The 57,671-nt window shown below is 33.7% G+C and carries 59 protein-coding genes and 1 pseudogene (2 of these 60 cut by a window edge); 17 read left to right on the top strand and 43 right to left on the bottom strand.

From position 1 onward, the window contains the following. Positions 1-287 carry the 5' portion of a glyoxalase gene (locus RBH94_RS13745; protein ID WP_188222056.1) on the bottom strand. Its footprint begins 130 nt before the window's first position, so 287 of the gene's 417 nt are visible here — the first part of the coding sequence; it begins with the start codon at positions 285-287; the stop codon falls past the left edge of the window. A 130-nt stretch (positions 288-417) separates the two neighbouring features. Here RBH94_RS13745 and RBH94_RS13740 point away from each other — a divergent pair, with 130 nt between their 5' ends. The 8 genes from RBH94_RS13740 to RBH94_RS13705 all read left to right on the top strand — a co-directional run bounded on the left by RBH94_RS13740 (position 418) and on the right by RBH94_RS13705 (position 7,679). Beyond that, positions 418-1,305, top strand: a complete 888-nt coding sequence (locus tag RBH94_RS13740) for a DUF72 domain-containing protein (RefSeq protein WP_307881418.1) — start codon at positions 418-420, stop codon at positions 1,303-1,305. 17 nt (positions 1,306-1,322) lie between these two features. Further along, positions 1,323-1,709, top strand: coding sequence for an acyl-CoA thioesterase (locus RBH94_RS13735; RefSeq protein ID WP_307881417.1), 387 nt, complete (start codon positions 1,323-1,325; stop codon positions 1,707-1,709). Between the two features lie 235 nt (positions 1,710-1,944). Beyond that, positions 1,945-3,339: a 3-isopropylmalate dehydratase large subunit gene (leuC, locus tag RBH94_RS13730; RefSeq protein WP_307881416.1), complete on the top strand. Its 1,395-nt coding sequence runs from the start codon at positions 1,945-1,947 to the stop codon at positions 3,337-3,339. A 56-nt stretch (positions 3,340-3,395) separates the two neighbouring features. After that, complete coding sequence (gene leuD, locus RBH94_RS13725) at positions 3,396-3,992, top strand: 3-isopropylmalate dehydratase small subunit (RefSeq protein ID WP_188222052.1); 597 nt, start codon at positions 3,396-3,398, stop codon at positions 3,990-3,992. Positions 3,993-3,995: 3 nt separating this feature from the next. After that, positions 3,996-5,519: an alpha-isopropylmalate synthase regulatory domain-containing protein gene (locus tag RBH94_RS13720; RefSeq protein ID WP_307881415.1), complete on the top strand. Its 1,524-nt coding sequence runs from the start codon at positions 3,996-3,998 to the stop codon at positions 5,517-5,519. 13 nt (positions 5,520-5,532) lie between these two features. Further along, a complete protein-coding gene (gene leuB, locus RBH94_RS13715; RefSeq protein WP_307881414.1) occupies positions 5,533-6,588 on the top strand; it encodes a 3-isopropylmalate dehydrogenase in 1,056 nt (351 codons plus the stop codon). Between the two features lie 157 nt (positions 6,589-6,745). After that, positions 6,746-7,165, top strand: coding sequence for a hypothetical protein (locus tag RBH94_RS13710; RefSeq protein WP_307881413.1), 420 nt, complete (start codon positions 6,746-6,748; stop codon positions 7,163-7,165). A 16-nt stretch (positions 7,166-7,181) separates the two neighbouring features. Beyond that, the gene (locus RBH94_RS13705) at positions 7,182-7,679 is read left to right on the top strand and encodes a hypothetical protein (RefSeq protein ID WP_307881412.1); all 498 of its coding nucleotides are present in this window, start codon (positions 7,182-7,184) and stop codon (positions 7,677-7,679) included. An 84-nt stretch (positions 7,680-7,763) separates the two neighbouring features. Here the strand turns inward: RBH94_RS13705 and RBH94_RS13700 are convergent, their stop codons facing one another. The 4 genes from RBH94_RS13700 to RBH94_RS13685 form a co-directional block, all read right to left on the bottom strand. Beyond that, positions 7,764-9,074: a mechanosensitive ion channel family protein gene (locus RBH94_RS13700; RefSeq protein ID WP_307883172.1), complete on the bottom strand. Its 1,311-nt coding sequence runs from the start codon at positions 9,072-9,074 to the stop codon at positions 7,764-7,766. A 2-nt stretch (positions 9,075-9,076) separates the two neighbouring features. Next, a complete protein-coding gene (locus RBH94_RS13695; protein ID WP_307881411.1) occupies positions 9,077-9,367 on the bottom strand; it encodes a DUF3817 domain-containing protein in 291 nt (96 codons plus the stop codon). 65 nt (positions 9,368-9,432) lie between these two features. Beyond that, positions 9,433-10,050: a YqaA family protein gene (locus tag RBH94_RS13690; RefSeq protein WP_188222048.1), complete on the bottom strand. Its 618-nt coding sequence runs from the start codon at positions 10,048-10,050 to the stop codon at positions 9,433-9,435. Positions 10,051-10,236: 186 nt separating this feature from the next. Then, entirely contained in the window at positions 10,237-11,064 is an 828-nt protein-coding gene (locus RBH94_RS13685) for an OmpA family protein (RefSeq protein ID WP_307881410.1), read from the bottom strand. Between the two features lie 438 nt (positions 11,065-11,502). Between RBH94_RS13685 and RBH94_RS13680 the strand changes: the two genes are divergently transcribed. The 3 genes from RBH94_RS13680 (at position 11,503) to RBH94_RS13670 (ending at position 14,637) form a co-directional block, all read left to right on the top strand. Continuing rightward, on the top strand, positions 11,503-12,135 hold the full coding sequence (locus tag RBH94_RS13680) for a fasciclin domain-containing protein (protein WP_307881409.1): 633 nt from the start codon (positions 11,503-11,505) through the stop codon (positions 12,133-12,135). A gap of 199 nt (positions 12,136-12,334) precedes the next feature. Then, entirely contained in the window at positions 12,335-13,525 is a 1,191-nt protein-coding gene (locus RBH94_RS13675) for a histidinol-phosphate transaminase (protein ID WP_307881408.1), read from the top strand. Then, on the top strand, positions 13,525-14,637 hold the full coding sequence (locus tag RBH94_RS13670) for a permease (RefSeq protein WP_307881407.1): 1,113 nt from the start codon (positions 13,525-13,527) through the stop codon (positions 14,635-14,637). Before RBH94_RS13675 ends, RBH94_RS13670 begins: the two co-directional genes overlap by 1 nt. Here the strand turns inward: RBH94_RS13670 and RBH94_RS13665 are convergent. The 20 genes and pseudogenes from RBH94_RS13665 to RBH94_RS13570 all read right to left on the bottom strand — a co-directional run bounded on the left by RBH94_RS13665 (position 14,634) and on the right by RBH94_RS13570 (position 33,212). Next, positions 14,634-16,700 (bottom strand): DUF748 domain-containing protein, encoded by a 2,067-nt coding sequence (locus RBH94_RS13665; RefSeq protein ID WP_307881406.1) that lies wholly within the window; start codon positions 16,698-16,700, stop codon positions 14,634-14,636. The two genes, RBH94_RS13670 and RBH94_RS13665, sit on opposite strands and share 4 nt — an antisense overlap. A 563-nt stretch (positions 16,701-17,263) precedes the next feature. Then, a complete protein-coding gene (locus RBH94_RS16085) occupies positions 17,264-17,554 on the bottom strand; it encodes a hypothetical protein (RefSeq protein WP_374047741.1) in 291 nt (96 codons plus the stop codon). A 30-nt stretch (positions 17,555-17,584) separates the two neighbouring features. Next, positions 17,585-18,535 (bottom strand): annotated as a pseudogene (locus tag RBH94_RS16080) (glycoside hydrolase family 5 protein); the annotation flags it as partial. A 324-nt stretch (positions 18,536-18,859) separates the two neighbouring features. Then, complete coding sequence (locus RBH94_RS13650; protein ID WP_307881405.1) at positions 18,860-20,065, bottom strand: glycoside hydrolase family protein; 1,206 nt, start codon at positions 20,063-20,065, stop codon at positions 18,860-18,862. A gap of 32 nt (positions 20,066-20,097) precedes the next feature. After that, a complete protein-coding gene (locus RBH94_RS13645; RefSeq protein ID WP_307881404.1) occupies positions 20,098-21,612 on the bottom strand; it encodes an arylsulfatase in 1,515 nt (504 codons plus the stop codon). A 341-nt stretch (positions 21,613-21,953) separates the two neighbouring features. Then, positions 21,954-22,520: a GNAT family N-acetyltransferase gene (locus RBH94_RS13640; RefSeq protein ID WP_307881403.1), complete on the bottom strand. Its 567-nt coding sequence runs from the start codon at positions 22,518-22,520 to the stop codon at positions 21,954-21,956. Positions 22,521-22,557: 37 nt separating this feature from the next. After that, positions 22,558-23,034: a GNAT family N-acetyltransferase gene (locus tag RBH94_RS13635; RefSeq protein WP_307881402.1), complete on the bottom strand. Its 477-nt coding sequence runs from the start codon at positions 23,032-23,034 to the stop codon at positions 22,558-22,560. A gap of 35 nt (positions 23,035-23,069) precedes the next feature. Further along, positions 23,070-23,591 carry a GNAT family N-acetyltransferase gene (locus RBH94_RS13630; RefSeq protein ID WP_307881401.1) on the bottom strand — a complete coding sequence of 174 codons (522 nt, stop codon included), beginning with the start codon at positions 23,589-23,591 and terminating at the stop codon, positions 23,070-23,072. A gap of 354 nt (positions 23,592-23,945) precedes the next feature. Further along, the gene (locus RBH94_RS13625; RefSeq protein ID WP_307881400.1) at positions 23,946-25,760 is read right to left on the bottom strand and encodes a VWA domain-containing protein; all 1,815 of its coding nucleotides are present in this window, start codon (positions 25,758-25,760) and stop codon (positions 23,946-23,948) included. 207 nt (positions 25,761-25,967) lie between these two features. Further along, positions 25,968-26,498, bottom strand: a complete 531-nt coding sequence (gene hemG, locus RBH94_RS13620; RefSeq protein WP_307881399.1) for a menaquinone-dependent protoporphyrinogen IX dehydrogenase — start codon at positions 26,496-26,498, stop codon at positions 25,968-25,970. Between the two features lie 34 nt (positions 26,499-26,532). Then, positions 26,533-27,231: an SIMPL domain-containing protein gene (locus RBH94_RS13615; protein ID WP_307881398.1), complete on the bottom strand. Its 699-nt coding sequence runs from the start codon at positions 27,229-27,231 to the stop codon at positions 26,533-26,535. 167 nt (positions 27,232-27,398) lie between these two features. Further along, complete coding sequence (locus RBH94_RS13610; RefSeq protein WP_307881397.1) at positions 27,399-27,545, bottom strand: hypothetical protein; 147 nt, start codon at positions 27,543-27,545, stop codon at positions 27,399-27,401. 102 nt (positions 27,546-27,647) lie between these two features. Continuing rightward, on the bottom strand, positions 27,648-28,073 hold the full coding sequence (locus tag RBH94_RS13605) for a hypothetical protein (protein WP_307881396.1): 426 nt from the start codon (positions 28,071-28,073) through the stop codon (positions 27,648-27,650). A 28-nt stretch (positions 28,074-28,101) separates the two neighbouring features. Continuing rightward, positions 28,102-29,106, bottom strand: coding sequence for an NAD(P)-dependent alcohol dehydrogenase (locus RBH94_RS13600; protein WP_307881395.1), 1,005 nt, complete (start codon positions 29,104-29,106; stop codon positions 28,102-28,104). Positions 29,107-29,293: 187 nt separating this feature from the next. Beyond that, positions 29,294-29,803 (bottom strand): TlpA disulfide reductase family protein, encoded by a 510-nt coding sequence (locus tag RBH94_RS13595; RefSeq protein WP_307881394.1) that lies wholly within the window; start codon positions 29,801-29,803, stop codon positions 29,294-29,296. 68 nt (positions 29,804-29,871) lie between these two features. After that, entirely contained in the window at positions 29,872-31,176 is a 1,305-nt protein-coding gene (gene nhaA / locus RBH94_RS13590; RefSeq protein WP_307881393.1) for a Na+/H+ antiporter NhaA, read from the bottom strand. A gap of 191 nt (positions 31,177-31,367) precedes the next feature. Further along, positions 31,368-31,847 carry a lysozyme inhibitor LprI family protein gene (locus RBH94_RS13585; protein WP_307881392.1) on the bottom strand — a complete coding sequence of 160 codons (480 nt, stop codon included), beginning with the start codon at positions 31,845-31,847 and terminating at the stop codon, positions 31,368-31,370. Positions 31,848-31,905: 58 nt separating this feature from the next. Next, the gene (locus RBH94_RS13580; RefSeq protein ID WP_307881391.1) at positions 31,906-32,475 is read right to left on the bottom strand and encodes an SRPBCC domain-containing protein; all 570 of its coding nucleotides are present in this window, start codon (positions 32,473-32,475) and stop codon (positions 31,906-31,908) included. Between the two features lie 18 nt (positions 32,476-32,493). Further along, positions 32,494-32,685, bottom strand: a complete 192-nt coding sequence (locus RBH94_RS13575) for a hypothetical protein (RefSeq protein WP_307881390.1) — start codon at positions 32,683-32,685, stop codon at positions 32,494-32,496. Between the two features lie 11 nt (positions 32,686-32,696). Continuing rightward, entirely contained in the window at positions 32,697-33,212 is a 516-nt protein-coding gene (locus RBH94_RS13570) for a DUF2238 domain-containing protein (protein WP_307883170.1), read from the bottom strand. Between RBH94_RS13570 and RBH94_RS13565 the strand changes: the two genes are divergently transcribed. Continuing rightward, positions 33,139-33,300 carry a hypothetical protein gene (locus RBH94_RS13565; protein WP_307883176.1) on the top strand — a complete coding sequence of 54 codons (162 nt, stop codon included), beginning with the start codon at positions 33,139-33,141 and terminating at the stop codon, positions 33,298-33,300. The two genes, RBH94_RS13570 and RBH94_RS13565, sit on opposite strands and share 74 nt — an antisense overlap. 255 nt (positions 33,301-33,555) lie before the next feature. Here the strand turns inward: RBH94_RS13565 and RBH94_RS13560 are convergent, their stop codons facing one another. From RBH94_RS13560 to RBH94_RS13545, 4 genes are all read right to left on the bottom strand, one after another. Further along, positions 33,556-34,032 carry a hypothetical protein gene (locus RBH94_RS13560; protein WP_307881389.1) on the bottom strand — a complete coding sequence of 159 codons (477 nt, stop codon included), beginning with the start codon at positions 34,030-34,032 and terminating at the stop codon, positions 33,556-33,558. Positions 34,033-34,161: 129 nt separating this feature from the next. Beyond that, positions 34,162-34,743: a hypothetical protein gene (locus tag RBH94_RS13555; RefSeq protein ID WP_307881388.1), complete on the bottom strand. Its 582-nt coding sequence runs from the start codon at positions 34,741-34,743 to the stop codon at positions 34,162-34,164. Between the two features lie 156 nt (positions 34,744-34,899). Beyond that, on the bottom strand, positions 34,900-36,756 hold the full coding sequence (locus tag RBH94_RS13550) for a leucine-rich repeat domain-containing protein (RefSeq protein WP_307881387.1): 1,857 nt from the start codon (positions 36,754-36,756) through the stop codon (positions 34,900-34,902). Between the two features lie 34 nt (positions 36,757-36,790). Beyond that, entirely contained in the window at positions 36,791-38,344 is a 1,554-nt protein-coding gene (locus tag RBH94_RS13545) for a hypothetical protein (protein WP_307881386.1), read from the bottom strand. 146 nt (positions 38,345-38,490) lie between these two features. On the opposite strand from RBH94_RS13545, the gene RBH94_RS13540 reads away from it, so the two are divergent. Then, entirely contained in the window at positions 38,491-39,546 is a 1,056-nt protein-coding gene (locus tag RBH94_RS13540) for an IS110 family transposase (protein ID WP_307881385.1), read from the top strand. 331 nt (positions 39,547-39,877) lie between these two features. Here RBH94_RS13540 and RBH94_RS13535 read toward each other — a convergent pair whose 3' ends face one another. After that, positions 39,878-40,984 carry a TlpA disulfide reductase family protein gene (locus RBH94_RS13535; protein WP_307881384.1) on the bottom strand — a complete coding sequence of 369 codons (1,107 nt, stop codon included), beginning with the start codon at positions 40,982-40,984 and terminating at the stop codon, positions 39,878-39,880. 1,059 nt (positions 40,985-42,043) lie between these two features. On the opposite strand from RBH94_RS13535, the gene RBH94_RS13530 reads away from it, so the two are divergent. Beyond that, entirely contained in the window at positions 42,044-43,009 is a 966-nt protein-coding gene (locus tag RBH94_RS13530; protein WP_307881383.1) for an IS110 family transposase, read from the top strand. A 46-nt stretch (positions 43,010-43,055) separates the two neighbouring features. Here RBH94_RS13530 and RBH94_RS13525 read toward each other — a convergent pair whose 3' ends face one another. The 5 genes from RBH94_RS13525 to RBH94_RS13505 all read right to left on the bottom strand — a co-directional run bounded on the left by RBH94_RS13525 (position 43,056) and on the right by RBH94_RS13505 (position 47,137). Next, on the bottom strand, positions 43,056-43,811 hold the full coding sequence (locus tag RBH94_RS13525; protein ID WP_307881382.1) for a hypothetical protein: 756 nt from the start codon (positions 43,809-43,811) through the stop codon (positions 43,056-43,058). Between the two features lie 26 nt (positions 43,812-43,837). Continuing rightward, positions 43,838-45,019 (bottom strand): IS481 family transposase, encoded by a 1,182-nt coding sequence (locus RBH94_RS13520; protein ID WP_307881381.1) that lies wholly within the window; start codon positions 45,017-45,019, stop codon positions 43,838-43,840. 237 nt (positions 45,020-45,256) lie between these two features. Beyond that, the gene (locus RBH94_RS13515) at positions 45,257-45,961 is read right to left on the bottom strand and encodes a hypothetical protein (protein WP_307881380.1); all 705 of its coding nucleotides are present in this window, start codon (positions 45,959-45,961) and stop codon (positions 45,257-45,259) included. A 157-nt stretch (positions 45,962-46,118) separates the two neighbouring features. Further along, positions 46,119-46,820, bottom strand: coding sequence for a permease prefix domain 1-containing protein (locus RBH94_RS13510; protein ID WP_307881379.1), 702 nt, complete (start codon positions 46,818-46,820; stop codon positions 46,119-46,121). Next, a complete protein-coding gene (locus tag RBH94_RS13505) occupies positions 46,793-47,137 on the bottom strand; it encodes a PadR family transcriptional regulator (protein WP_307881378.1) in 345 nt (114 codons plus the stop codon). Before RBH94_RS13505 ends, RBH94_RS13510 begins: the two co-directional genes overlap by 28 nt. Positions 47,138-47,554: 417 nt before the next feature. On the opposite strand from RBH94_RS13505, the gene RBH94_RS13500 reads away from it, so the two are divergent. Further along, positions 47,555-48,193 (top strand): DUF6266 family protein, encoded by a 639-nt coding sequence (locus RBH94_RS13500; RefSeq protein ID WP_307881377.1) that lies wholly within the window; start codon positions 47,555-47,557, stop codon positions 48,191-48,193. Positions 48,194-48,227: 34 nt separating this feature from the next. Here RBH94_RS13500 and RBH94_RS13495 read toward each other — a convergent pair whose 3' ends face one another. The 4 genes from RBH94_RS13495 to RBH94_RS13480 form a co-directional block, all read right to left on the bottom strand. Beyond that, the gene (locus tag RBH94_RS13495; protein WP_307881376.1) at positions 48,228-50,012 is read right to left on the bottom strand and encodes a prolipoprotein diacylglyceryl transferase; all 1,785 of its coding nucleotides are present in this window, start codon (positions 50,010-50,012) and stop codon (positions 48,228-48,230) included. A gap of 215 nt (positions 50,013-50,227) precedes the next feature. Beyond that, on the bottom strand, positions 50,228-50,857 hold the full coding sequence (locus RBH94_RS13490; RefSeq protein ID WP_307881375.1) for a hypothetical protein: 630 nt from the start codon (positions 50,855-50,857) through the stop codon (positions 50,228-50,230). A 124-nt stretch (positions 50,858-50,981) separates the two neighbouring features. Next, on the bottom strand, positions 50,982-51,293 hold the full coding sequence (locus tag RBH94_RS13485; protein ID WP_307881374.1) for a hypothetical protein: 312 nt from the start codon (positions 51,291-51,293) through the stop codon (positions 50,982-50,984). A gap of 33 nt (positions 51,294-51,326) precedes the next feature. Further along, the gene (locus RBH94_RS13480; RefSeq protein ID WP_307881373.1) at positions 51,327-51,878 is read right to left on the bottom strand and encodes a DUF4251 domain-containing protein; all 552 of its coding nucleotides are present in this window, start codon (positions 51,876-51,878) and stop codon (positions 51,327-51,329) included. 114 nt (positions 51,879-51,992) lie between these two features. Between RBH94_RS13480 and RBH94_RS13475 the strand changes: the two genes are divergently transcribed. Both RBH94_RS13475 and RBH94_RS13470 read left to right on the top strand, forming a co-directional pair. Continuing rightward, positions 51,993-52,814, top strand: coding sequence for a DUF1853 family protein (locus RBH94_RS13475; RefSeq protein WP_307881372.1), 822 nt, complete (start codon positions 51,993-51,995; stop codon positions 52,812-52,814). A gap of 39 nt (positions 52,815-52,853) precedes the next feature. Next, positions 52,854-53,756: an EamA family transporter gene (locus tag RBH94_RS13470; RefSeq protein ID WP_307881371.1), complete on the top strand. Its 903-nt coding sequence runs from the start codon at positions 52,854-52,856 to the stop codon at positions 53,754-53,756. Between the two features lie 288 nt (positions 53,757-54,044). Here RBH94_RS13470 and RBH94_RS13465 read toward each other — a convergent pair whose 3' ends face one another. From RBH94_RS13465 to RBH94_RS13450, 4 genes are all read right to left on the bottom strand, one after another. Further along, on the bottom strand, positions 54,045-54,656 hold the full coding sequence (locus RBH94_RS13465) for a Crp/Fnr family transcriptional regulator (RefSeq protein WP_307881370.1): 612 nt from the start codon (positions 54,654-54,656) through the stop codon (positions 54,045-54,047). Between the two features lie 191 nt (positions 54,657-54,847). Beyond that, on the bottom strand, positions 54,848-55,894 hold the full coding sequence (locus tag RBH94_RS13460) for a glycosyltransferase family 9 protein (protein ID WP_307881369.1): 1,047 nt from the start codon (positions 55,892-55,894) through the stop codon (positions 54,848-54,850). A gap of 82 nt (positions 55,895-55,976) precedes the next feature. After that, on the bottom strand, positions 55,977-56,822 hold the full coding sequence (locus RBH94_RS13455) for a DMT family transporter (protein ID WP_307881368.1): 846 nt from the start codon (positions 56,820-56,822) through the stop codon (positions 55,977-55,979). Beyond that, positions 56,812-57,671, bottom strand: the 3' portion of a protein-coding gene (locus RBH94_RS13450; RefSeq protein WP_307881367.1) for an EamA family transporter. The gene runs 55 nt beyond the window's last position; the window shows 860 of its 915 coding nt (coding positions 56-915); its start codon lies beyond the right edge, outside the window — the gene reads right to left on this strand; it ends in the stop codon at positions 56,812-56,814. Before RBH94_RS13450 ends, RBH94_RS13455 begins: the two co-directional genes overlap by 11 nt.

Raw genomic sequence — 57,671 nt, 5'->3', positions numbered from 1 at the left:
GTAAACATGCCAATAATCATACCTTTTAAAGAATTTCTGAATTTCATATCTTTAATTATAGCATTTTCAATGTAATCAATGCGCTTTTCAATGGTTAAGCTGTAGAATACATTTTTGTGCTTGCTCACATAATTTAAAAAAACTTCATTCAATAAATTGTTCTGAAATTTAACAATAGGGCGCAATACTAAATTCTGAAAACGTTCGTCACTACTCATATTGTCGTTAATAGTAGTTGTTTTAAATTCAGGACGAATCTTTGTTAAGTTAAGCTGTCTATTATCCATAATTATAAGAGTTTTATTAAAATTATAGAATTAAAAAGCGCAATTGGTCGTGAAAAATTATAATTGTTAACGACTTTATTAACAAATCATATTTTTATCTTTATTCCAAAATTGAATTAATAAGAAATAAATGAAGTTTGGAAGCGTAGATAATCCGCAAGATATAGATTTTTCATTACCGCCAGATCACCCGGATACAGTCAAAAATTTGAATAAATTTAAAGATGATAATGTTCCTGAAATTTATGTAGGCTGTGCCAAATGGAATAGAGCAGATTTAAAAGGGTTTTATCCGCGTGGTACGAAAGATGAATTGGTGTATTATTCATCACAATTTAATTCAATTGAGTTAAATGCCACTTTTTATCGAATTTTTCCAGCCGAACAATTTGAAACCTGGTATAACAAAACGCCTGAAAATTTTAAGTTCTTCCCAAAATTAAATCAGGAAATTAGCCATTGGAAGCGATTGCAGGAAACCACAGATGTGGTTAATCATTTTTTAAATAACGCAGCGAATCTAAAAGAAAAACTAGGAACTATATTTTTACAGATGCATAATAATTTTGCGCCGAAAGATTTTGATAGAGTCGTGAAATTTGCAGAATCATGGCCTAAGGAAATGCCTTTGGCAATGGAGTTCAGGCATACCGACTGGTATAATGATGATTCTGTTGCAGAAGAATTGTATCAGCTACTCGAAGCCAACGATATTTCCAATATTATTGTCGACACAGCAGGAAGGCGCGATCTAATGCATATGCGCTTAACCAATGCTACAGCTTTTGTGCGCTATGTTGGCGCTAATCACTCTAGCGATTATACGCGTTTGGATGATTGGATAGAGCGGATAAGGCTCTGGTCTGAGCAAGGCGTAAAAGAAATAGACTTTTTTATCCATCAAAATATTGAAAAAGAGTCCCCTTTATTATCGGCTTACTTTATAAATAAGCTGAATTCAGAATTAGGATATAAATTAAAAATACCAAATGATGACGAGCAACCGTCGTTGTTTTAATTAATAAAAACATTATTATGAAATTCCACACCAGAAAATGGGTTAAACCCGAAGATTTAAACGCTAATGGTACTTTGTTTGGAGGACGTCTTTTAGAATGGATAGATGAGGAAGCTGCCTTGTATACTATCATCCAGCTAGAGAACCAAAAAGTGGTTACCAAGTATATGAGTGAAATAGATTTCAAGGCCTCAGCAAAGCAGGGAGATATCGTTGAAATAGGTATGGAAGTAGTTAAATTTGGTAAGGCTTCTTTGGTTTTAAGTTGTGAAGTACGAAACAAAATGACCCATGAAACCATTATTACCATTTCAAGTATTGTTATGGTGAATTTAGGGCCAGATGGTAAAGCAAAACCTCACGGAAAGACCGAAGTAGAATACGTAGTTAACAGGTTGAAGTAATTTACCTAAAATAGAGCTTTAAAATTTCCAAGCAATTTTGCGATTCCGTTAAAAAATTATCGATTTTTTTCAGCTTCGCTAATAATCCTATAAAAATATCACAAGCATGTGCCATATGTTTTAGTAAATGCTGAAAAAATTAGAGTATTTATTAACTTTGTCTTCCTTGGTTAATTGAACTTCATTAACCAATACATTCACTAAGATTTAAAACTAAAATTAGAGATATATTATTATGAGCAAGACATTGTTTGACAAAGTATGGGATTCACATGTTGTAAGGAAAATTGATGGTGGTCCGGATGTGTTTTTTATAGACCGTCATTTTATTCATGAAGTTACAAGTCCTGTGGCATTTCTTGGGTTAAAAAATAGAGGATTAAAAGTATTATACCCAGAGCGTACGTTTGCTACAGCAGACCATAACACGCCAACCATTAACCAGCATTTACCGGTAGAAGATCCCTTATCTGCTAACCAGTTAAAAGCATTAGAAGAAAATTCTAGTGAATATGGTATTAGCCACTGGGGATTAGGGCACAAAAAGAACGGTATTGTTCACGTTGTAGGTCCTGAAAACGGTATTACATTCCCTGGGGCAACTATTGTTTGTGGAGATTCACATACATCTACACACGGTGCGTTTGGTGCTATTGCTTTTGGTATTGGTACTTCAGAGGTAGAGATGGTATTGTCTACACAATGTATTATGCAACCTAAGCCAAAGAAAATGCGTATCAACGTAAATGGCGAATTAAGCAAAGGGGTGACTCCTAAAGATGTTGCTTTATATATCATTTCACAATTAACAACATCAGGTGCAACAGGGTATTTTGTTGAATATGCTGGTGATGTTTTTGAAAACATGACTATGGAAGGCCGTATGACTGTTTGTAACTTATCTATTGAGATGGGGGCTCGTGGTGGTATGATTGCACCTGACGACACAACGTTCAATTATTTAAAAGATAAACCATTATCTCCAAAAGGAGAGGAGTGGGATAAAGCTGTTGCTTACTGGAAAACTTTAAAAACTGATGCTGATGCATCTTTCGATAAAGAAATAAACATTAATGCTAAGGATATTGAACCAATGATCACCTACGGAACAAATCCAGGTATGGGTATTGGTATTTCTAAACACATTCCAACTGCAGAAGCTGTAGAGGGTGGTGTGGCAACCTTTAAAAAGTCTTTAGACTATATGGGGTACCATGAAGATGATGCTATGGTTGGTAAGAAAATCGACTATGTATTCTTAGGAAGTTGTACCAATGGTCGTATTGAAGATTTTCGTGCGTTTGCATCTATTGTAAAAGGACGTAAAAAAGCTGATCATGTAACGGCTTGGTTAGTACCTGGGTCTCACGAAGTTGAAGATAAAATTAAAGAAGAAGGTATTTTAGATATTATTACCGAAGCTGGATTTGTATTGAGACAACCAGGTTGCTCGGCGTGTTTGGCTATGAATGATGATAAAGTTCCTGCTGGAAAATATGCTGTGAGTACTTCTAACAGAAACTTCGAAGGACGTCAGGGACCTGGATCGAGAACCTTATTAGCATCTCCATTAGTAGCGGCTGCTGCGGCTGTAACCGGAGTGGTAACTGATCCAAGAGAATTATTATAATCATTGAATTAAAAATTGATTAAATCAACGATTAAACACAAAAATTAGAATTTAAAATGGCTTACGATAAATTTAATATACTAACAACAACAGCGGTACCTTTACCATTAGAAAATGTAGATACCGATCAAATCATCCCGGCACGTTTCTTAAAAGCAACAAAACGTGAAGGTTTTGGTGATAATTTATTCCGCGACTGGAGATATAATGGTGATGATACGCCAAAAGAAGATTTCGTTTTAAACAATCCTATTTACACTGGTAAAATACTAGTTGGAGGAAAGAACTTTGGTTCTGGATCTTCAAGAGAACACGCTGCCTGGGCAGTTTACGATTACGGATTCCGTTGTGTGGTGTCAAGTTTCTTTGCTGATATCTTTAAAAACAACTGTTTAAACATTGGGGTGTTACCGGTACAGGTTTCTCCAGAGTTTTTAGAGCAAATCTTTACTGCGGTTTACGACGACCCAAAAACAGAAATCGAAATCAATCTTCCTGAGCAAACCATTACTATCCTTTCTACTGGTGCTCAAGAGTCTTTTGATATCAATAGTTATAAAAAAGGAAACATGTTAAATGGTTTCGATGATATCGATTATTTACAAAGCATGAAAGGTGATATAGAAGCGTTCGCTGAAACTTTACCGTTGTAATACATGGCATCTAAAAGAATTGAAATAATGGATACGACACTCCGCGATGGTGAACAAACCTCGGGAGTGTCGTTTTCTGCTTCAGAGAAACTCACCATCGCTAAACTTCTTTTAGAAGAATTAAAAGTTGACCGTATTGAAATAGCCTCGGCCAGAGTATCTGAAGGTGAATTTCAAGCTGTTAAAAACATAACAAAATGGGCAAAGGACAACAACTATTTAGATAAAGTTGAAGTCTTAACATTTGTTGATAAAGGCGTGTCTATCGACTGGATGATTGAAGCAGGGGCAGTGGTTCAAAACCTTTTAACTAAGGGCTCACTTAATCATTTAACTTACCAACTTAAAAAGACAGCAGATCAGCATTTTAGTGAGATATCAGAAACTATTTCTTTAGCATCTTCAAAAGGCATAAAAACCAATATTTATTTAGAAGACTGGAGCAATGGTATGCGTAATTCTAAAGACTATGTTTTTCAGTTTTTAGAATTTTTAAGCACACAAAATGTAGATCGTATCATGCTACCTGATACCTTGGGAATTTTAACGCCTATAGAGTCTTTTGAATTTGTAAAGGAAATCAAAGATAATTACCCTGATTTACATTTCGATTTTCATGCGCACAACGATTACGACTTAAGTGTTGCCAATGTTATGTCTGCCTTAAATGCAGGCGCAGATGGTTTGCATCTTACTGTAAATGGTATGGGGGAGCGTGCAGGAAATGCACCTATGGCGAGTACTATTGCCATGATAAACGATTTTATGCCAACTATTGAAATTGGTGTAAACGAAAAGGTGTTATTCACGGTAAGCAAGCTGGTAGAAAACTTTTCAGGAATTATGATTCCTGCCAACAAACCGGTAATTGGAGCTAATGTGTTCACACAAACCGCTGGAATTCACGCAGACGGCGACAACAAGAAGAATCTCTATTTTAGCGACCTAATGCCTGAGCGTTTTGGCAGAACACGAAAATATGCACTTGGCAAAGCCTCAGGGAAAGCCAATATTCAAAAGAATTTACAAGAATTAGGACTATCGCTCAACGATAACGATCTAAAGAAAGTCACGCAACGTATTATCGAGTTGGGTGATAAAAAAGAAGTGGTTACTAAGGAAGATCTTCCGTATATCATATCGGACGTTTTAGATAGTTACTCCTATGAAGAGCATACCAAGGTTAATTCATACGTTTTAACACATGCTAAAGGCTTAAAACCATCAACAACGGTTTCCATTACAATTGATGGTGATACATACGAAGAAATTGCTTCTGGTGATGGTCAGTTTGATGCGTTTATGAATGCACTTCACAAAATCTATATGATGCGAGATGAAAACCTTCCGGATTTAATAGATTATGCAGTAAGAATACCTCCGGGAAGTCATTCTGACGCCTTGTGTGAAACTATTATAACCTGGAAAAACGGTAAAAATGAGTTTAAAACACGTGGTTTAGATTCCGATCAAACGGTTTCCGCAATTAAAGCCACAGAAAAAATGTTAAATATAATTACTAATTAAGAATACAAAATAAATGAAATTTAATATAGCACTTTTAGCAGGTGACGGAATAGGACCTGAAGTGATTGAGCAAGCAGTGAAAGTAAGTGATGCTGTAGCTGAAAAATTTGGACACGAGATAACTTGGAAACCAGCTTTAACAGGTGCTGCTGCGATTGATGCGGTAGGCGAGCCTTATCCAGATGAAACTCACGAGATTTGTGCATCGTCAGATGCAGTGTTATTCGGAGCAATCGGGCACCCGAAATTTGATAATGACCCTACAGCGCCGGTACGTCCAGAGCAAGGGCTATTAAAAATGCGTAAAAAACTAGGCCTATTCGCTAACGTTAGACCAACCTTTGTTTTTCCGTCATTATTAGATAAATCGCCTTTAAAGAAAGAACGTATTGAGGGGACCGATTTAGTGTTTTTCCGAGAATTAACCTCTGGAGTGTATTTCGGTGAAAAAGGACGAAAAGATGATGGTAATACCGCTTACGACACCAACATGTATACGAGAGAGGAAATCACACGTTTAGCACGTAAAGGTTTTGAAGCGGCTATGCAACGTTCTAAAAAATTATGTTGTGTAGATAAGGCTAACGTTATGGAAACTTCTCGTTTATGGAGAGAGACTGTGCAAGGGCTGGAAAAAGAGTATCCTGAAGTAACTGTGTCTTATGAGTTTGTTGATGCTGTAGCAATGCGTTTAGTGCAATGGCCAAAAGATTACGATGTATTAATTACAGAAAACTTATTTGGAGATGTTTTAACCGATGAAGCTTCTGTGATCTCGGGTTCTATGGGGTTAATGCCATCGGCATCCTTAGGAACAAGTGTTTCGTTATTCGAGCCGATACATGGGTCTTATCCTCAGGCGACAGGTAAAAATATTGCGAACCCAATGGCAACGGTATTATCTGCAGCTATGATGTTTGAGAACTTCAACTTATTAGAAGAAGGAAAAGTAATCAGAGACGCTGTAAATAAAGCTTTAGCTGAAGGAATCGTAACAGAAGATTTAGCTGAAGGAGGAAAAGCTTACGGAACTAAAGAAGTAGGTGATTGGTTAGCTGCGAATATTTAAGCTTTGTAAATAGAATATTTAGTATATTATGTTTAGCCTATCATTTAAAATGATAGGCTTTTTTATATGGTTATAATTTTATAAGATTTTTCTTGATTATTATTATTATTATTATTATTATTATTATTATTGATATTGTTAATCTAAATCATATTCAATGAGAAAAAAAATTTTATTGTTGTTTATAGTATTAGCCATAAGTGTTAATTCATTTTATGCTACAAGTACGACGCAATCTGGTGGCTATTTCATGGAACTTATACATGAAAAGCAAGAATTTGTAGTTCATTTAATGGGATGGTATTATGCTCAACTATACGCAACAGGCACTTGTGCTCGTGAAGGTGACCCAATTCCCTATCCCGTTTGCTCAGGTTTAGTTCCTACATTCAGTGGTGTTGGCCTAAATGGTAGTATAGGATTAGTAAGTTATGTTTTTAACCAAGAAAATAATGATCTTTACTACTATGCATTATATCAAGGAAATGTATGGGAAGAAATAGCTGGTTATCAATTTAATGTTCCAATTAGCGGAAATTTTGAGGGTTATTACCCTATAAATAGAGCATGCCATTAACTTAAAACTTAAAATAATGAAATTAAAAATTAATTATTTAATAATTTTAGGCTTAATTTTGTTTTCTTGTAATGATTCTAATCAAGAAGAACAATCTAAAAACCTTAATTACAGTACCAAAGAAAGAGAGTTTGTTATTGATTCTATTTTTAAAGAATATGGATTAGAATCCAATAAATACGTAAATAATAAAAATGATATTGCAGGGAAACAAAGTAAAAAAGAAAACTATAAGCAAACATTATCTGAAAGTTTAACAAAAGAACAAATTGATTCTATTGTTAAAATAGTAGAGATGATTAAAGCTTATGAAAAATCCGATCAAGCAGCATTAGTTCAAAGAATGGAAGTTTTAAATGATAATTATAGTTCCATGAGTGACATAGAAATATTACAATATTATAAAGTTACAGATAGTATGTTTAATACTCATTTTTCAGAAATTTATTCAAAAAAAATAAATGGTATAGGAAACAATGTTACAACAAATTTTGAAGTATCTGGAGATAATTAGCAAACAACTAAAACTAACAAAGGTGAATTCAGAAGAATTCACCTTTTTTTATGTGGATACTGAATAGAATTCAGTATGACAATTTTAGTTTCCTTTAAAGCTTGAATCGCTTGGCAATTCGAAAATTTCCAAATCGAAATAGGGAAGGGCTGCTATCAAGTGATCAAATATATCAGACATAATATATTCGTAGTTTTCCCAGCGCTTATCACTACTAAAGGCATAGATTTCTAAAGGAATACCTTGCGTTGTTGGTGCTAATTGGCGCGCCATAATCATCATATCTTTATTAATAGCCGAATGTTGTTTAAGATACGAATCGATATACTTTCTAAATACGCCTAAATTGGTTAAATTTCTTCCGTTAAGTGATAACGTTTTGTCAATGTTATGCGATTCATTATACGACTTAATATCGGCTTGTCTACTATCCAGATACGAAGTAATGAGTTGAATGCCTTTTAGCTTTTCAACTGTTGCATCATCTAAATATTTTACACCACTTTGTTTAATATATAATGCTCGTTTAATACGACGTCCTTCGGAACTTGTCATACCACGCCAATTCTTAAATGAATCTGAAATTAAGGCATACGTGGGAATGGTAGTAATGGTTTTATCGAAATTCTGAACTTTCACTGTCGCTAATGTAATTTCGATAACATCTCCATCGGCGCCATATTTTTCAAAAGTAATCCAGTCACCAATACGCACCATATCGTTAATGGATACCTGAATACTAGCTACAAACCCAAGAATAGTGTCTTTAAAGACCAAAAGCGCCACAGCAGAACCAGCACCTAAAGCAGTAATAAATTTAAAGAATTCAATTCCTGTAATGATAGCAAACGAAGAGAAAATCCCAATTACCCAGGCGAAAATCATAAATACCTGAATATAACTTGCTATAGGTTTATCTTTGAAGTTTGGTAGGGTCTTAAGATAATCTTTAATCGTGTTTAAGAGGCTTCGCACCACCCACAAGGTTAATACTATCGCGAACACCTTAAGTGTCTTTTCTGCAAAATTTTCAAAATCAGGAAAATCTGTAAACACTAAAGGAATAAACTCTAAAGTAATAAGCAGAGGTATAATATGAGCTATGTTTCTTGGTACTTTATTAGCGATCAATAAATCGTCAAAATTAGTTTTCGATTTGGTGGCAAATTGCGTAAAAATACCTCTTAAAAACTTTCTGATAAGGAAGTCTATAATAAACACTAAAACACCCAAAACTACTAAAAGAGCGAACATATTCAGGTATTTCGCGCTAGTCTCATTTAAACCTAAAGACAAAAAATGATCGTATAGCCAGTGCTTAAAATCTAAACCTGTTGTTTCAAAAACCTTTTCGGTAGATTCTATAATATTTTCATTTTCTTTTTCTTGAAACATCATTAAACTACGGGTTTTAAATATTTTTTATCCACATAAAATGTTCCGAATGGTAATATAGCTGCAAATAAAATAAATGAAAATTGTTTACCGTTCCAGCTATAATCTGGTTTTATTAAAAAAGCTAAAACAATATATCCAATAAATAATAAACCATGTGGCATGCCTAATAATTTGACATATTGTGGTTCATTTAGCATGTATTTTACAGGAGTAGCTATAAAAAGTAAAAGAATATATGATAACCCTTCTAAAAAGGCAACAATTCTAAAGATGTTAAGCAATGAAAACATAGTATAAATTTTTGCCTGTAAAAATAGTGTACAAAGATTAAAAAAAGCCTGACTTTAAGACTTTTTTAAAACACATGAAAAATTACCAGTCCGTAAATTAAAAAACGTAATAAACGTAAGGACCCGAAAAGCATGACGTTTCTAAACGGAAAAGCAATGATTCCGGCTGCCATACAGGAAATTGAAAAGGGTAGTGGTAGGAGCGCACCAACAACAATTAAGAAACCACCCCATTTTTTAGAGTTTTTCAATTGTTTTTTCATTTTAACCTCCATGTAATTGTGTATGGAAGGAATTTTGGTAATAATATGCCCTAGATAATAGGATATTAAACCTCCTGAATATGATAAAATAGCCAGTAAAAATAAATACATCCAAGGCGCATGCATTTTTCCTGCCCAGGCAATAAAAATTTCTGGCGGCACAAGTCCCAAAAGAGTTTCTGAAGCAAAAAAGAAGGTTAAAACGCCATAAACAGGTAATGTTTTGGTTAATTGAACCAGTAGATCGTTAATGTTAAAAAAGTGATTAACAATATAAACGCCAGCAACCGCTAAAATAATATAGGGTAATGCTTTTTTTACGGCATTCCAAACAAACCCATAAAACCCTGTGTAGCTATAATACTGGTGTAATAACTGTAATCTGGATTTTTCAGATTTTGTTTTTGGTTTGGATTTCATTGTAAAAGCAATTTTTTTAGGCTAACAAATATAGCAGATTAGAATGCTTTACCTGATGAAGTATGGGTTTTTTAATAAAGATTTAAGACTTTATAAACCCTGAATTCAAATATTGAAGAAACGAAAAAAAGCTGCCTTTTGAGGGTAGACAGCTTTTTTTACAATGGATTAATAGAGAGATATGTTTTATTGATTTGCAGCCATTAGCGCAAAAAACTTATCGATATTTGGTAAAATAACAATTCTTGTTCTTCTGTTTTTAGCTCTGTTTTCGGCAGTATCATTACTTACTAAAGGTTGATAAAAACTTCTACCAGCGGCTATTAATTTTTCTGGTGCTACTTCAAAATTGTTTTGTAAACGTTTTACAACAGATGTTGCACGTAAAACACTTAAGTCCCAGTTATCTTTTACAGAAGCACTTTCAATCATTTTCTTGTCATCTGTATGTCCTTCAACCATAACGTCTAAGCTTTCTTCAGAGTTGATAACATCAGCGATTTTTTGTAAAATAACGTCAGCTTTATCTGTTACTCTGTAGCTTCCAGATTTGAATAACATTTTATCTGAAATAGAAATCATAACTACGGTTTCCTCAACTTTTACAGCGATATCATCACTTTCATCAATATCGCTTGCTGTATTTTTAATGTTGTAAGCAATAGCTGCGTTCATTGAATCTTTTAGAGTAGTGGTACCAGCTAAATACTCAGAAGGTACATTTTTTAACGTTTCACGCATTTGCGCTTTAGCATCTTCGCTCATAACAACACCATCAACGTTTACCATTTTTGCGTTGCTTTCTTCAGTTAATGAGTTGATTTTGTTATTGTAAGCATCAACACGCGCTTGAATAGCGTCAAATTTTGCTTCTAATTCTTCATTCTCAACTTTTGTTTTGGTTAATTCACTTTTAAGCTGACCATTTTCGGTTTCTAAAGCAACATATTTCTTTTTAGAAACACAAGACGATAATAAAATCGCTGACAATACTACTAATGATATTTTTCTCATAATTTAAGTTTGTTGTTTGCTTATAATTACGATGAGACGTCGATTATAGACGTTGAGCGGTTAATTATTTTTTATTTTATTTATAAACTACTGAAATAGAGGTGTTTCAAATATTCTATTTTACATAATATAAATTATAATCCAAAAATACCTATCGAGTATTAATATATAATTATGCATACTAATAATCACTGTATTGAACTGATATCCCTAATTATTAAATTCTTTTAAACTATAATTAGGATTAAACCTTATAAAACAAATAAAGAGGTTTTATCTCTGGCAAATCATATTTGTCAAAATATTATACAGCCTTGAATAGTTATTATATTTTAATTTTTACTGTTTAAAAACTATTTTGTTTAACTTTTTGTTAAAAATATTAAACAATTAAATTAAAATTCTTATCTTTAAGGTATTAACTAAAACATATAAGTGATGAAACGATTTTACAAAAGCATTCCCCAAATCACAACTTGTTTAATGTTAACCTTGTTTGTGTTGTCTTGTAATACTGAAGATATGTCTACTATGCAAGATGACACTTCTGCCTCTTTATACGAAATTATAGAGGCTAATTCGACTTATAGTTCTTCAACCGCAAAAGCTGCGCCCAAAAAAGGTGCCGATCCGATAGCTGCCATTGCTATAGATGCTGAGTTTACTCAATTGGTAGCCGCTTTAATGTATGTTGATGAGCAACTTGACGCAGGTCTTGTTAATCTCTTTTTAAACGGGAATGACCAATTTACCGTTTTTGCTCCAACCGACGAGGCTTTTAGTGCCTTATATGCTGCACTAGAAATAGATGGTATTACCGATTTAGATGCTGAACTGGTTTTGAGTGTATTACAATACCACGTAACAACCGGTCGTAGAGCTTCTAACAGTGTGGTGCCAAAAAATGGTATGCGTACCATTGAAACATTATTACCTGACGCTACTTTTGATGTTTACCCTGATTTAAGTATTATGGCTATTGGAAATTCGGCCAATATCATGTTTGCAGATATTTCTGCTTCTAATGGAATTATTCACGTAATCGATACGGTTATACTCCCTATAGAATAATTTGTTTGTAGTTTAATTGGTTTATTAGGTATAAAAGCTATCAAAATTTTGATAGCTTTTATTTTTATACAATTGTTGTTTTTTTAACAAAAATCAGAAAACAATACATAAAAGTTAACAAAATACACTTTTAAGGTAAAATTCTTTATATTTTCAACGACTTATAATATTAAATTAGCAAATAATTAAAAGCTTAAAAATGAAAACTCATAACATTAGTAGACGAGATTGGTTAAAAAAGGGTTCGCTAACATTGGCAGGTTTGGCAATGGTACCTTCTGACGTTTGGGCGGAGTCTGTAAAAATTGCCCAGGCTAACAATAGTACTTTTTTGTACAGAACTGATAATAGTTTTAATGAATTTACACCTCCAAGTGTATTTGAACCTAAACTTAAAGCGATATTAAGGGCTAATGAAAATCCATACGGTCCCCCACCCCTTGCTGCTAAAGCTTTTCAAGAAGAAGTGTTTTCAGGAAACAGATATGCCTGGTCGACACTAAATAATTTAATAGAAATAATTGCAGAGAAAGAAAATGTTAAGCCGGAACAAATATTAATGGCTCCTGGGTCGTCAGATATTTTGGAGAAAGTTGGAATGGTGTTTTTTCAACATGGAGGCGATGTAATTAGTGCAGATCCGAGTTATATGTCCTTAATAAATGTATCAGAGTCTGTTGGAGGTCGATGGAGATCTTTTAAACTCCTTAACGATTATCAGCATGATTTAGAAGCCATGGCCGCCGCTATAGATAAAAATACTAAACTTGTTTATATATGTAACCCAAATAATCCCACCGGCACAATAACTAATGTAGATAAACTAAAAAGATTTTGTAGTAAAATTTCTGAAAAGGTACCTGTTTTTGTCGATGAAGCTTATATCGAACTATCTGACAATGGCTTAAAAGATAGTATGGTGAGTTTGATTAGCGAGGGAAAAGATGTAATGGTTGCCAGAACATTTTCAAAAATACACGGAATGGCTGGTTTGCGAATTGGGTATTTGGTTGGTAAAGAAGAAACCATTGATAAAATTAACCAAATTACACGTGGTGGTATGGGGATTACAGGACCTTCTATTATGGCGGCAACAACCAGTTTAAAAGGAAATGAATTTTTAAAAATGACCAAATCTAAAATAGCCGAAGCACGTGATTACACTAAAGCTTATTTAGATAGCAAAGGATTTAAATACATGCCATCTCAAACCAACTTTATAATTTTTGAAATTAATATGGATGGTAAAGAATTTTTAGAGAAAATATACAGTAAGCAAGTTGGAGTTAGAGCTTTTACTTTCTGGGGTAAAAATTGGTGTCGAGTTAGTATGGGGACTCTTGATGAAATGAAACTTTTTACCAACGCAATGGATGAAATATTTGCTTAATGTCTGAATCTATAACTAAAATTATTTCTTTTATCTCATTTATCCTTATTGGAGTTTTATTAAAGAGAAAATTTAGCAACAGGGAGGAGTTGAATGGGTTGAAAAAAATCATACTGTTGTTGGCTCTACCTGCAACAATATTTATATCGCTGTTAAAAATTAATTTACAAGCCAACTTAATTTTGCTTCCTTTTTTAGCTTTAGGGTTGAATATGTTGTTATTTGTTATAACCCCAACTCTTCTAATCTTTTTAGATATTAAAGATAAGCCTCAAGTCAATACCGCTAAATTATTATTACCATCCTTAGCTCCTGGTCTGTCCTGTTTCCCATTTATTTTCGAATTCTTAGGGGATTCTTATTTAGCAAAGGCGGCAATGGCTGATTTAGGAAACAAATTTTTTGTTCTTTTTATATTATATATTGTTGCTATAAAATGGTATTACAGGAACCATTCAGATAGACAAGAACCTTTAAAAGAGAAAATTAAATCCTTAGGAAAAGTAATGCTGTTTGAACCTATAAACATTCTTATAGTTATTGCATTAATTTTCTTAATATTTGGAATATCGTTTTATGATTTACCTATATTTTTACAGGATAATTTGAATAGGCTTGCAGCCATGCTTACTCCAATGGTATTACTTTTTATTGGCTTAGCAATTAAAGTAAAAAGAAAATCCTTCATTCAAATATTTTCATTACTCATGCTAAGGTACGGTGTAACGCTTCTTTTGGTAGGATGTATAGTTTCTCTGGTTCAATTTACGGTTAGTGATGATGTTTTATTCATGCTAGTTTTTTCTTTAAGCGCATGCAGTTTCTGGCCTTTTGCTCATATTTCCAGTATTACCTCTAAAGAAATCGACTTGAAGGATGGGCAAAAAACATTTGACATAGATTATGCCTTATCTCTTTTAGCTTTATCATTACCTTTATCTGTATTACTAATTCTTGCTGTTTTTATTTCAGAAAAAACATTTACAACCCCTAAAAATATTTTTTTACTTGCCTTTTGTATTATTGCAGCAGGTATCATAGTTCCTTTTTATAAATGGGCAAAAAATGGAGCTCAAATTAAATCGAAATTCAGTAGAATAGAAAAGTATTAATTGAATTCTACTTCTTCTATTTCAAAATCTGATTCTCCTTGCATTTTATATTTAATCTCAAAAACAGGTTGAGATCCAGTATTTTTAAGGTTTGTTGGAGATGGAATTGTTATTTTAATTTTTGTGCTATCGTTAGATTGTTGCGTTAAATAAGTTTTAACACTAGCTACCCGTATAGAATCAAAAGCCTTTGATACTGCATTGATTTCTGTAGTATCTACCAGTTTTAATGCTTTGGAAATTTCTTCTTTTTGCTTGTTTTTATCATTAAAATATACCAATTCAATATCTAAACCAGGTTTGTTTTTTTCGAGCTTTCTTAATAAGTCAAGTTGATGTTCTTTGCGGTTAACAAGTGTTGTATCCATGTAAGTATAATTAATCTCTTTAATATCAGTTGGATCTACATTTATAAGATTTGAGAGCGCTCTGAACGGAGACGTTACGGTTTTTACCAGAAAGTTACCGAACGTTCGCCATATTATTTTTCGAATATCAATTTCAGGATCGTTTAAATCACCTCTCACAGGAATATCCATATTAATTACACCGTCCTTATCTTTTAATATAAATAATGCCACTTTTAATGGTAAATTATAAAACGGACTTCCTTTTTTATTACCAACTTCTGCATGATGCACAATTAATTTGTTTTCCAGATTAAGTTTTCCCTGGTTAATATCAATGATTCCTTTATAATACATATCTCCATAAAGAATAGGATAACCGGTGTATTCCATTGAATAAATGTTTAAATCGCTTAACTGAAAGTCTGAAATCACATAATTTACCTTCATATTCATAGCTGCATCACTAGGGTTAAATCCAATGTCTGCTACTAATTGTCCACGTTCATTTAAAACCATAGAAGCCTTGCCATTAACCCAATCGGAATCACTTTTAATTTCGTTGAAATCCATCTTTACTTTAGAGAAGTTATAGACGAAAGGCGTTGCCGTGGTGTGGTCGGTAAAATTTAATTTACCTTTTTCTAAATGAATAGATTTTACACTAAACTTTACAGGTGGCTCCTTGTGGTCTTCAGATGTTACATTAGGCTCCGATGAGCTTTCAGTAGTATCTAAACCAAAAGAACGATAAAAATTATTGGAGTCTTTAAATAGCTGAAAATCAATTATAGGTTCTTGTATTCTGATATCTCCTAACTGATACACTGACTGCATAGGCATCACTTTTTCAATAGGACAAACGATGTTATGTGCTGCTAAAAATTTCTCACCGGTAGCATCGGTTAAAGCAAAGCCCTCTAAAGAAGAATTACCTGTAATATCTATCGTTTTTAAGTTATTCAAGTTTCCTGAAATATCAACTTTTCCTGAAGCTAATCCTTCCATTTTTGAAATGTTAAGATGCTCCTTAGTGTATGGAGTAAATGATGAAATGTCAAGATTATCGATAGTTAAATGAACTAAATAATCCCCTTTTTCTGAGTCAAATTCCGAAGTAATTCCAAACTGTCCTCCTTCGGTAAGTTTAAATGAAGCATCCATTTTACTGGAGCCTCTTCCCCATTCTACATGAGGTAAATAAAAGGATAAATTATTTAAAGTCTGAGTTACATTGTGTGTTTGATCATTATATATTAAGGTACCTCCGTTTAGATTTAAATCAGACAGACTAAAGAGGTAAGCTTTCTTGTCGCTATCTGGTTTGGTAACTGTATCACTTTCAGTTTTGTGAAAAGCAATTAAATCATCAAAATTGAAAATCGAATCTTTCTGAGAAATGTTTACCCAAAGGTTTTTAATATATAGTTGCTCCACTACTATAGATGAAGAAAAGTATTCTAAAGGATCTACATCAAGAATAAGACTATCCAAAGAAACAAACTTATCCTTATCATTAGCTTCAAACATTGTTGCTCCACTTAGCGTTATTGTAGAGGTGAAATAATTTACAGACAAGTCCTTAATTTCTAGCTTTCTACCAACCCATTCTTTACCGTGTTTCTCCAATTGATTTCGAATAATAGATGGAGAAATTGCAAGAAATAGTGCGGCTACCATCAATATACTAAAGCATACAATTACCAAGCGTTTCATTGTTTTGGTTAAAGACATTCCGAGAAACTTTGACTTTTGGTTTCCTGCAGGCATAAAGCTAAATATTTATAAGTCTAGTATTAAAATATAATTCAAAGGTAATAATATGCTATTTATATTCCATGGGTAATAGATATTCTAAAAGTTAAAATATATTAACGGAATGATTTTATAGACCAATAACACCTTCTTTATTGTTATTAGTAAAATCAATATATAAACCTTAATTAAATAGAATATAACTATAATAAATATAAACAAACAAAATAAGGTTTAAGTATAACTTAAACCTTATTAAAATAGACAGTTTTTTTATGTCTCTTATAATTTTAATATTCCGCATCATTGATTAGAAATTTTTAAATACTCAATTCTCAAGGGGAAGGAAAATTACTACTATAATAAATGAAATTTTACAAGAATAAATAATTTTTATTTAACATGAAATAGCAAAAAACTATATTCACCAGTTGTAATAAAATTTTATAATTCCAATAAAGAGTATGACGATTGAAGAACTTGGTGAGGTGCGATTGATAATTTAATGAATGACTAGCTGTGTTTTAATTCCACATTATTCTAATAACTCTTTGTGTTTTCTTTTTAGCATCTAAATTATTAATTGTAAGATAGCCAACATTTGAGTTTTCTATAGGTTTTATCTTGTAAGCACAATCAAATTCCACATGAGCTTTATTTATATTCGGTAAATAAAAAATGGTTGGTTCTTTTATGTCTTTCAATTCATTCCATTCACAATAAAATTCATGAGAATTGAGGTCATAATTATATGATAAAAGTTCACCCGAAATAGCATAGGGATATGGACGAATAATTGCTTCTTTAAAATACAAATCATTTTCTGTGCCAGGGTAATATGCCCAATACGTATTACTGAATTTATAGTTATTTATTAGGTTAATATTAGTTTGTGCTATTTTCAACATCGCATTTGAGTCACTATGTAGGGCGCCCCACTCACCTATTAATACAGGTAAATTTATTCTTTTCGCGTTTTTTGAAATATTTCCAAAAATCCCTTCTAAGCGATGGCTACTTGAGTTTTCCATATTATTAGTGTCAACTAATAAATCATAAACATGTGCTGCATAGGCCACTAAAGAATCTTTTTGATTATTTATTTTTAAAGGCTTCAGAGCAGTGTTTACGCCACTATTACAAAAATAACTGTGATTTATAAATAAGATTTTATCCTTGTCAATCGCCCGAATTTGAGCTGCTATTTTTTCATAAAAGAGTTGTAATTTGTTTTTTTCAAAAGCACTATGGAGTTCATGCACACCATCCATTACTTTAAGAAAAGTTTCTTGATCATTCAGAAGTTCGAGGGCTTTATATCGTCCAGAGCTTGAAGACCACATTTTAGCTACCTCTTCAATGTTAATTGTTTTACCCGTTTTCTCCTTAAACACCTGCGTATAACTTAAAAATAATTTTGGCAGATACAGTTGAGCCTCAGATCCAGGAAAAGGTTCATTCATTAAGTCGTAGCCTATAACAGTTGAGTTTTCTTTATATCGATTAGCAAGTACTTCCCAAACTCTGGCATAATGATCCTGAATTCCCATACCATTATCAACCATTTTGTTGTCCCAAAAATTATCCCATGCCGCTTGTACAGCTGGACTAATCAGGTAAGCGTCGCTCCAAACTTCCCCTTCATAATGTGGCTTGCTTTCATCTAGCGTGGCCCATTCAGGAGCACCATCGCTATATTTCACACTGAATAAATCTTGATGCATATCCAAATAAACAAACACGCCAGCTTTGGTGGCGTATTCAATCTGTCTGTCCAAATATTTCAAATAAGATTCACTAAATTTTCCAGGTTCTGGCTCAAGTCCGTCTCATATAACGCCCAACCTAACTACATTTATTCCCCATTTTTTAAAGTTTGAAAATGAAAGTGAATCAGAGTCCCATCTGTAATTAGATATTTTATTTTTATTAACTAAGTTAACCCCATTCAATATGATATGACGACCGCTTTGATCGATAAAATTTCTACCGGAAATGCTAATTTTTTCAGGAAATAGCTTTGTTTTTGTGTTCGTTTTATTTGTACATGAAACAAAAGTGCATACATATAATAACAGTAAAAAAACTAAACGCAATTGACTCATAAATTACAAATTATATTAATGTTTTAATGGGATATGTACATTAAACGACTCTCCTTTTTGAGTGGGATTTACGTTAATCAAAGCACATGCTGAATACAGCACCTTAGGTGTCCCGTCTTCATCAATTAAAAGTTGCGGACGTTCTAAACGATTTACATGAAGCGTGTCTCCAGATTTAAGAATGACTTCCTTTTTTAAAAAAAAGGATTCTTTTGGTTTTGTCCATTTTATACCATCAATAGACTCCAATAATGCCAAGCCTGGTTGACCTGTTGTAATTTTCCCCGTAAAATCCTTAAGTACAACATAAAACTTTTTATTTGTATTGTGATACCATACATAAGGATCTTCCCCACTGGCAATCGTGCCATCTTTGTTTCTAATATCAAATACAAAGTCGTCGGTTGCTGTAAAAGGACCTATTGGAGAATCACCAATTGCAACACCATGGACTCCTCGCCATCCGGGGTTATAAAAGTTACCTTTAAAATATAACAGATACTTTCCATCTGATGGACGCTGTACAACCGAAGGGTTAACTACTATAATATTATCGGGCTTAGGCGCTGTGCCTTCTGGTGAAGGATTAACAATATTATTAGGTTTTACACGGGTTCTAGGTTTTAAAAGCGGTGTATCGAAACGTTTGTATTTTCCGTTCATCAAATCTTCAAAACTATTAAATTCAATAACGCCAATACATTGACTTTGCTGAACCCGGTTTCGTTTATTTACATGTTCGCCTTTTGAACCTACAGGTTGCATCCCCGGATCTTTTCCGGCGCCATAATATAGATAGTACTTATTATTAAACTTCTTTATATGCGGGTTATGAACCATTTGTGCGTCCCAGGCTGTAGAATCTCCTTCTAACGCTTTTCCTCGTAACACAATTTTTTGAAATTTAAAATCTCTATCAGGATAATCTGAAACCGCGTAAGCTATTTTAGAATTAAGCACCCAGGAATTTGAAAATGATGGAATCGAATCTCCGCACTCCCAGGTAGAATACAGCATATGGTATTTATCATCATCTCCTTTTACAACACTGCCGCCCCAAACAAATCTATCAGGATCATTTAATACTGATGGTCCAACAATAATATTGCCTGCTACGCGACCATCAATGGGTACTGCTTGAACGCTTAGGGATTCTTGTTTTTTTTGAGTACAGTTAAAAAGAATTAATACTGAACATAAATTAAGAAAAATGACCTTCATTTAGTTTTAGTTTATTGTTTTAAAAATAGTTGTTAGTTTGTTGCTTTATTTACGGAGTATCCTTGTTCACGATAGTTTGAAAGTAAATTTTCTAATTCATTAATTTTTTCTGGGTACTTTTCAAATAAGTTTGTTCGCTGTTCAGGATCGTCTTTCATATTAAACAGGATACCTTCCGTTTCAAAATCTGTGTATCCAGTAAGGTTTTTAAACGCTTGAGGCATTTCTCTGTGACCTCCGGAAGCACTGTTAATATAGAGCCAATCCCCTTTTCTTATACCCCACTTAGATTCATAGGTGTTATGCACAATAGCTTCACGAAGCGGTTTCTTATAATGTTCTCCGTTTAATATGGGTGTTAAATTATAACTATCTGGGGCTGCATTTTCCGGAAGTTCGACACCAACTACATGAGATAAAGTAGCCATAATATCCACTTGAGAAATAACTTCATCAGACACAGAACCTGGCTTAGTATGGCTTGGCCATTTTACAATGAAAGGAACATGGTGTCCTCCTTCCCAAACATCTCGTTTTAACCCTCTAAAATTGCCCATACTGAAATGGTTGTATTCTACCGCACGCTGCCATGCATAATGCTCCGGACCATTATCGGCACTAAAAATAACTATAGTATTATCTTCAAAACCATTATCCTTTAAAGCTTTCAAAACCTGCCCAACTACCCAATCGGTTTGTACCATAAAATCACCATAGGCTCCAGCTTCAGATTTTCCATCAAATTCATCATTTGGAATTATAGGAGCATGTGGAGATGGCAAGGCAAAATATAAAAAGAAAGGCTGCTTATTATCTTGACTAGATATCCACTTGGTAGTTTTTTTTGTTAAGGTGGGTAAAACATTATACGGGTTCCATCCTTTAACTCTAGGCCCAGGACGAAATTCCCAATGCCCTTCTTTTACTTGAAAACCTATATTTTTTCGAGTCATACTTTCGGTTGGCGCTTCAATTATTCTGTCGTTTTCTACCCATGCATATGGAGGAAAATTAATAGTGCCATCACCAAAATAATAATCAAACCCACGATCTAAAGGACCTCCTTTTACGGGTTGATTCCAGTCAATATCTTCTGGTAAAACACGATTTGAATTAATAGAATCATGTTTAAATTTCCAGTTCCAACCTAAGTGCCATTTGCCTATACAGGCTGTAGTGTATGCTTTTGCTTTTAAGACTTGAGGTAAGGTTACATCGGAAGCCTTAAAAAACGGAGCGCCAAAAGCCTGAACCACTCCAAAATGATTGCTTCGCCAGTGGTATTTCCCCGTAAGAAGCGCATAACGACTGGGTGAACATATTCCTGAAGAACTATGAGCATCGGTAAAACGCATGCCTTCTTTTGCCAAATTATCCAAATTAGGGGTTGGAATTTTTGAATTCGGATTTTGAATATTTAAATCGCCGTAGCCCATATCATCAGCATAAATAATAACAATATTTGGCGGAATGTTTTTCTTTTCTTTCGAGCAACTAACCAAGGCTACTGAAACCAATAGAATATTTAGAATTTTAGGAGTTCTCATAAATTATCTATTCTGTAAATTGATTTACAAAATACTATATGTGTTGATATTTTAAACGAATTTTCGATAGACAACAAACTTAAAGCCTTTAACAACATTTGATCTTTAAACCGTATTTCGTTATCCTTAATACCCAGCAATTATAATAAACCCTTATCAATTCAAGTTATTTTAACCATGCCTAATTTTCATGAATTCTGTAGCACATTAATGTAAATAGAAAAGGCGTTTAAATTATTAGCGGAGTTTACTAATTCTTTAATTGACTCTTGAACAGGGTATTGATGTTTTTGTTAATAGGATATTTTGAATGGAATAGATATGGTGGTTTCTAGTATACTTTAAACGTATTCGTTCGCTTTAGTCCAATCGGATTTTGTTATTTTATAACACAAGCAAACTTCATATTCTGGATACTCTTTAAGTTTAGGGTGATTAAATTCTGAAATTTTTTTCATTCCTATTTTCTTCATTACGTGTTCAGAATTCTCATTTTGTTTGGTACATGTGGCTATAATATGATCTAGATTTAAATCTGTAAATGCCAGTTGAAGACATCGTTTCGCGCCTTCTGTAGCGTAGCCTCTTCCCCACGCTCTCTTTTTTAAACGCCAACCTATATCTACAGCTGGTGTAAAGCTAGAAGCATAGGTTTGAAAGGCTAAACCAATAAAACCTATAAATTCTCCTGTTTCCAGAATATCGACGGCAAAATAATTGTAACCATGCGTTTTAAAATGGACTTGTAACCGATCGACAAACTCTTTGGTTTCCTCTTTAGATAAAGTTTTAGGGAAATGTTTCATTACGTCGGCATCGGCATTCATTCCTGTAAATTCCTTTATATCATTTGTTTGCCAATTCCGAAAACCTAACCTTCGGGAGGTAAAAAGATAATCTCTGTTCATTGTTTATTTAGTTGGTTGTTGGTGAATTTTAACTTAATTAGATAGTCTTTACCATCCATATATTGCAAGATGTATGCCCGGATTGTCCTAATGGTTTATCTAAGGGGTGAAAGTCAAATCTTTTATACATTCTAACGGCGGTTGCGAAATGCGGTAAACTTTCAAGGTAAATATGATGAAACCCTAATGCTTTAGCGGATTCAATATTTTGCTGCATAAGTTTAGTGCCAACCCCCTTTCCTCTGGCTGATGGTAATAGGTAAAACTTAACCAGTTCCGCATAGCCTTCCGGCAAGCCCTCTGTTGGGTATATTCCGCAACAGCCTAATACTTCTCCTTGATCTTCAGCTACCCATAACATTGAGTTTTCTTGTTTAAATAATGTAAATAAATCATCGGTTGTGGGATCAGAAAAAACGGTGCCACATTTTGGAGCATGATGTTCGGTAAAAGTGTTCTTTATAATACTTGCCAAAATAGGATTGTCTGATATTTTTAGTTGTCTAATGATCATTTTAACATATTCATATTTAATTAGTGCTTCTATCCTTATTTGTTTATAATTTTATATAGCAATAAATCTTCGTCATCACCTGGAATATTGGTGACTTTCTTGAACTTTAAGCCTAATTTTTCAAGTAACTTTTGTGACGAACTATTTTCCTTTGTTGTTATGGCATAAATTTCGGTTAAGCCAAAATTATTAAAAGCCATATTTTTCACTTTTCCAGCAGCTTCAAAAGCATAACCTTGTTTCTCGTACTGTGGAAGAAAAGCAAATCCTATATCTACGCCTTCAACCCCTTCTCTGTCGTATAAACCACAGCTACCTATTTTTTCTTGATCGGTTTTTCTAATTACTGTATAATTTGCAAAACCAAGTCTTTTTAATTGAGGAAGCATCTTAGTTTCTATATATAATTTGGCTTCGCTTAACGTATGTACTTTTCTATCTCCAATATATTTTAACCATTTAGGGGTGTTTAATAGCTCTAAAACAAAGGCAGCATCTTCTGTAGTTGTTGGCTTTAAAATAAGTCGCTCGGTTTCAAAGGTTTTGTAAAAGCTCATGGCTTAAGTTTTACATGTTTAAATAAAGATAAATTATTTAGAAAAAATAAGTTGCACATGACAGCCTTTTTCTAACTGCTCTGCATTCAATTCATCCTGCATCAATTCAAGATATCAAGCTGGATGTCTTGAGCACCTAAAACAGCCATAGTAAGAAATAAGAGTATGTATAATTGGTGTACCTGTAAATTTTATGAAGGATTTTTAGAACTTACTTAATTTAATACGATACGATAGTTTCTTCCAATTAATAGAAATAAAATCGGTTTAAAAGATGAATTGTTAAAACTAAAGTTCATATAGATTATTTTACACCAAGCAATATAAATATTTGTAATTAAAAAAAAATATGTCCTATTCCTGATTATTGCTGCTTAAAAGTTCGGTGCTTTTTATAAGTCGTATCATCTCTCCTCGATAGCCTTCCTCATCACTACCTTTCGCATCTTTTGCTAGTATATAAGCCGTTTTCCATGTGGCGGTCCCTAAATATTTAGAGTCTCTTAACAACATACCGAATTCTGCTACTGATGCGGAGAATCGAAAATTATCACTTGTCTCGGTGTGCGTTACAGGCTTATTTTTTACAGATTGCTCAATAAGTAAACTCTTATTTTTGTCAGGTTTTTTATAACGTAATTTAAGCGTGATTAAATCGTTGCTTTCTAAAGCCTGACTTGTCAATTCTGATGTCTGGTATCTTAGACGATTCTCCTTATCGCTATCGTTTTTAGAAGGAATAATTTCATATAACGCTGTAACTGTATGTCCCGCACCTATTTCTCCGGCATCTTTGGTATCATCTTCAAAATCTTCTTCATTCAGTAAACGATTTTCATAGCCTACCAATCTGTATTTTGAAACATGCACCGGATTAAACTCTAATTGAAATTTCACATCTTTTGCAATAGTATACATGGTCCCTCCAAATTCACTCACCAATACTTTTCGGGCTTCTAATAAATTATCAATATACGCATAGTTGCCGTTACCTTTATCGGCTATAATTTCCATTTTATCATCCTTATAATTTCCCATCCCAAAACCTAAAACCGAAATAGCTATTCCTTTTTCACGTTCTTCGGTTATTAAGCGCTCCATTTCAGAATTACTACTTAATCCAACATTAAAATCGCCGTCTGTAGCCATAACAATGCGGTTATTGCCCTTTTTTATGAAATTCTCATTAGCTATTTTATAAGCTAATTTTAAACCTTCGCCACCCGCTGTAGATCCGCCTGCACTTAGTCCTTCTAAAGCATCGATAATGGTTTTCTTATCCTTACAACTGGTCGACGGTAACACTAACCCGGAACTACCTGCATATACTACAATAGCGACACGATCCTTTGGTCTTAGGCTTTCTAAAAGGAGTTTTAATGAAGATTTTAATAAGGGTAACTTATTCGGACTATTCATAGAACCCGATACATCCAAAAGAAAGACGATATTAGACGGCGGTAAATCATCCATAGGTATGTTTTTGCCTTGTAGCCCGACATGTAATAACAAATTATCTTTATTCCATGGGCAAGCCGACAATTCTGTATTGATACTAAAAGGGGTATCATCTGTAGGCGCTTTATAATCGTAATTAAAATAATTTATCATTTCTTCAATCCGAACAGCATCTGCCGGAGGTAAGCTTCCGTTATTTATATAACGACGTACGTTGCTGTAAGATGCCTTATCTACATCTACTGAAAATGTAGACAACGGGTTTTTAATAACATCTTTAAAATCATTTTCCTTAATTGCAGCATAACTTTCTGTGTTTTGTGGTATTCGTGGAATAGAATACCCTACAGCATGCTCCCTCTTCATCATCCTGGACTCTGCCATACCTACTACCACAACTTCATCTAAAGTAGCTGAATTTTGTTCCAGAGTGACATTAACAATGGTTTTACCTTTTACTTTTACTTCTTTGGTTTTATATCCTATAAAAGAAAATACTAAGACCTGATGTTTTGCATCGATTTCAATCTCGTATTTACCGTCAAAATCTGTTGTAGTGCCTTTAGAGGTGCCTTTAACATAAACGTTAGCTCCCGGAAGTGGTGTTTTAGTGTCGTCGTAAACTGTGCCTGTAATTTTTTGACCTATTACCGTTTGAGCTAATAGAATTACAAAGAACATAATTGTAATGCTGATTTTGTTTAGTTGCATAGCTGTATGTTTTTAGATTAATGAAACGTATTATTTAAGATTAAATAAGTTGTATCATAAATTATTCCAAACTAACCTATTAGTTTAAAATAACGCCATTTAAATTAATTAAAATGTAGTCAATAACCTAAAAACTAGTAAGAAAAGAAATAATTATTTGTAGTTAAATAACTAAACTAATTTTAGTTATTCAACTCATGGATAGCTTTATTGAAACTCAAGGTGTATGCTTTCAGTAAACGCCTCTACTCTATTCCAGTCTGTAAACTCCAGAGGTTTTTCTGTTTTTGTTGGGCCTTTGGTCATTTTCATGATGAGTTTAATCATGAGGCTGTCTAAAAAAGAATACGACTGATAATCTAACTTTCCGGCAAACACATCTACAATGTCTGGTCTCCAAGCTTGCTTTTCAAAAAACTTAATCACATAAGGATTGGTATCAAAGGTGCTTTTTTCTATTTTTCTGGCCACCAGATTTACCGAAAAAAATGCCGTTTTCATCTGTCTCAGGGTATCAATATGCTTATCAATAAAATTTGAAACAGCCTTATGGTGCTTGCCATACCTAATACTGGCTCCTATGATTAATGACGAATAGTTTAGTAAATTCCCTTTAAACTTTGAAATTTCAAACACTTCTACATTAACGTCTTTTTCTTTTAAATTGTCAGCAATGCTGTTGCAAATTTTTAATGTTTGTCCGTCAACAGAAGCATATAACAACAGTAACGTATTCATGCTATAAATTTTAAATAATTATGAATGACAGCAGTTATTCGAGGGCATATTTGATGTTAACTGAAACTTCAAACTTCACCTTCTGAAATTCGGTATTAATAGGATTGGCAACTTCAGCTTCATACCTACTGGCCATCCCTCGTATTTGAATACCTGCAGCTTTTCCTTGCAAGGCATTAGTAATGGAATATCCATCTGAAATATAAAGCGCCTTACCAATACTCTGGTTTAAAGGTTTCGCCATGGTTTTAGCTGTTACGAGCGATTTCTTTACGGCACGAGATTTTAATTCTAATAACAATGCTTCAGATTTAGAGTATTCTGTACGATCTATACTCACATTCGAAATATCTACATATTCTAACTCGGCTAATACTTTTCCGGCCGTCACAGCATCGCCTACCACTAACGCATACATTTTAGATTTTACGACATTTTGTCCTTTTAAAAAGTAATTTTTAAAATTACTTGAAAACTCCTGTAAGGACAAGTCTTTTTCGGTGTCGATGTTTAGTTTCTTTAGCGTCTTTTCCAGTGTTTTTTCCTGCTCTTCAACAGACGTTTTGTTCTTACTATCGGCTTCATTTAAAAGTATAGACATAAATATTTTATCAGGAACCACCAGCGTGTCTACTTTGGCATTGGTCTCAACATAAGGTTGATCTATAAAGTTTTTTTGAGCTAAAGCTAATGTAGGTACAGCTAAAAGAATTAGGATTATTAAGTGTTTCATTGTGGGTTTTTAATAATAGATGCATTAAACAGGATTTGGTTGCGTAATGTATTCTGGATTTAGATGTTTTAATGTCGTGTTAAAGTTAGCAATTCCGAGTGGATTCAGCTAGCTCTGAGGGTTTTTAATCTGCCTTAATTCTGGCCATATATTGTGTATGAAGTATTTTATTTAACACAAGCATGGTTTTCAAAATCCCAAGGTATTTCTTTCTTAAAGTATCCAATATATTTTTCCATTAAATCCAGTAAAATATGTTCTTTAAAAAGTCGGATGGTCCTACTTTTAGTTGAATCATCTCGAAATATTTCCATAATCAATTCATCATTTTGATAAATTTAAATTCCGATTCCATCACGCGCATTTACATCACTACAAATAATAACTTTCTCATTAGTCATATTAAATATTTTGTTTTATTCAGTACAATGGTTCAAGCAACTGTTAGTTTCTTTCAACGAGCTTTTTCTCTTCCTACCAAGATACGCTAAGGTTACAGCATATAGCACTAAAAATATAGAAAGTGTAACAAAAAATACAGTTTCATCTACAAACTTAAAAGTGTTATCACTATACAAATACGACAAATAACCACCTAAAGGAAGTAAAAGAATGACACCTCCTAAAGTGATTATCAGGCGTTGCCTTTGTAATGATTTTATAGCGGTAAACAAAATCATAATTAGTGTTGCTACAATTAGTATGGACAGCATGACACCCAAAACATCACCAGCCATAAAACTAAATATTAAAGACATCCCTATTGGCATCGCAATATGTTCACCCGGAAGTATGATGCATAAATAAGAAATACACATAAGTATTTTGAGGAGTCGTTCCATTATTATCTGTTAAATACACTGTGTTAAACTAATTTTTCAAGACAATTCTATAGCGGGCTTTTCCTTCTTCTAAATGTGCTATAGCCTCATTAACATCACTCATAGAAAACTCTTCTACTTGTGGATAAATTTCATGACGTACACAAAAATCAAGCATGGTTTTAGTTAGTGCAGGACTACCAATAGGACTTCCTCCTACCGATTTTTCTCCCATAATTAAACTAAATGCCGGAATAGCCATAGGCTCCAGTACAGCTCCAACCGTATGAAAACGCCCTTTAGGTGCAAGGGTCATTAAATAAGAATTCCAATCGAGAGACACATTGGTGGTATTTAATATAAAATTAAGTTGCCCAGCGATGCTTTCCAGCTCTTCTGGTGCTCTTGAATTAATCACCTTATTAGCTCCCATATTTAAAATATCCTGTTTTTTGTTTGGATTAGAGCTAAATGCAACGACTTCACATCCCCAGTGTTTTAAAAACTTAATGGCCATATGCCCAAGACCGCCAATACCAATCACACCAACTTTATCTGTAGGTTTTACGCCAGCAAGTATTATCGGATTAAAAACCGTAATACCTCCGCATAATAAAGGTCCAGCCTTACTCATATCGATGCCTTCGGGAAGGGGAATTACCCACGACCAATGTCCGCGAACCTTATCGGCAAAACCACCATTTCTTCCCACAATAGTGGCCTCACTACTTCCGCATAGATGATGTGATCCATCCATGCATTGTTCACAGCTCATACAAGACGATGACATCCATCCTAACCCTACCCGATCTCCAACTTTTAGGTTTTTTACGGCATCACCAATCGCTAAAACTTCTCCAATAATTTCATGACCAGGAACAAAAGGATATTGAGACATGCCCCATTCATTATTAATCATACTTAAATCGGAATGGCAAATTCCACAATAAGACACTTTAATGTCAACATCTTCTGAACCTAATGGCCCTAATTCGTATGAATAAGGCGTTAGTTTCGATTTTTCTGCTGTCGCAGCATATCCGTTTACTTTCATGAGTTTTGTTATTTATTAATTGAATAAAAGCCACCAAACTGAAGCTAAAGGCCTCATCTAGGTGCCGTCTCTTTAAATTTACAAATTCTCTTACTTAAAACACCTTAAAGAACTGATTTATTTGTGTTGACTGTTTGGTGTATTTATAACCCAAAAGGATTTTATGTAGTTGATAATGTTATGGAGATCAATCGGATGTTATTAAATGATTCAGGGTCTTAGTCATCCTTTTAAATTCTTCTCTAGTAAAACCAACCGAAGCATAAACAATGGTTCCTTCAGCATCTATAATATAATTTCGAGGAATATAACCGGTTGCAAATTTGCTGTAAACAGACTTATCCTGATCGCCATATACAGGGAAACCAAGCTTGTATTTCTTTTTAAATGCAATTACTTCACTTTGGTTATGTCCTCTACCAATGGCAATAAATTTAAAATTCTTATGGTCTTTATATTTCAACCAAACCTTATCCTGTAGTAAGGGCATTTCCGCAACACATGGACCACACCAGGTGGCGAAAAAATTAATAAGAACGATACTTCCTTTTTGGTTGGCAATAGTGAATGGCTGCCCGTTTTCATCATTTAAGCTAAAGTCTGGAACTTGCTCACCCTTTTGTACAATATTAGACGCTTCAACATTCTGTCCGTAAATGGATAATGAAAATGTAGCAATCGCAAATAAAACTGTCAAACGAAAAGTTATGGCATTCATAATATTAGCTTTTATTACCTATTAAAGTTGTTAATCAGATTTTATATTCAGGCCTTTCGTAAGGTTAAATACCCAGCAATACCACACAACAGTGAAGCTACAAAAATCCCTATTTTAGCTTGTAGGATATAAGCAGAATCTGCAAACGCCAGGTCTGTTATAAACAACGACATGGTAAAACCAATACCTGCCAGCATCGCTGTTCCGTAAATTTGTTTCCAATTAACGCCTTCCGGAAGTGTTGCCAGTTTCAGTTTTACTAAGATTTTAGAAAAACCGACAACTCCAATAAATTTACCAAAGGCCAACCCAAAAATAACACCGAGACTAATGTTACTACTCAAATTATCAAAAAAGCTACCAGAAAACGTTATACCAGCATTAGCTAGAGCAAATATTGGCATGACCACATAGCCCACTAATGGGTGCATACGATGTTCTAGACGTTGTAGCGGTGTCATAGCGCCTTTGGAGTAACTTCTTATTTTTGCTAAAATATGAAGCTGATCTGCTGTAATTAAAGAAACATTGTTAGGGGCGCTTCGTTCAAATTCATTCGTAAGGTCATTCATTTTTTTTACAAATAAAGTGTCTCCAATTTTTACATTCCCAGGAATGGTAAGCGCAGCAATTACCCCCGCAATGGTAGCGTGAATTCCAGAAAGCAAAAACGCCATCCATAAGCCACCAATACCTATAACCCCGTAAAATATAGTACTTCTGACACCTAAAATATTAGCTAATAAAAGCACGGCAAAAAACACACCACCTATTAATAGGCTAATTGTAGAAATATCGGAAGTGTAGAAAAAGGCTATCACCATTACAGCGCCCAAATCGTCAACAATAGCCAAAGCTGTTAAGAATATCTTAAGCGATATAGGTACTCTATCACCTAACAAGTAAAGGATGCCCAATGCAAAAGCAATATCTGTTGCCATGGGGATCCCCCATCCATTAGAGGCTTCACCTGTTGAATTCCATAACCAGTATAGAAATGCAGGCACCACCATACCGCCTATTGCTGAAAAAATAGGAAGCATAGCATCTTTAGGCTTTGAAAGTTCGCCAGCCATGATCTCTCGCTTCAACTCTAATCCCACTACAAAAAAGAATATCGACATCAATCCATCATTAATCCAGTGATGCAAGGATTTCGACACTTTAAAATCACTAAAACCTATAGTGAAGGTATGTTCCCAAAAATGATGGTAAGCCTCTTTAAGAGGTGAATTTGCTAGTATTAAAGCTAATATCGCTGATGCAAATAATAAAATGCCACTGGTTGTAGAATTGCTAATAAACCGGTTTATGGGAATTAATAAATACTTATCTATAGGATCTAGTCTCATTGAGGAGTTTTTTATTTTGAAATGTATTATAATGCATTAATTATCCGCATATTCTTTAACACCTAATAAGGTTGATTATATGAATACCCGCCAGGATTTCTGGATTATTAACTAATATAACAAATTTGCGAGGATTTTCCGAAAGGAAAGTTGAAAGCAACGAACTTTATTTGCCCTAAGTTTACAATCTGTTAATTTTTATCAAGTAAATTTATTAGAGTTAAGACTCTTTCTTTTACAAATGAAGATTTCTCTCCGTATACCATTAGTTTATAATCATTAGGTAAAAAGTCTACTTCACCTGATTCTTTTTGGTATTCATCTTGCATTTTTCGGAAGAAAGCGTCTCGTTCCTTAAGCCATTGCCTTTGTTGTTTTCTTAGGTTTTCAAAGTTGGTTTTGTTGTACGTGTTAATAAGATCTTTATATACAACATTCAGCATGCTATCCATTTGGGTATAATAAAGCTTTTCTGTTTGTAACATAGCAATTCCTGTATCCAGTCTTTCCTGATTTAATTTAGTCAAGTTGTCTAATACCATTTTGTAATCACTAGCTTCTTTTACTAAATCTATCTCAGGGGCATAAACAGCATCAGTCTTGTCTTTTTTTTCAGTGTTACAACAAGATACAAACAGGAATAATAGAGGTAAAATTAGTTTTATTTTCATTATTTAGGGAATTATACAAAGGGTTGTCTAATTTTCCGTTAAGGTTATAGATAGTTGCTCATGGTTTTTGTTTTCTGTCCTTTTTTTCCAGGTAAGCGATTAAGTTCATTAAGGTCTTTTCATTGGCTGAAATGAAATAATTCATCAACGAAAGATATTTAGGATTGTTTTTATATCCAATTCCAAAAGACTTAATACTAGTGTCTCCATTTTCTAACTCATCAAAATAAATAACATTGAAGAAATCTTTGGCGTCACTTCTCATAAATTCAGGAAAATTATCGGTTATTTCGGCTTGTAATGTTAGAAGTCTTTTCGGTACGTAATTTATGATGTGAGTAACAATGGTAGTGCTGTCTCCTATTTGTCCTTGCTCATTGTAATTCGTTTTGATATATCCGCCAACCTTTAGCTCAACTTCGGCAAGAGGCACAGCCCAACTTTCCCAACCTTTTTTAGTAGTATATGCGTTCCAAACCGAATCGATAGGCGCTTTTATAGTTAGTTCTTGAATTAAAACTAATTCCGGTGTTTTTGTCGAATCAATTTTCGATACAACTCTTTTCTCCTGTCCGAATAAGATTGAGTTGATAAAGACTGAAAGGAAAAAGATTAGTATTTTTTTCATTAGAATATATTTTCGTTTTTATTTAATTTTGTTTCTGGCGATTGGTAAAACTATCCCTATTAATATCGCTAAGAAAAATGATGTTCGCCAATCAACTATTGCTCCATTTTTTTCGATCAACAAATTCCATAACAATGTAACTAGGCTTGCTGCCGCAAAGGCAAGTAGAAATGTAATCATTACTTTGAAAAAGATGCCGTTTGTTTTCATACTTACTGGGTTTAGTTTAGTGATTGTTTACTTTTATTATTTTTATTAAGATAATATCCTAATATTATAAACACAGACATCGCACCAAGAATATCTAAAAACATATCTTTTTGTGCATCCCATATATCTCCCTGTGATCCAAGGAAAGCAGCACCAGAGTTACCTCCTTTTAATACAGCGTAATACATTTCTATCACCTCATATAGAGCTCCCCAAAATCCCATAGCAAGAATTCCAAGAATAATTGCAGTAGTTTTATTATTAACCCAACCTTTTCTAAAAAAAAGCTCGGCAATAGGATAAGCAAGAATACCGACTAAAAAATGGCCAACTCTATCAAAATTATTTCGATCACCTGGAAATAAGAAATCCATATTGAGATTAGCTAATACTCTATTCCCTAAATTGAAAGGCGCTAGTTCAAAAGTGTAATAGCCCCCATATGTATGAAACATGAAGAATAAAGTTATTAAGAAGTATGATAAATTCGAAAACCTAAATTTCTTAAAAGTAAAAACCAACAACACTACAGGTATTATAATTGGTAAATTTTCAGCAAACCATACGGCTCTGTCAAATGGGTTTATTGCTAATACCACAAATTCCATAATGTAGACTAATAATAAAACATATGGGAGATATTGCTTCAGTTTCGTCATATTATGGATGTATTATAGTTTGTACCAATTTAATTTTCCTTAAATGTATTTAGTTGCGTTTTCTCAAATACACTGCAGACGTTTCACTTAGGTCTGTTGCATGAAAATCCTTTAGGGTTTTCAGATTATCTAACTAAGATAGTAAAGTTGTAAGGACTTTCGAAGAGGAAAGTTAGAAGGAATAAACTAAAACCTTTATTGTGTACTACCTTTATTCGTTAGTAGAATTGGTTTCATAGTCTTTTATAGCCGTAAAAAACACCCAGGCTATAAATAGTATTTGTAGAGGAATTCTAAACCATAGGTATTCAATTCCATTGCCATCCAATTCACCTGTTTGATAGTTGATATGTTCCAAAGACGCTTTAATATTCGCAGGTAAAACTGTAAGGAAGAACAATATCAATGTCCAACTTATTATTGTTTTAGTTCTCGGAATTAATAGTCCGACAGCAAATAGCATTTCTAAAATCCCAGTGAGATATACAAGTTCCTTTTTTAATGGAAAAAAGTCAGGAATCATTTTAGCCATTCCGTCCGTAAATATAAAATGAGCAACAGCGGTAAACATTAGCATTGCACTCATTGCTATTCGCCCTGCTAATTTCCAGTTAGTCTTTTTAGTCCTCAGTTTAATTACAAACAGTCCAACAACAAATACACTTATTAAAACAATTAATGGTTTCATTTTATGGTTTTTATGGCTTGCATAAAGCGGGTTGAATATAAGTAGCCTGTGGTTTAAGCACTAAATTTAACAAATAAACCACACATAGAAAATCCGCAAAGATATATGTAAGTACGCTCGCTCTACTAATTAATTTTGTATGCTGTTGACACTTGTTTTTATCTTTAATAATTTAATTCCAAGTGTTATCAATACGATTATCAATGCTATAAAAAATATACTTGTTGAAATACTTTTTATAACTGAAAACATATTAGTTGCATAAACTGTAGTTTCTTTCAATTCGGGATAATTATTAAGCATTGTGATAATTCCTAAATTCTCCAAATAATCTGCAATCCCGGCAATTATCGGTATAAGGCAGAGATACGTATAAGGGGAATAAAATGTTTTCAATTTCTTCAGGAAATATCCCAACAGTAAACAGTAAGAAAGTCCGAATAGTAATGGATAAATCATATCCACAGGTATTTGCTTGGTTAAGTAAATCAAACGTCCATTTTCTCCAAGCGTAGTGAATAATTCATTTACATAATTCAAATCATATCCTGTAGGCATCATATCCAATAATATCATCCCGTTAGAGAATTCCATTGTTTTGGGAATTGTAACAGTCAGCATAAAAGTGTAAACAAGATTGGTCAGGATAAAAAGTCCAAAAACCTTTTTACCTGAGATATTCTTTTCTATGAATTTTATTATTAGTTTCATTTTTCAACAAATAAGTGTTAACCGTGTACATAAGGTTTGTTGCGTGAAAATACGCTACAATTATAAGATTATCTAGCCAAGATAGTAAAATTGAGAGTATTTTCTATTATGATATATCAGTAGCAATGAAGGTTAACCGTTGTAAGTTATAGTTTTTTAATCAGTTATAATTCTAGTGGTTGGTAACATTTCTTCAAGAGATTTTAACTTATCCTGAGAGTAATCATTTCCTCTTATTGTTAAATCGAGAAGCGTATCGGATAAATTTGATATTGTTGATGGAAATTGACTAATATAATTATAACTCAAATCAACAGCTGTAATATTCGGCAAATTTCCAAAACTATCGGGAATAACACTAATATCATTTTGGTATGCCCTGAAAGTTTTTAAACTTTCCAGACCTCCAAAACTATCAGGTATTTCCTTTAAGTTCATACTATTAATGGACAACCATTCTAAATTTTTCAAATTCCCAAAATCTACAGGAAGGTACTCTAAAATACCATATAATTCCAGACTTTTTAAATTACTTAAGTTACTAAAAGAATTAGGTAACACTTTAAAATTCCCAGCAATTCTAACTTTTTCAAGATTAATTAAATTCCCGAAATTATCGGGTAATTCATTGATAACACTACCTCCAGTAATTTCTAAATCTTTAAGACTTATTAAATCAGCAAAACTATCAGGTAAGTTTTGATAGTTTCCAAAAAGCCATAATGTTTCTAATTTTTTTAAATTCCCAAAATCATCGGGTAATACCGCATTACCAGAATTAATAAAGAAAAAACAAAATTTCAGATTTTCTAAATTTGAAAATGAATTTGGAATATTTTGCAATAATCCCGGACCTCTAAAGGTTTCTAAGTTCTTTAGATTTCCAAAGTTTTCAGGTAGTTTGGTGATCTCATTGCCTTGAAGTTCTAAATAGTTTAAGCTTATAAGGTTACTAAAACTTTCTGGCATATGGCTTATTCCCATTCCATTCAGGTCTAAATATCTTAATTTAGTTAAATTACCAAAACTATCAGGCAAAGCATTTAATACTTTGCTATCCTGATTATTATTTATTTTTAAGGTATCAAGTTTAGTTAAATTGCCAAAATTTTCTGGAATGCTACTAATGGCATTATTTGAAAAGTTAAGCACTTCTAAATCCAAATACTTGGAAGTAATAACTGGTGGAAAGGTATAAAAACCATCTCCAGATAAGTTCAATTTCTTTAGGTGAACAAGAGACTGAAGAGCTGGAAACAGACTCATGTCCCTAAATATCCATGCCCTATTATCAGCCTGCATATTTAATTCAATAACATTTCCATTTTCATCTTTTATATATTGCCAATTACCTGCGTTTAAATCTTCAAGAGCTTCATCTTGCTGGTAGGCTCCCGCTTTAAACTCTATAGTCTCTGAAGCGGACTTACTTCCATACCAAGTAGTCCATGTTAGCTTACAAGTTTTATTCTCTAAACCATAGAACCTTATTTCTGGTGAATTTTTATCTTCCCATCCTGAATTATAATAAAACGGATAAAATGAGTGATAATCACCTTCAAAAGTCCATTCTCCTTTGTCATAATATTTTGCCTGAAGCAGTAATCTAGACTTATAAAATTCTGGACTAATATTTATGATTTCAGTTTTCAATGGAGCAAAAGTTACAGTAACAGTATCACTTGCAAATTTTCCTGCTCTTAACACAGACCACACCAATTTATATTCTTCATCTGGAAGCCCATGAAAAATAGTTTTAGGATTCTTAACATCTTCAAAATAAACTTTTTCATCAACTAACCCACTATACAATGACCAAACCCCACTTTCATTTGATTTTAGGGCTTCGGCACCTAAAGCTATTTCAAATTCCTCTATATTCAAGATATCATTTCCAGCTTCTGTTAAAAAAGGAGGTGCTTCATTTTCAGTATTTACATTATCATCACTACTACAAGCTGATAAGATTATTAATAACAAAATTAAGGTTAAGTTCTTAAGTGATTTTTTCATTCTATAATTTTCAAATACAAGTTGTTAGATACATTTAATATTCATAATTTCCTTCTGGGTCTGTTTTATAAATTAATATTTTCGCCCTGTCATCTCCAGCATAATAATTCTTTCCAAAGCTAGTGCAAAATATAAATCCATTATCTTCTGTTTCAAAAATTGATTTTCCACGAAGATGAGTGTGAGTTTGTTGATAAGATTTAGTCCATTGTTCTGTACCATTTGATGAAAGTTTAGAAATCCCTAAAATATCAAATTCGTCATTAATATGACCAATTGTAATGAATCCGCCATCATATGTTTCACTTACAGAAAGAACGGAGGAGAGTATAATACCATTCCTCCACATTTCATCGCCATCGGAGGTGATTTTGTAAATAGCCCCAGTTTCAATATCATATGCGCCACTATTATAACCAACAATTACATAATTATTATCCTTTGTAGCAATAATTTTTGAAGAAAAAGCATAACCAGGGGCATAAATTATTTTCTCCCAAATAATTTCACCATTGTTGTCAGTCTTTAAAACACAGGCATCTATTTCTTCTGCAGCCGAACCTTTTTGGTTGATTTCCTCTTGTGTAACTCCTGAAGTTTCAATAGTTCCAAGAATAATAATATTATCATTTGTGTCTATAGTTAAATCATCAAAGCTCCCTCTGTATGAATTGGGAAATTGTTTTTCCCATTTAATTTGTCCATTACTATCAAGTTTAGTTAGTACTCCAAAATGAGCAATTTCGTTTCCAAATTCTGGTGAACTTCTCCAGCCAATAACAAAAATGTTTCCTTGCGAATCTTCTTTTGCTGATTGCATTTCGCCATAAGTTACTAAAGAGTCATAATCCTGATTTACATAACTATCGTTAATAGTATACCAAATTTCATTACCTAACGAGTCAATTTTCATTATGAAGTGGGATGACGTAATAATAAAGCCTCCATCGTTTAATTGGCTAGCTTTATAAAATGGAAATAGACCATTAATATCATATCCATAAAAATATTTCCAAACCTCATTACCCTTACTATCTATTTTTAAAGCAAAAGGTTGGTTACTTGCTCCATCATCATCAGTTGATATACCAATTACTAAATAGCCTCCATCAATTGTTTTTATCATATCAGTGGGAATTCCAACACTCCGATTTATACTATCTTCATAATAATATTCTTTTAAAAATTTCAAATAGTATTTTTTTGTTTGGAAAGAAAAAGTAACTACCGTTTCATTGTTATTATTGTCTTTTGCTATTATTCTTCCTGAGTATTCAGTCAATTCCTCAAGATCAATGAATTGATATGAGAGCTCTACGATATTTTCAGCAACTAATGCTTGGTTTAGGTAAATGTTATAAGTAACTGCACTATTTTCTGGGTCTATAGCATCAGTCCAGTTTATTGTTGCATTATCGCTAGTTAGGTTTGAAATGTTTATTTTAAAATTATTTGGAGGAAGGTTAACAACTTCCTCTTCCTCTTCCATAATTTCATTAATAGCATCGTTTTTCGAACACGACATTATTAAAAAAGTAATAGATAATATAGTATAAAAATTTTTCATTTTTTTTTGAATGTGATTCATAATTATAGTCAACAGTCTAGGATATGAGTAGTTGCGTGAAAATCCGCAAGGATTTTCAGAAGTAGGCAAGAACTAGCAATAAATTATAGCATCCATGAAAAAGCAGTAAGTCTAGTATCTTTAAAGTTCACTAAAACAATTAAGATATGAAATCACAACTTACTGCCGACCCTAAATTATACATAGGAATTGACATACACAAGCGTAGCTGGAAAATTCATTGCTCAACGGATTTATTTTCTGGTAAGAGTTTTAGTATGCCACCAGAACCAGAACAACTGAAAGCTTATGTCGATAAACATTTCCCGGAATATGAGGTTAGTACGGCTTACGAGGCGGGATGCTGTGGATATTACGCGCATCGCTGTTTTGAGAGTTATGGCTGGCATTCCTTAGTTGTTAACCCAGCTGATATTCACCGTAAAGGAAAAGAGCGTTTTACAAAGACCGACCGTATTGATGCGCAGCTCATCAGCAGAGAACTAAAAGACGGCCGACTAAATAGTATTCATGTACCCGATATGCACCGTGAAGCCTTAAGGAGTTTATTTCGCAGACGTAATGATTTAGTCAAGGACTTTAGGCGCATAAAGAGTTACATTAAAATGCAGTTGCTGTACTTTGGCATAAAAGTACCTGAGCAGTACGATAACGACCATTGGAGCCATGGCTTTCGAGGTTGGTTGGATGATATGATGTTTCAATATCCCATAGCTAAAGCGAGTTTAGATAGTCGTATGCGTCATTTTCGGTTTATTGATGAAGATTTGCGTTTAGTTAGTAGTCAGCTTAGAGCCTATTGTCGTAAACATTTCAAGAAGGATTATTATCTGCTTAGAAGCATACCTGGAATTGGTGGTATTGTGGCTTGCGGTATTATTAGTGAACTAGGAGATTTACGCCGATTTAATAATGTGAAGCATATTGCTGGTTACGTAGGTTTAGCACCAGGGGTGTATCAAAGTGGTGCTAATAACAAGACTATGGGTATAACGCCAAGAGCCCACAGACTTATCCGTTCGTATTTTATAGAAGCCTCATGGCAAGCCATACGCACCGATCCTGTAATGCAGAGTTATTACAGAAAACATACAGGAAAGGATAGTAAAAAGATCATTATAAAAGTGGCCAGAAAGCTATTGTGCAGAACACTGGCTGTTATAAAAACAGAAACACCCTATGAAATTGGGGTTATAGAATAATTAAATAACCAATAACAAAGCTCACACAGAAGTATTTAAAGTTCATATCACAAAACACCGTAGGTGATGTTTTAATGCAATCACATTTTTATAGTAAGTGGCTGGACTTATTATAACTTATAATCATACAGATGCTGGTGACGACCAAAGCGAGTTGATCACAAATAGGATGCGGAGCAAGTTATATAGTATTGAATTAAAGATGAATCGTAGCTTCATCCCTAATTCAACACGTTTAAAAATATTAAAATGAGATAGTTAAAAGAATAAATATTAACTTTGAAGAACTGGACTAGTGCTTTTCATAGGATACGGTGTTAGGCAACGTTTTTTATTTTCGGATTAGTTCATTAATATCTTTTTCAATTTGGTCTGAAAATCCGTGATACTCTTTTTGAATTATTCCATTTTTGTCAATTAAAAAATATCTTGGCCAACTATTGACACTAAATGTTTTATTGAGTTCCTTATTTCCAATTAAATTTAAAAATGTCGTTTCTTTTTTCTGAACTAATTTTCTTGCATTTTCTATATCTTGAGAAACAATTCCAATTACTGTTAAGTCCTTTTCATACTTATTCTTTATCTTTTCTACATCAGGAAATGATTTTATACACCAACCACACCAAACTTCCCAAAAGTCAATTAAAGTTAATTTTTCATTCTTAATTTTAATTGTCTCCTTTTCGTTAAATAAATTAATTAGTGAAATTTCAGGCAAGGACTTTTTTAAAAGTGGATTTGGTTTACTTTGTTTCTCTTTTATGAGTTCTAACTGATTTAAATCCTGAATATATTCGTTAATGTTTTTTTGGATATTTTCGTTAATTTCTAAATTTTTAAAAATGAAAACTGTTGATTGTTTACTTCCAAAATCTGGCTGCAAAGAAGTCGTGACTTTTTTTGGTAAGAATGTATTTTTATCTAATTCTAATCTTTTTGTCTTATCATTTATTTTATTCTTTAAATCATTTTCAAATTTGTATTCTATTATGAAACTGTTTTCTGTTTCTGAAACCTGAACGTTTTTATAATCAGTCTCTAATTTAAAAAAGTCTTTATAAACCATTTGTCCACCTGGACTTCCTAAAAAATGCAAATCTCCTTTTTCTTTTCTAAAATTATTTTTTTCATTTGATATTTGAAATCCAATTCCGTCTTTGTAAATGGACGATTTATTAATGTCATTTCTTATTCCATAAAATGAAAAACCAAAAATTGTATCAGAAGGTTTTTTCTCAAGAATAGCAAAACCTTTATTGTCCCAAACGTTTCCGTCTGAAAATGTCATTATATTCTCAACATTATATTGAACTCTATCAATTTTTTCAACACTCTCATTAAATTTTTCTGACAAATACTCAATATTAATTTCCTGTTTCTTTTTGCAATTTATAAATAAAATAGATGTTAGAAATATTATCGAAATTCTCTTCATATTGTTTTATGTTGAAATGTTGCCTAACGGATTAGCATATGTTGCTGTTGCACCGTTTTATTTTGCCCCACTAAATTAACTAAACTCACTTAAAATCCTAACCGAACTACACGCCAAATGCAGCGGTGCAATGCAATATGATGCATTGTTGGGTTTTCGTGCATTCTTTTTTATTGGTTGGTTTAATTAAACTACTTGTAAATCATTGTTTGCGTATGCAAACCTTTTTAACTGTTTGCAAATAAATCTACATGCCAAGCTGTAATTCTTTTGCAACTTAAAAATCAGTCTATTTACCAAGCTGTAAATCTTATAATTTTCCTACGAGTTGCAAATCTGTCTAACCATTTGAATCTACATTAACCAACTTGAAATCAATCTACATACCAAACTGTAAATCTTATCATTTTTCAGCGAATTGCTGATTAATCAAACAGTTTTGAATCAATATTAACCGCCTCGCAAATCAATCTACATACCAAGCTGTAAATCTTATAGTTCTTTTGCGAGTTGCAAATTAGTCTAACAGTTTTTAATCTAAATTGACCGCCTTGTAAATCAATCTAATTACCAAGCTGTAAATCTTATAGTTTTCACGTGAGATGCAAATCAGTCTAACCATTTAAATCTACATTAACCAACTTGCAAATTAATCTACACTACAAGCTGTAAATAATACATGATGTTCAAAGTAAAAAGTAATTTTGAGGCAGTGACGGCATGAAACCCAACGGTTCGTATAACCGTCAGTTATCGGTTTGGTTTACTTTGTTTTTCGGTTTGGCACTGGCGTTAGCAATTCCGAGTGGATTCGGACGTAGTCGAATCCGCCGTAATTGCGGTTATACATCTTAAGTTTACAATCCGTTAATTTTAAAGTATTAATCAGAAAGAACAAAAGAGAGAAATAAGGTTATGTTATACGGTGAAGCCAAGACTTCGACAACATTGATAATCCTCTCTCTTTTTCTACTATTATTTCGTTCAGTTCTGTGAGTTTAAAACTCGATTTCAAGTTGTTGAAACAAGAGTAGCTCGTTCTTTCCAAATACAGTTCTTATGAGTAAATATACAGAAATTTATGGAGTAGATATCAGTAAGGATGTCTTTGATGTTTACGGCTCTCAAACAGGTTCTAATCAGTTTAAGAATGATTGTCAAGGATTTAAAAAGTTTCTAAAAGTACTAAGTAAAGAGACTTTAGTTGTTATGGAAGCTACAGGTTATTACCATTATCGTTTGGCTCAATTTTTACATGGTCAAGGTATATTGGTATCGGTTGTAAATCCATTATCAGTAAAGCGATTTATACAAATGAAATTGGCCAAGGTAAAGACCGATAAAAGTGACGCTAAGGCTATTAGTGAATATGGGCAAATGAATGAAGTACCTCTTTATAATGCATTAACAGAAGTGCAGAGTGAATGTTTGCAGTTATTTCGGTTATTAGATAGCTATTTAAAGCATCGTACAGCAATAAAGAATAAGTTAAAAGGAGAAGAAGCTTTGGGTGTTCCATCAAAGTTTGTATATCGTTCATTGAGACGCAACCTAAATCATTTAAATAAAGAAATCGAATCTATTGAATCAAGGTTGTTGGAGTTGGTAAAACAAGATCAACAACAGCAATTAACCTTGCTTAAAAGTATCCCAGGCATGGGAATGAAAACAGCTTTGTTTTTAATAGTGGTTACCGAAGGTTTCTCTAGGTTTAACTCGGCTAGTGAATTATGCAGTTATGTAGGTGTTACTCCAACGATAAGGGAGTCTGGAAGTAGTGTTCGGGGACGCAGTAGGATAAGTAAAGTTGGAAACAAAAAGCTTAGAAATTTATTGTTTTTATGTGCTTTTTCGGCATGTAAACACAATAAAGGTTGTCGTGAATTATATGAAAGAATTATAGCAAAGGGGAAAAGTAAAAAATTGGCACTAATCGCAGTTTCAAATAAATTACTAAAGCAGGCGTTTGCAATAGCTAAAAGTGGATTGCCTTATGATGAGAACTTTATGTCTAAATTAGCTTAAAATTGTTTGCTTTTTAACTCAGTTCTTTGTTGGCACACGTAATTTTTCAGTGTACATCAAGTCCATCAAAATTAACTTCGCTAATTACTAAATCAGTATGTTTTTCTCCTTCATAAGATTCTAATATTTCCAAAGTCAGAACTAAGTCTTGGTTTTCGATAGTCGATTGTATTGGTTCAATTTCAAATCTTTGTGAAGCAGTTGTGTCTTCTAATTCTAAAATAGCAATTGTTTTATTGTCAATTTTTAGTTTTATTTTTTTTGCTCTTGAATTGTTTTTCCAAAGTCTATTTGTTTTTATATATCCATTATAGATAACGATTGCATTTATTCTCGGTGATTTGGATTTAAAATGAAAGCTGATAGATTCTCCAATTCCGTTTTTTGATTTTGGAACCCAACCTTTCAATAAGTCAAAGTCGTGTATGTTTTGGTCAGAATAGTTCTGATTTTCGTTTAAAATACTGGAAGATGAAATTTTATAAGGTCCACCACCACAATACCAACTACATCCAACTCCTTCTGTCATTGGTCCATAACCCATTTCGAGCGAGTCAATTGCTTTTTTAGTTAGTTCAGACATTTCAGAATATTCAATGTTGTTCTCATAATTGTTACTCAAAACCAAAGAGTCAATAGCGTTTTTCCAATATTTATATTCAGTTTTGGAATAATTATTTTCATTTCCTAAAGTCGGTTTTAAAACGGTATTAACTTGTCCGAAAGTCAGGAGATTTGAAAGTAAAAAAAAGACTAAAATTTTTATTCGCATTGATTTTCTCTTATGTTCGTTAAGGGACATGGTTTACACAAGTTAAAGATTAGACTTTACACTAAATTAGTTTCTAACCTTATATTCGATTCTTTATTTCTTAATTCCCTTTCATTAAAGAAACCTAAAAATACGTTTCTATAAAATACTTTCCAAATACCATTTCCAAGTTCTTCAACACCTACATATTTACCCTTTAAGGCTATGGTAAGATATACCCAATAATAGGATCTCCATCGAATAGCTCCATTTTGAGTTACTTTAATGACTTTATAGTTATGATTATAATCAAAGTGTTGTATTGTTTCAGGAAAGGGTCTGGTAGAAAAGTTATGAGCTTCAGCTGGAGTTTTCATGTCCAGAGCTTCATGTGGTCTTACATGATTGTACTCTTTTACAAAGCGGTTTAATCTTCGTTGTTGGGCTTTCAAATCATAGGCAGAAGGTTTTGCACAGGCAGCCTTTAAATCTCTATGCATACGTTCATGTCGTCCGTTTTGTTCTGGGTGGGCAGGATCTGAAAATACAGGGGTAATTCCAAGTTCAATGAACCAATACGAGAGCTGTGTATAACGCTGTATAGCTCTGACAGAACCAAAAGGACTACCATTGTCCGTATGGATTTGTTTAGGGATACCATATTTCCTAAAAACCTTGGTGAACTCAGCTTTCACAGACTTTAGGTTTTCTTTGTAATGTGCTTTAGCAGTAAACAAAAAACGACTTTTAGAGTCAGCAATGGTTAAAGGATGGCAGTATATTTTATTTCCCATTAGAAACTTTCCCTTATAATCAGCGCTCCAGACTTCGTTGCAGGATTTGGGGTCGAAAATAGGGAATACAGGTTTCACTCTTCGCAATCGCTTTTGAGGGCATACCAGACCATTTTTCTTCAAAATGTTGTGAACGGTAACTACAGAAGGAACTATTTCTTTAGGGTATTCTTTAAACAATAAAACTCTGATTTTTTTAGCGCCCCAAAATTTATGCTTTGTCTTGAGTTTAATGATGCTTTTAACGATATTTTCGCCTGTGGCATTTGGATGTTTAGAAGGTGCCCTGGATAGTTCTCGTAACCCTTCGTAACCTTGATTTTCAAACCGATGGATTAGTTTATAAGCTGTTGGTCTTGAGATATCAAAGCTTCTGCATAATTCAGTAATGGTATATTTTCCTGTACGCCATTCACAGATAAATTCAATTTTTTGTTCCATAGTTGTTGTGGCTTTCCAAGGCATGATAATTTGATTTTTGTCTCAAATTACAACCTAAAAAGTGTAAACTATGTCCCTTTAACTTTGTAAACGATGTGCCTTTAACATACCCCCATTACACACAACGTTTGGTGTAAGGATAGTTGCGTGTGCAAGCAACTAACTTACTAAAAATGGAACGAGCCAGAGGAAAATCCGCGAGGATTTTCCGAGTAGGCAAGAACCAAGCAATTATTTTTACACGGTGTTAGGCACAGTATTTTAATATTTTTTCTTTTCTGATATTTTCAAATTTGTTAAAGAAATTAGATAATCGCAAGCGTTATAAAAATCCCCTTTACTCGGTGACCAAACACTTACAGCTCTATAATCTGATTGATTAACACCTTCCATAATCCATTCAGAACCATCAGTTCCAATTGAACTACGACCTAAATTCATATTCCAAAAGTCCGCTTTTTCCATAAGTTGCGTAAATTCAGTCCATTCTTTTTTAGTTAGTATTTTCAGTCGCTCAATTTCTATTTCTCCAGGTTCATATCCACCAGCACCATTCAGGACTTTCCAATAAAGAATAAACCTGTTATCTTTCTTTTCGAACCTAAAAGTTATTGGTTTGTCAAAAGTCCTCAACCAAGTAAATCTATAAATTTCTTTATCAATTTTTCTATTAAATAACAATGGTTCTTTCATTGCGTGAAGATGTTTTGAATACCAATTCACAACAAATTCGTCGTAAGTTCCTTCTTTAACTTTAGTTTTTATTTTGGTTCCAGTGTCCGTTTGAATCCAGTCCATTTCAACTTCAGGAAACATTTCTTTCGGGAAGTAAGGTTGTCCTAAATCAGTCGGAACATTTAGGCTGTCAACTTTGATTGTAGAGTCAACAAATATGTCAATCGATTGACTAAATCCGATTTGATTCAGAAATAAGGTCAAAATTCCAATTGATAATAGTTGTCTCAAAGTTTTGGTCATATTGTGCCTAACGTGTTTGTGTAAGCGTCAGTAACGGGAAAGTGTGTCAGTACTTTCCGTTGACGCAACCAAGTTAAAAAAAGGCGAGAATTTTCGGTAGAAAATTCCGCCGTTATTGAGCTTACACGGTGTTGTAACCAGTACTTTATTTTGTATATCGTAATTTATTGTGTTTTTTATTCTTCCAAAATAAAATTAGGGATGTTGCTAATAAAATAAATCCACTTAATATTTTATAGACAGCAAAATTGGTTTCCATTGTATAAAAATCAGCGATTGGATTTCCAATTTTAGAAATATCTATCCCAGGAAGTGGTACTTGAGCACTTAACCTAAATGATATTAAAGAAGATACAAATATTAATATGACTAATGTGTATATATTACTTAATTTGTTGAATAAAGATTTCCCATTTTTTAATTTAAAATATATTATGCTAAAGAAAGAAATTAAAGAAACAACAAGTAACATTACAGAAACAAGGTTATAGGTACTATAATCCATATTCAAAAGTAGAATTGTAGCTAAAAATAATTTGCTTAAAACTATAAATGCAATATACATTAGAGCGCCTTTTAAATAAGGTATTGTCGAATTTATAATTGAGAAATTATTATTAATCTTGTTATATTCTAAACTAATGTCATCAATTCTCCCAATTCTTTTTCTTGCAATAAGGAACGACTCTTCTTTGTTTAACCCTTTAGATTCTAAATCATTAATTAAATCTAATAAGTGGCTTTCCAACTCGTCCATATTGTCTGTGGTTATATTAGCTTTTTTAGACAATTCTGATTTCCAAATTTCTATGCTATTTGTTAAGTTAAACTCGGTTCTATTTTCCATAATTTTGATATAATTTGATTGATAATTGTCCAATTTTCTTTTTCCGATATAAGTTCTTTTTTTCCTTTAGTACTTATTTTGTAGTATTTTCTTTTTTTCCCAGATTCTCCAATTTTCCAATAGGATTCAATTAGCTCTTTTTTTTCTAATTTGTGTAAAACTGGATATAATGTTCCATCTCCATATTCTATTTTTCCATTAGATATTTCTTTTACGCTTTGAATTATTTCATAACCATAAGATTCGTTCTTTGAAAGTATTGATAAAATAATAGGTATGGTAGAAGCTCCAATTAATTCTTTTGATAGTTTTTCCATATAAAATGTTCTTAATTAAAAACAAATATACATAGAAGTTCGATGTATAAAAATAAAAAAGTAATTTTTTTCAGTATTGGTTACAACATGCGTATAAACACACTGGTGTGTTTATTTTTATTATATATACACCCAAATATACATAAATACCTACAAGAAATTGCCTTTATTTAAGAAAATACACATTTAATTGAAACGCCTGTTTTAGGGGTTTCCTTCGAGTCATGTTCGATATTCCTTCGGGAATCCTTCGGTAAAACCCTTATTTTACGAAGAAAACCCGAGGAATTCCCGAAGGAAACACGAACCAAACCCTTACAATTCAATATAATCATATTTAAAATCTTACAATAAAATTGAATTAGTCAGTTTTTTCTTTGTATATTTAATTATTGTAACCCCTTAATAATCAAAATCATGGCGACATACCAACAAGGTGTTTTAGGCGATTTCTCGGGAAAAGTAGGGACTGTAATTGGCAGTCGCTGGCGCGGTAAAGCAGTGTTACGATCGCTACCCAACAAATCGCATAAACCACCAACACCAGCCCAACAAAAGCAACGCAATAGATTTAAATGTATCCACGGCTTTTTAACACCCATTAAAGACCTTTTAAACGAGACCTTTGGAGCACCTGTAAAGAGTAAATCGCGATACAATCTGGCGTTTTCGTATCACTTAAAAGAAGCTACCATTTTTAATGGTGTGGACTTTATAATACAGTATAACAAAGTATTAATAAGCATGGGACCGTTACGTGGTTTAGAGGATGTAGTTGTTGAAACACAGGAAAACCAACCCTTAACGTTACAGTGGACAGATAACAGTAATCAAGGCATGGCTTATGCAGACGATAGGCTTTTGGTGGTCGCTTATGCTCCGGCTATAAAACAGTTTGCTTGTTTTACACCCACAGTGCAACGTAGCGATACGGCCTACCTCTTAAATTTCGAGCCTGTATTTCAAGGTCTGGAAGTGCAACTATGGGCAGGCTTTTCAAACCCCAAAAAAGCATTAAGTGCTACCAGTTGTTATTTGGGGCCTTATACAGTTTAAAACGAATGCGGTGTATGTTTTGCATCGGTATATCTTATTTCGATTTATGTCCGAATCTGTAATTTAAAGAAAATACCACTTTACCACTGGTGTTATCATCAAAAGGTAAGTAATAATCTTCTTCAAAGATATACATGATATTGATGCCAAATTGTTCGGTTATTAATGCTTCGGCTGAAATATAACCGGTATCTAAATTTAATATATGTCCATAGCGTAAACTATAATTATCACTTAAACCAAATCCAGAACCAATACTTACTCTGGAGTATAATGTTGGAAATGCCGATGGATACATAAACCCGTAATTATAATCGATATCAAAATACTTTTTAGGGCCCAGACGCACATAAAACTCAGGTAAAATATTATAGGTTTTTTCAGCATCTTCTATATTGTTTTCATCTATAGTTTCATCTTTATTAACTCGCAAATTACCCACTTGAAAACCAGCCCCTCCACCAAGCCATTTGCCATCCACTTTAAAATAAGGATTTACACCAAAAATAAAGTCAGATTCACTGGTATTTGCAGAGAGATTCGTGCTTTTAATGGTTCCTGCTGAAAGATTAGCGCCATAGGTAATTCTACTTTTTTCTTTTTCTGTGATAAAGGAATAACCGCCGCCAACAACACTGTAGGTTTGTTTAAAATACTGGCTGTCGTAAGTGGTGCCGCACTCCCCTTCCTGTGGATTGTATTGCACTTCATTTGCAAAATCGCCAAAAGAGCCACCAAAATCAATTCGGTGATATTGTTTTACTACGGGCTTTTGTGTGGGAATGGTTTGTGCAAACACATAAACAGGCATCACGAGTGCCAAGCTGGTTACCCAACGATACCGTTTTAAACGGTTATCGGTAAATAAGTAATACCCTGAAAGCACAATAGCAGGAAGAAACTTAATCCAAATCACTGCAATTTCGTAGCTAGACAACAAGCCTTTAAACGTATAAAGCCCAAGCGATATAAGTATGATATACATAAAATCGGCATGAAGAAAGGGTGAGTTTTGTCGTCCCTTAATCAATTCTATGTTTAAATACCTTTCATAAATTAATAATATCACTGAAGCCAATACTCCATACAGAAGCATACTCCAATGGTACCAGCGTAATCCGTAATAATACACATCGTTAAATTGGGAGCCGCTTGGATCTCTGAAAAACTCAATCCCAAAGCGCATAAAAAAGAATAGCACTAGGCTCGATACTATAGCACTAAAATTTTTACGCCAATACTTATGGGTTTTATAAACTATAAACCCAACCACAAACAAAATAAGGCTTTCGTACAATTGTACAGGGTGCACAGAAAGCGTGGTCGCCATATCTGAAGGGATTAGTCCCGCAGACCACTGATTGAAATGGGCATGGGTCCCCACAGGATAGCGAACCGCCCAAAAGGCATTACTGGGTACACCATAGCAGCAACCATTAAACAAACAGCCAAATTTTATAATTCCCAAGGCTATGGGCCCCAACCAGGCATATAAATCCAGCATAGGCCGATTAAACCCGAAAACGCGCTGAGAGATTACTAAACCAACTAAACCAAACAACAAGCCTCCTACGGCCGATCGGTTATTAAGTTCATTGGCTGGCGACTGTATAACGCTTAACCAGTGGTCTATTGGGATGGTAAACAACCTTGACCCTAAAACCGTAAACAACGAAATGGTGGTTAGCATAAGTAATACCGAACGCAAATGGTATTTGCGTTGAACACTTTTATAAAGCACCATGGCGTAAATAAAAACAAAAGCTAAAAGATAAAACAGCTTGAAGTAAAACCGGGGATTCTCGATAGTAATGTCCATACTTAACGGGTTTTATTAAATAGGCCATTTAAATACCTCGAATATTTAAATTGAAACGTTGGATGGTAGTTGGTTAAAGCCAGCTATTAAATTTAATAAATTATACGCATATAATCCTCTGAAAAACTTAAAATAACACCCTGTTTATGATGTTTTAAGTAAAAAAACAGGCACCCCAAGGGTGCCTGTTTGAAATTCGATTAACAGAGTAAAAATTATTGAGCTAAAATATCGACACCTTTCTTTAAGGTAATGTCTTTGTTTGCTATAAGCATACCGTCTTTCATTTCTAAACGTAGCATACTTTTAACCGCTTCGGCTCTACAGGATAAGGTTAATTCCGGGATTAACGGATCGTCATTAAAGAAAAACGATGATAATCCTTGTTCTGGTTGCCCAGGCACTTTAACAATCCTGTGAATTTGTTTTAGCTCTTTTGCTCCTAAATATTTACCTGGCATGAAGGTATAAAACGTATATTTTCCATCGGCATCGGTTTTAATCCAGCCACGGTGGTGTACATAACGTTTACGGTTACTATCGCGTTTCATTTTATAGTCGCCGTTTTCATCAGGTTGAAAAATAAATAAAACCACGTCTTTAGCAGGTGTTACACCATCACTTTCGTAGATGGTTCCGGAGATTTTTAATTTGTTTGGCTTTTCAGCAAAATCCGGAATGGTATCGGTGTTATTCAGTTGGTGATCCGATAATAAATATATAGGGCTTGATTTTTTGTATTGAGGAGGTACATCATCTAAAATACTGGCGGTCTCCTGAGCGTAACTCCACATGCCAGTTAATAACATACATACAATGCTTAATAAAGAATAAAGGGCTTTCATAGTAAGGCTTAAAAATTTAATCTGATTAAAATTAAAACATTAAGCCTACGACTAATAAAATATTATACGAACGCTGTATTTAACCGATAAACTACAAAAACACGACTTTTTTGCATCCATAAATCTACTGTAAAACCATCATTGCAGATAATATAACGAACAGGGTTATTGGAAATAAAACACCAAGCGCAACCCACCAGCTGGATTGAATATGTTTAAAAAGATTGCTTTTGTTTACAATAACAAACCCGATTTCTGATGCAAGAAATAATATAAAAATCCAGAAATAGAAATACACAAAAAACAGCATACTTATATATTTTATGCTTGAATTGGGTATGAAAATACCTGTAGCAAATAGCAATACGCCTACTAAATTCACATAACGAATGAATCGGGTTAACGGATAATCATCTGAAACAGTCGATTCCTTCATTACATCAATGCATCTAACATGATAATTAAGATCTTACTCCTCTTCTTTTTTAGCACTTACTTCTCCTGTATATTGTATGGTTGTTCTGGTGTTTCCGTTTAAGGTCATAGAACTTTTGTTATTCGGGAATAAATCAATAATTACAGAGAAGCCTTCGTTTTTACTTTTCGCATCAAATTTGATGGTAAACCCACTGTGTTTGTTTTCTTTAACTTCGTAGTCTTCCACTAGGCCTTTAAACTCAATAGCACTATCGGTACCACCATACTGGCCTCCCATTCGTCTTTCGCCAAAATATGGTAAATATGATGTCACGCTATCGCCTTCCACCTTTAAAAAGTTAGAATTGCCAATTAAATTCACCCCTCCTGCACCGCTACCCGGACGCATAAGTGGTGAATTGAGCACCTGCGACATCGCTGCGGTTACTTGTGGGTACGCCCAATCGGATTCAATATAAAACGACTTGCTATCTACCAGCTTTTTTAAAGCCTGGATTTCTTCAGGGGTCGCGACAGATTGTGTGCTACCACAGGAAAAGATGGTTAATATAAACAGGCTAAGAAGGAATGTAAGAGCTTTCATAATGTGTTGTCTAAATATTTGATAACCTAAATTACAAAAAAAAAGGAATTTTCCCTAATAGGTTTAGTCAACCATTGACTTGGCTCTAAGGTGGATTTGAATTACTTTAGCAACATGCCACATTTTAAAGACAAAGAGATTCAATTACAATACGAAGGCTATGTAAACACACCTTTACTTTGGCAGCATCAAGATGTGTACGGTTTACAACAACTGGACATCCCCTCACATGACATCTCTAACTTTAACCAGTCAGTACCAGAGGGCTTACGCCTAGGAAAACGTGTGGAGCGCTTTGTGAGTCATGAACTATCGCAGGATGAGCACACAACCATTTTAGTTGAAAATATACAAATACAAAAAGATAAACGCACGTTAGGTGAACTGGACGCACTGTTGCTGTATAACAACCAACCGATACACCTGGAAATAGTATATAAATTTTATTTATATGATGCTCATGTTGGGAATACCGAACTTGACCATTGGATTGGTCCAAACCGAAAAGATACTTTAGTTAAAAAGCTGGATAAACTTAAAAATAAGCAGTTGCCTTTGCTTTTTAACCCGCATACACAGACCTTGTTACAAGATTTAAATTTAGATATTAAAAACCTGCAACAGCTTGTTTTGTTTAAGGCTCAACTTTTTACGCCATATAATGATGCCAACATATCGTTTGAACTTCTGAATAAAACCTGCATTAAAGGGTTTTATATATCGTTTAAACACCTTAAAGTTTTTGATAACAATAAATTTTATATACCAAACAAAATCAATTGGTTATCAGAAATACAAACACAAAGTAACTGGCTTCCATATGACAAGTTTTATGAGGCTGTGAATCCTTATATTTTAAACAAAACATCGCCATTATGCTGGGTGAAGTTTCCTAACGGAATTGTTCAAAAGTTTTTTGTGGTTTGGTGGGAGTAATTCCCTTGTAAAATACCCTAAAATATTACCTTTGCGGCCATGTGGATGTATCTAGGGCTGCTTGCAGCATTATTTTTGGGCTTACATAATTTATGTAAAAAACATGCCGTGCAAGGCAATGAAGTGTTTCCGGTACTTTTTGGTACTATTTTAGCTGGGTTTTTATTGTTATTACCTTGGTTTGTTTTATCTAAAATCAACCCGAGTTTAGCAAAAGATATTGGCTTATACATTACCGATATTCCTTTATCTAAGCATGGCTTTATTTTTATTAAGTCGGCTATTATGGCGGCGTCCTGGATTTTAGCCTATCAGGCCTTAAAACACTTACCGATTACCATTGTAACCCCTATTCGCTCTGCGGGTCCGTTTTTTACGTTTATCGGGGCTATTTTAATTTATAAAGAAGCCCCAACTATGCCGCAATGGCTAGGGTTTTTCTTAATTATCTTTTCGGTGTTTTTATATTCGAAAATCGGAAAAAAAGAAGGAATTCATTTTAAAAGCAACAAATGGATTTTTGCTATTATAGGGGCTACATTCCTAGGCTCTTCAGCAGGCCTATACGATAAATTCTTAATTCAAAACTTAAGCTTAGAACCTCAAACATTGCAGTTTTGGTTCTGTTTATATACCACATTAATTTTACTGGTAGTACTATCGGTTACGTTTTTCCCGAACGCAGAAAAGCGCAAGGCGTTTAAATTCCGATGGACTATTCCTGCGGTGGGGATTTTGCTTCAGATGGCCGATTACTTTTCGTTTAAAGCCCTACAGGATCCTGATGCTTTAATCATGTTGCTATCCGCCATAAAACGTAGTCAGATTTTAATTGCCGTTGTTATTGGAGGACTAATTTTTAAAGAGCAAAACAAACGCAAAAAACTTGTTCCGCTTCTAGGTATTATGGTTGGGGTTGCCTTAATACTCTATTCAAATTAATTATTCCAAACAGTAACTAATGCCCTATTGACTGATGCTTTTTCGGTTATGCCTTTGACCAATGTGATAACCTATACCTATGCCTAATCCGAAGGTAACAACAAGTATGGTTGATGAAGTGATAACTAAAGATACCATAATAAAAAAAATAAAAATTAGTAGGTTAAGTCTTTTGTCTAATAGCAAACAAAAGGGTTGTAGATATTAGCAATTTACCCTACAATAGTATTATGTTTTCGTTAAATATGACAGAAAACTTCGCGTTAAAACAGATTGTCTTGATATATATCAAGATTCCATTTCGTTAGCAAAATCAACCTCATTCGCCTTTAAGATCCGACTGAATGTTTCGGGTCTCATACTTAGCATATTAGCTAAGAACTTGTGAGGTGCGCGATTTAAAAGAAAGGTATTACCATTAGATACAAAATGATCGAAGCGACCTTTAGCTGATGGAATACGTGATAAGAGGGTGCGGTTTTCAGCGTGTATATAATATTCAATAAGCAGAATATTAAAAATTCGTACCATTTCAGGAAACTTACTCAAGGCCGTTTGGAAATCGTCATAGCTTAAATATTCAACATAGGTATCTTCTATAGCTTGCATATTTTCTGATGCCGGTATGTGCTTGAAAAAGCCGGTTATAGAGGTTACCAGTTCGTTATCGGTGCTAAGCCATGTGGTTATTTCATTATCTTCAATGTTATGAAAACCCCTAATCATGCCTTTTTTAATGAAATACAATTTATCACACAACGTGCCACTTTCGTTTAAAATGCTTCCCTTTTTGTACAAAGCATGCTTAACCTGCTGCTGATAAAAGGATTTAAACTCATTAGATAAAGGACATATTTTTTCTAAAAAATATAGAGAGAAAGATATTTTTTTGCCATTCATAGTTCAAGGATCTACTTCGAAACTAAATGTAAACAAAACTCAGTAATAATCAAGCCTAATCAGGAAATCTATAGTGATTTTAAATTAGCTTGACATGTGACTTAATTCCAACTTAAGTAAAAGCTCATAAAAAAAAAAGCTCCAGATGACAATCACACTGGAGCTATATACTTGTTTTACAGGCTTATGTTTTATTCAAGAATTTTACGAATACTTTGTATCCAGTCTTCAATAGTGGTTTTGTTGGTGTTAATAGCGATATTGCCATTACCATACGGACCGTATTTATGCTCATCGGTTACTGAAAAGAAGCCAACTGTAGGGGTTTCTGAAGCTACTGCCAGATGCATTACGCCATTATCTGCGGCAATAAAAATAGCTGTGTTATTCAACACGCCACCCATCTCTCGAATGTCTTTACTGTAAAAGTTAGGTGCTTTAAAGTTAATACGGGAAATGTTTTCTATAGGTAACATTTCAATAATATTGAACTCTGGAAACTCCTGTAACAAACGCTGGTACAACGTCTCCCACCATTCATGAGAATAACATTTATCCCCAGTAGCATTGGTATAAATACAAATAGAGGGTTTATCGTTTTTGCTAATACCGTCTAAAATAGATTTGCCTTTACTAATTTCTTCGTTGTTTAAGCGAATGTTTAAAGTAGGCAGCTCACGCTCATTTAGGTCAACCCCAAGATGTTTTAAATAATAGCGTAAATTATAAATCGGGTATTTTGAGATATGTTTATGATCGGGGTGCAATGTTTGAATCTCTTTATTCACATCACCAAATACTTTAAACTTTGCCCGAGATAGTTGAGTTAATAAGCGTCCTGAAGAGGAGTCTTTATCGCCATTAATTACTAAATCGTAAGATTTGTTTTTTATAGACACCCAACTCTTCGCGTATTTATATAAGTTATTGAAGGGTTTACGTGGTAACTGAATGATTTTATGGACTTCAGGATAATTCTCGAATACGGGAAATGCCACACCGCCTTTAACAAACAAATCGATCTCACAATTAGGAAATGTTTCAATAACCTCCTGAACAATTGGAGTTAACAACAACTGGTTTCCTAATCTATGATTCGGCCTTATAATTAACACCCGTTTGATGTCTTCGGGCTTCAATGAACCGTATTCAGGCTCTTTATAAGAGCTTCCTACATTTTTAGTAATGCTGTGCATTACTTTTCTTCGAACGTTATTGACTGCTGTTTTAAATGACATGTGCTACCCTGATTTTATGTAAAGGCGAACAAAAGTACCAATTTGATTAGTTAAGAACAAGAATTAACCCTGTATTGCTCTGCTATTTAATGTATTTAGATTTGTACCAGACATTTAGCACCAACCCACCTATAATTAATGCAATACCCAGTAGATTCCAAATCGTATAGACCTCCTGAAAGACCATCACACCAATAGCCGCTGTAAAAACAACCTCTATATATTTTAAAGGGGCCACAATATTTGTAGAAGCCGCCTGAAACGCTTTGGTCATGTATATTTGACCAACGTAACCAAACACCCCTAAAGAGAACAGGAAAGGCCATTCTGAAGCCTTAGGTGTTACCCAATTACCAATTGAAAGTACACCACCTAAAACAGTAGCGGTAACCATAAAGTAATTGACAATAACCGCCGGATGCTCCCGCTTACCTATTTTACTGATTATGATATACACCAAACCACTTAAAACAGCCGCAATAAGCACCAGTATTAATCCATAACTGTTAATATGTTTATCTAAACCTTTTAAGACGATTACCCCAATAAATGAAATAACAAAAAACAGCCATTGCAAGGGTTTTACTCTCTCACGAAGTAAAAATACCGCCATTATAGCTGCAAAAATAGGTGCCGTATACCGTAAAGACACCGCTGTCCCAATTGATAAATACTTCACCGACATAAAAAACAATAACATAGAAGACGCCCCCACTACAGAGCGCGCAATAAGCAGTGTATTATGTTTTCCGATGATGGGAATTTTGTTTTTTAAAAGAAAACCGAAAGTAAAAAATAAGGATCCAAGAGATCTAAAAAATACAATCTGATAGCTATTAACGTCTTTCAGGTACTTTACTGTGGCATTCATACATGCGAAGCCCAGCGTACTAAAAAACATGTATTTTAAAGCTTTTTTAACGTCCAAAAGGTCTGAGTTTAATTTTTCGTTTGGTAGTGATAAAATACACACCGGTTAATAATATCGTAGCAGCGATTATGGTTTGAAAGCTAATGGGTTCGTTTAGAACAAACCAACCTAAAAAAATAGCGATAACAGGATTCACATACGCCGAAGTAGACACCTTTTCTGGTGATACCACTTTAAGTAAATAATTAAAGGATGTAAATGCTACAACACTTCCGAAGACCGCTAAAAGCACCATGGCTAAAGTCACTTGAGAGCTCCATTTATCTGGCGCGACCCAGGTTTCACCTAAAATAACGCTGGTTATTGCTAACATAACCCCTGAGGCAATCATCTGGTAAGCTGTACTGACAAAGTAATTACTTGGTAAATCGGCTTTAGACACAAATATACTGCCGTAACTCCAACTTAATACACAAGTTAAAATCATAAACATACCTAACAAGGTTCCTTCTTGCGTTACCAGCTCTTGTTGGCTTACCAAAATATACATTCCAACAATTCCTAAGGCGACACCAATAATAGAATTGGTCTGCATTTTTTTTCCGTCTATAAGCTTTAAAAGTAATAAAATAAATAAGGGTTGTGTTGAAGCTTCCAGAGCTCCAAAACCACTATCAACATACTTTAAAGCCCAAACAAACACGCCATTACCATAAACCAGAAATAAAAACCCGGTTATGATGGAGTTGATAAGTTGTCTTCTTGTTATTGATAAGGACAACCTCATTGCTTTAGAAATGGCAAAGATGATTATTCCTGCTAAAGTAAAACGGAAGGACGCTAAAAAAAAAGGTGGTAATTCGGAAACGGCTATTTTATTTAACAGGTAGGTAGAGCCCCAAATCA

Source organism: Aestuariibaculum sp. YM273, from assembly GCF_030908365.1.
In the GTDB taxonomy this organism is placed as follows: Bacteria; Bacteroidota; Bacteroidia; order Flavobacteriales; family Flavobacteriaceae; genus Aestuariibaculum; species Aestuariibaculum marinum.
This window is presented reverse-complemented; position numbering and strand designations above follow the sequence as displayed.

Bases quoted from the DNA above. Each gene is read 5' to 3' on its own strand.
- RBH94_RS13675 (WP_307881408.1), top strand. From the start codon at position 12,335: ATGAAAACTCATAACATTAGTAGACGAGATTGGTTAAAAAAGGGTTCG.
- RBH94_RS13585 (WP_307881392.1), bottom strand. From the start codon at position 31,847: ATGAAAATAAAACTAATTTTACCTCTATTATTCCTGTTTGTATCTTGT.
- RBH94_RS13720 (WP_307881415.1), top strand. From the start codon at position 3,996: ATGGCATCTAAAAGAATTGAAATAATGGATACGACACTCCGCGATGGT.
- RBH94_RS13545 (WP_307881386.1), bottom strand. From the start codon at position 38,344: ATGAATCACATTCAAAAAAAAATGAAAAATTTTTATACTATATTATCT.
- RBH94_RS13580 (WP_307881391.1), bottom strand. From the start codon at position 32,475: ATGAAAAAAATACTAATCTTTTTCCTTTCAGTCTTTATCAACTCAATC.
- RBH94_RS13695 (WP_307881411.1), bottom strand. From the start codon at position 9,367: ATGTTTTCATTGCTTAACATCTTTAGAATTGTTGCCTTTTTAGAAGGG.
- hemG (WP_307881399.1), bottom strand. From the start codon at position 26,498: ATGAATACGTTACTGTTGTTATATGCTTCTGTTGACGGACAAACATTA.
- RBH94_RS13510 (WP_307881379.1), bottom strand. From the start codon at position 46,820: ATGGAAAATAGAACCGAGTTTAACTTAACAAATAGCATAGAAATTTGG.
- RBH94_RS13495 (WP_307881376.1), bottom strand. From the start codon at position 50,012: ATGGACATTACTATCGAGAATCCCCGGTTTTACTTCAAGCTGTTTTAT.
- RBH94_RS13740 (WP_307881418.1), top strand. From the start codon at position 418: ATGAAGTTTGGAAGCGTAGATAATCCGCAAGATATAGATTTTTCATTA.
- RBH94_RS13630 (WP_307881401.1), bottom strand. From the start codon at position 23,591: ATGAGCTTTTACAAAACCTTTGAAACCGAGCGACTTATTTTAAAGCCA.
- RBH94_RS13520 (WP_307881381.1), bottom strand. From the start codon at position 45,019: ATGCCTTGGAAAGCCACAACAACTATGGAACAAAAAATTGAATTTATC.
- RBH94_RS13475 (WP_307881372.1), top strand. From the start codon at position 51,993: ATGCCACATTTTAAAGACAAAGAGATTCAATTACAATACGAAGGCTAT.
- RBH94_RS13460 (WP_307881369.1), bottom strand. From the start codon at position 55,894: ATGTCATTTAAAACAGCAGTCAATAACGTTCGAAGAAAAGTAATGCAC.
- RBH94_RS13705 (WP_307881412.1), top strand. From the start codon at position 7,182: ATGAAATTAAAAATTAATTATTTAATAATTTTAGGCTTAATTTTGTTT.
- RBH94_RS13500 (WP_307881377.1), top strand. From the start codon at position 47,555: ATGGCGACATACCAACAAGGTGTTTTAGGCGATTTCTCGGGAAAAGTA.
- RBH94_RS13530 (WP_307881383.1), top strand. From the start codon at position 42,044: ATGAGTAAATATACAGAAATTTATGGAGTAGATATCAGTAAGGATGTC.
- RBH94_RS13615 (WP_307881398.1), bottom strand. From the start codon at position 27,231: ATGAAACACTTAATAATCCTAATTCTTTTAGCTGTACCTACATTAGCT.
- nhaA (WP_307881393.1), bottom strand. From the start codon at position 31,176: ATGAGACTAGATCCTATAGATAAGTATTTATTAATTCCCATAAACCGG.
- RBH94_RS13610 (WP_307881397.1), bottom strand. From the start codon at position 27,545: ATGGAAATATTTCGAGATGATTCAACTAAAAGTAGGACCATCCGACTT.
- RBH94_RS13710 (WP_307881413.1), top strand. From the start codon at position 6,746: ATGAGAAAAAAAATTTTATTGTTGTTTATAGTATTAGCCATAAGTGTT.
- RBH94_RS13465 (WP_307881370.1), bottom strand. From the start codon at position 54,656: ATGAATGGCAAAAAAATATCTTTCTCTCTATATTTTTTAGAAAAAATA.
- RBH94_RS13605 (WP_307881396.1), bottom strand. From the start codon at position 28,073: ATGGAACGACTCCTCAAAATACTTATGTGTATTTCTTATTTATGCATC.
- RBH94_RS13470 (WP_307881371.1), top strand. From the start codon at position 52,854: ATGTGGATGTATCTAGGGCTGCTTGCAGCATTATTTTTGGGCTTACAT.
- RBH94_RS13480 (WP_307881373.1), bottom strand. From the start codon at position 51,878: ATGAAAGCTCTTACATTCCTTCTTAGCCTGTTTATATTAACCATCTTT.
- RBH94_RS13625 (WP_307881400.1), bottom strand. From the start codon at position 25,760: ATGCAACTAAACAAAATCAGCATTACAATTATGTTCTTTGTAATTCTA.
- leuD (WP_188222052.1), top strand. From the start codon at position 3,396: ATGGCTTACGATAAATTTAATATACTAACAACAACAGCGGTACCTTTA.
- leuB (WP_307881414.1), top strand. From the start codon at position 5,533: ATGAAATTTAATATAGCACTTTTAGCAGGTGACGGAATAGGACCTGAA.
- RBH94_RS13645 (WP_307881404.1), bottom strand. From the start codon at position 21,612: ATGAGAACTCCTAAAATTCTAAATATTCTATTGGTTTCAGTAGCCTTG.
- RBH94_RS13665 (WP_307881406.1), bottom strand. From the start codon at position 16,700: ATGAAACGCTTGGTAATTGTATGCTTTAGTATATTGATGGTAGCCGCA.
- leuC (WP_307881416.1), top strand. From the start codon at position 1,945: ATGAGCAAGACATTGTTTGACAAAGTATGGGATTCACATGTTGTAAGG.
- RBH94_RS13505 (WP_307881378.1), bottom strand. From the start codon at position 47,137: ATGGAAAAACTATCAAAAGAATTAATTGGAGCTTCTACCATACCTATT.
- RBH94_RS13575 (WP_307881390.1), bottom strand. From the start codon at position 32,685: ATGAAAACAAACGGCATCTTTTTCAAAGTAATGATTACATTTCTACTT.
- RBH94_RS13550 (WP_307881387.1), bottom strand. From the start codon at position 36,756: ATGAAAAAATCACTTAAGAACTTAACCTTAATTTTGTTATTAATAATC.
- RBH94_RS13640 (WP_307881403.1), bottom strand. From the start codon at position 22,520: ATGAACAGAGATTATCTTTTTACCTCCCGAAGGTTAGGTTTTCGGAAT.
- RBH94_RS13560 (WP_307881389.1), bottom strand. From the start codon at position 34,032: ATGAAACCATTAATTGTTTTAATAAGTGTATTTGTTGTTGGACTGTTT.
- RBH94_RS13485 (WP_307881374.1), bottom strand. From the start codon at position 51,293: ATGAAGGAATCGACTGTTTCAGATGATTATCCGTTAACCCGATTCATT.
- RBH94_RS13650 (WP_307881405.1), bottom strand. From the start codon at position 20,065: ATGAAGGTCATTTTTCTTAATTTATGTTCAGTATTAATTCTTTTTAAC.
- RBH94_RS13565 (WP_307883176.1), top strand. From the start codon at position 33,139: ATGAAGAATAAAGTTATTAAGAAGTATGATAAATTCGAAAACCTAAAT.
- RBH94_RS13670 (WP_307881407.1), top strand. From the start codon at position 13,525: ATGTCTGAATCTATAACTAAAATTATTTCTTTTATCTCATTTATCCTT.
- RBH94_RS13685 (WP_307881410.1), bottom strand. From the start codon at position 11,064: ATGAGAAAAATATCATTAGTAGTATTGTCAGCGATTTTATTATCGTCT.
- RBH94_RS13735 (WP_307881417.1), top strand. From the start codon at position 1,323: ATGAAATTCCACACCAGAAAATGGGTTAAACCCGAAGATTTAAACGCT.
- RBH94_RS13700 (WP_307883172.1), bottom strand. From the start codon at position 9,074: ATGTTTCAAGAAAAAGAAAATGAAAATATTATAGAATCTACCGAAAAG.
- RBH94_RS13525 (WP_307881382.1), bottom strand. From the start codon at position 43,811: ATGTCCCTTAACGAACATAAGAGAAAATCAATGCGAATAAAAATTTTA.
- RBH94_RS13680 (WP_307881409.1), top strand. From the start codon at position 11,503: ATGAAACGATTTTACAAAAGCATTCCCCAAATCACAACTTGTTTAATG.
- RBH94_RS13490 (WP_307881375.1), bottom strand. From the start codon at position 50,857: ATGAAAGCCCTTTATTCTTTATTAAGCATTGTATGTATGTTATTAACT.
- RBH94_RS13635 (WP_307881402.1), bottom strand. From the start codon at position 23,034: ATGATCATTAGACAACTAAAAATATCAGACAATCCTATTTTGGCAAGT.
- RBH94_RS13535 (WP_307881384.1), bottom strand. From the start codon at position 40,984: ATGAAGAGAATTTCGATAATATTTCTAACATCTATTTTATTTATAAAT.
- RBH94_RS13690 (WP_188222048.1), bottom strand. From the start codon at position 10,050: ATGAAATCCAAACCAAAAACAAAATCTGAAAAATCCAGATTACAGTTA.
- RBH94_RS13600 (WP_307881395.1), bottom strand. From the start codon at position 29,106: ATGAAAGTAAACGGATATGCTGCGACAGCAGAAAAATCGAAACTAACG.
- RBH94_RS13540 (WP_307881385.1), top strand. From the start codon at position 38,491: ATGAAATCACAACTTACTGCCGACCCTAAATTATACATAGGAATTGAC.
- RBH94_RS13555 (WP_307881388.1), bottom strand. From the start codon at position 34,743: ATGAAACTAATAATAAAATTCATAGAAAAGAATATCTCAGGTAAAAAG.